Genomic DNA, 57671 nt, shown 5'->3' with positions numbered 1-57671 from the left:
TAAAAGCCTCATCTATCATTTTCTTGATAAATGTAGTCTTTCCAGCTCCAAGGAAACCTGAAATAATGTCAATTTTTGTCATTGTAATTCACTCCTTTTCTTTTCACTAAGTCCTATTTTACTAGCAATAATACAAATATGCAAATTAAATTTTTATTATTAAATTATGTTAACGCATAACAAAAGAACTACCGCACGCGGTAGTTCTCTCTAATACATTAATTGTATTTTCTTTTTCTAGCTGCTTCAGATTTCTTCTTACGCTTTACGCTTGGTTTCTCGTAATGCTCGCGCTTACGGATCTCCTGCTGGATGCCTGCTTTTGCACAGTTTCTCTTGAATCTGCGTAATGCGCTATCTAAAGTCTCGTTTTCTTTAACTATTACACTAGACATAACCTAAAACCTAACCTCCCTCCAGTTGTGTATTGTGCATCAACTGTTAGGTATCTATACTTAATTGCACTAACATATATTTTATCAAAATATCCGGATTTGTCAAGATAAATCCGGATATTTTTTCAGATTTTTTCCGGATAAATAAAATTTGTAATATTTTTACAAAGATGAGCTTAATACTTTATTTTTGTTTATCTATATATGTAGCAATACCTATCGTTCCGGGACCCGAAATACACGCATTGGTTACTGATGATTTTTCTATAACAAAATCATCGCAATTTACATTTTTTTCTATTATAGCCGCTATCAGCTCCTGCTCTTTTACAGGAATACCTGAATGTGATATGTTTATATCCGATATCGGCCTGCCCTTAAGCTTCTTAACCGTCCTTTTTACAAAACGCACTCTTGCCTTTTCAAAGTCTCCAACCATAAAGCTTCTAATGTGAAGAGAGCTTCTTTTGACTACAAGTATCGGATGAAGATTTAAGGCTTCAAATATTATCTTTTTTCTTTTACCCACAAAACCATTTTCATAAAACGGTTCTATACTGTCAAGCAGAAATTCTGCCTTAATTCTTCCCTGAATGCTGTTGATCGTTGTAATAACTTCCTTAGCGGTGGCACCTTCACTTAATTTCTGTGCTGCATACTTTAATACAATTCTCATTCCACAAGACACCTGTCCCGAATTAACAACATTTACACTGCCAAAGCATTTAGCAGCATTCGACGCATTATAGTAGCTTTTGCCAAAATTCATCGCCACTGATATATGAATAAGCTCCTTTGCCTCTGTAAGCCTTGTTGCGAAGAAGTCTTCATAATCCTCTACGCTGACCGCTGAGACTGATATCTTTTTTCTGTCATTCAAAATCATATCAGAGATATTGTCAATTCCTATTTCAACCGTATCCTTAAAACGTCCGCCGGGTGTATTTATATACTGATATACCTGCTTTACAGACATACTCTTTGCCTCTTCGATTGGAATATCACATACACAGTCCGTTGTTATTATCAGCCTTTTCTTCAATACATCTGCCTTCTCCTGCATATCCCCTGCAAGACTCTTTTCAGACACATAGTGTGTATCAATACAGTATTCCAAAAATTCATTAGGAATATGAGACATTATGGATGCTTCAAGCCTGTTTCCCTCAAGCGGCTTTTCTATATAACCGTCAAAGCCCTCCTGCATTATATCATTGATAACATTTCTCTCACCCTCTGCAGTCATTAGTAATACCTGTGAGCCTCTGCACAGGCCGTTTTCCTGCTGTTTAATCTTCTGCAAGGCCTCTACACCGTTTATTTCCGGCATCATATAATCAAGCAATATAATGTTATAATACTTCTGGCTGGTCAGATTCAATGCCTCCAAAGCTGAATTTGCTTCATCAATCTGCACCTTTGTCCCTCTTAACAGCTTCACCGTAACCATACGTGATGCATCATTATCGTCTACCACTAAAACTCTGACATCCGGAGCCTCAAAAAGATGCTTGAATTTGGTATGCTCTCCCTCTTTTTTGGCAAGAAAATCTATATTTCCAATCGGACTGCCATCAATAATATCCTGCTCTAAAACAATGGAAAAAACTGACCCCTTTGTGTATATGCTGTCCACCGTTATCTCTCCACCCATCAAATCCATAAGCTGTTTACAGATTGACAGACCAAGCCCGGTTCCCTCAATTCTGTTAATCTCAGAGCCGTCAGCACGCGAAAAACTGTCAAAAATGCGATCTATTACCTCCTTTTTTATGCCAATTCCGGTATCTGCAACAGAAACCGTTATTTTACACCTCTTATCAGATATACTCTCAGCGTTGGCTGTAAGCGTAACACTTCCCTCCTTCGTATATTTGGCAGCATTTACGAGGATATTCAAAAGCACCTGCTTTATTCTCTTAGGATCGCCACGCATAACAGACGGCAGCGTACGCTCTATATTTACATAAAATGCCAGTCCCTTTGATTCAATCCTGTTCCTTATAACAGATATAAGCTCGCTAAACATTTCCTGTGTATTATAACTAACCTCATATATACGCATTTTTTTATTTTCAATCTGTGAAAAATCCAGGATATCATTTACCAGGGAAAGCAACATTATTCCTGCATTTTGTATTACAGCAGCATTTTCTGCCACCTCATCAGAAATCGTGTCATCCCTCAATATCATTTCATCAAGACCAATTATAGTATTTATAGGCGTACGTATTTCATGGCTCATATTTGCAAAAAACGTACTTCTTGAAGCACTGATTTTTTCAGTTTCATTCTTCTGATATATAGCTACTTCTCTTGCCTTGCTGTAGGATTTCAATTGAAATTTCATAATCATTCCAAGAAATATTCCAATAAACACAATTGCAAATAATGAATCTAAAACAGCAAGAGCATCTGATTTAATGGGGATTATAAGCTTTGGATATTTGTAACCTATCAGATAAACAACAATATCATCCAATATAGCCAGAATAAGAAACAAATACATTTCTATCCCATCAAAAATACAGATAATATAAAACATTCCCAGCACAAACCACACGGGTGCACCACCCGTAATTCCACCATTGGTAAAATACATCAACGGAAATACAACATATATCGCAGCCACACCAATGACAATCTCAGCCAAATCTGTTCTGTTAAGAGTTGAAGATAAAATATGGCCTATTATCAGTGAAACCAATAATAGCACCATCAGCATGATTGATTTAATACATGGCTGTACAACAATCTGCTCTATCATACCCAAAAAACACATTATTACTCCGATATCAATCAGCTTTTTTAAAAATTTTTCTCTTATGTTGTATTCCGTGAGATTTTTAGGCATTATCATCACCTTCCAATAGCAATTCATCAATAATTTTCTTTAACATATCAAGTGCAGACATGTAATCAGAGTTTCTTATTTTCTGCTCAATCTGACCTGTTCTGTCAGCCAGTACCACCTGACCATAGGAGCAGCCGTTTAAATCATTTATTATATGCAGCATATTACTTTCATCAAAAGAATAAACAGCCTCCTCAAAAGCACTGTAAATCGCGCTAAGCTCATCGGACTGTATGCTTGTAAGCTGTATCAAAGATCTTTGTTTTTTCTCGCATTCTTCGTCTTTGAACATCTCTTTAAGGCCATCTAAAACACGTATATACTCATTGACAAAATCATCATTGTTGTCTTTTATGTAAGCTGTATCATCCTCTTTTCCTGCAAGCTCAAGATTTTTTGCCATATCCGAAAGCTTATTGATTCCGACACTTTTCATTGAACTTTTAAGACCATGCACATAAATGACATAGTTTTTCCAATCCGCCTCTTCATATGCCTGTTTTATTTTGTCTAACGTACTTTTGCCATTTTCTATATGCACCTTCAAGATTTTCATAAGATTTTCTCTTGAGCCACAATACAAAATTCCCTGCTTATAATCTATAAAATCAGCCGTTTTGATTTGTGGCGGCTGTTCTTTCGCCTGTACGGTTTTAACGCTGTCAGTTTCTTTTCCGGCAAAAGAATCTCCCACGATTATTTTATCTTCCGGTAAATACATTTTCAGTATTTTCTTAAGCTCGGACATTTCAACTGGCTTCGGCAAAAAATTCTCAAAGCCCTCTTTCAAAAACATTTCTCTTGCACCTAGTACGGTATTGGCTGTAAGTGCAATAACAGGAACCTCCATAAAATAAAATCCGTTCTTTTTTCTAAGACGTCTGAAGGTCTCTATCCCATCCATATCAGGCATCATATGGTCAAGAAATATGATATCATATTTTCCTGAGTCAACCATTTTCAGTGCCTCTTCACCGCTTAATGCGGTATCGGCCTCAATCTTAAATGTCTTAAGCAGCCCTACTGCAACATTCAGATTCAGCTTGTCATCATCCACCACAAGCACTCTGGCCTGTGGTGCCGTAAATTTGTCATAATTGTCTGTCGAGATACTATTTCTGTTTTCATCCATTTTTCCAAGAAGAGCCATAGCTGCAGAAAAAACATATATAGGCTTCATAAGCTTTATTATTCTGTCTGATTCTATTTTTTCCTCCTGCTCTGTGTCTATGACAACTATCAAATTGTTTTCTTTTTCGGCAAGCTGATTGAAATAATCTTTATCCTCGCTATACTCTACATAGCTTATAAAATAATGAGTATATCTGCTCAATTCGACCCTGCGCTTAAATTCAGCCAGATTGTGACACATATGCATAGGTATCTTAAGATTTTTTGACATATTATCTATTGCCGCTTTATACTCATCTCTCATCTGCATAAGATGGAACTGCTCCATATCCAAATATGCAAGTACGTTTTCATTTGTATCGAACTCAGCAGAAATAACAGGCTCCTGGTTTGCCACCCTCTGAGGTATTACAACCTTGAATTCACTTCCCACCGCCGGTTCACTGCTTACCGTTATAGTTCCGTTCATCTGCTCAATGATTGCTCTTGCAATTGGAAGACCAAGACCCACTCCACCTTCCTGTCTGTTTCTCTTTGTATCAGCCTGATTAAAGCTTGAAAATATTTTCTCAATATTACGCTTATCCATGCCTATTCCGGTATCCTTGACAGTAATCACCAGATTGATTCCGTAAAATTCTCTTCTGTAACCGATTTTTACAGCTATACAGCCTATACTCGTGAATTTTGCCGCATTACTTATAATATTGTAAACAACTCTTTTTATCTTTGCCTCATCGCCAAACAGCTCACATGGTATTGTGCTGTCACAATCTGCAATTATCTCAATATCTTTATTTTTTCTGAGCACATATGCAAATTCCACTATATCATTGATTAGTGAATCAACACTGTATTTCGATACATTTATTTCGTATTTTCCTGTTCTTAAATCCGAAAAATCGATGAGATCATCCACAAGAGAATTTAGTCTTTTGCAGGACATCTGTATATTTTCCACTTTAAGCCTGGTTTTTTCGTCAGGATTGTTCTGCAGCATAATCTCGCTCATGCCGTTTATAGAATTAATGGGCGTACGTATTTCATGGCTGACATTTGCCATAAAATCATCCTTGCTTTGTTCAGCCTCTTTAAGTTCTTTTTCAACCTGGCCCAGTCTTTTGTCGCGTCTGCGTCTCCTGATTCCCAGCAAATGTATATAAAAAATCACCAGATATGCGTTGCCTATAGGTACAAGATTATTATATATATCATCTATTGAGGATAAGGTAAAGGATTTGAGTATGACTGCATGATAAAAAACAATCACAGATAACGCAATCGTATTATATAAAAGGATACCGTCTATATCATAAAAGCCAATAAGCACTGTCTGCGCAATTAAAGGCACTATTATTGAACCAATATCGCCTGTATGCATCGAATAAAGCACAAAACAGACTACTATAAGAATGGAATTAAGCTTAGCCCTGCCCTCATAATCAAAATAACTCCCAACATATGAAATCACAGAGACTGCTGCCACTGTTACCATAAATGTCGGTAACCATGTACTCCATTTGAGTTTTAATGCACTAAAAATCATAAAAGAATAATTTATGACCAGCATTATGAGTATAATTTTTTCCGTGTTGTCCCTTCGTCTGTTCTGACTGTACATATAACCCCTCTGCACTTATAACATAAACTAATACTTACCGCTTCCCTCTCCAAGTGAAATTATCTGCTCATTTGGATTACTCTGCATATGTATTTTTTCCGTTCTGTTTTCTGACACGGCAATCTGCCCCTGACCAGAAGACTCTCCAAGATTATAAATAGAAATCATGTCTCTCATATGAATGGCCTGGTCTGAAAGCTCTTCGCTTGCGGCTGCACACTCCTCACTTGTAGCTGAGTTATTCTGTACTACCTGTGATACCTGATTGATTGCCTGATTAATCTGTGCTACAGCAGTTGCCTGATAATTTGATGCCTCGGCAATATTGTTGACAATCTTCTCACTCTGTGTCACACCATCTGTAATTAATTCCAGTGCCTTTGCGGTATCGTCTGCAATCTTAGAGCCCGCTTCAACCTTTATAATTGAGCTTTCGATAAGCTCCGCTGTTTCTGCCGCAGCCTGAGCGCTCTTTGCCGCAAGATTTCTAACCTCCTCAGCAACAACAGCAAAGCCCTTTCCGGCATCGCCTGCCCTTGCTGCCTCAACTGCTGCATTAAGTGCTAAAATATTTGTCTGGAATGCAATGTCATCAATCACTTTAATTATCCTTGATATGCTCTCTGATGATTTATTAATATCATCCATGGCATTCATCATGCCTTCCATCTGCTCATTTCCCCTGCTTACATAATCAATTGCACTGTGCATGAGGTCTGATGCCTCTGTCGCATGTGTCGCATTAACCTTTGTCTTCTCTGCAATATCCGTAATTGAAGATGTAATCTGCTCAATTGCACTCGCCTGCTCTGTTGAGCCCTGCGCCAGTGCCTCGCTTGCGCTAGCCACCTGTGAAGAGCTTGTCATAACCTGATATGCTGACTCGTTGATGTTTGAAAGTGCATGCAGATTCTTCTCTACCATCTTTTGAAGTGCATATCCAAGCATGTCCTTATCACTTCTTGGGACAATGGTAACTGTCAAATCTCCGTTTGCAACAGCCTCAGCAAGTTTTAGTTCTTCCTTCTGTGCGTCTATAAGCTTTTGATAATCTTTTTTAAGTCTGCCAAACTCATCATTTTTTATCTCACCCATATCCACATCGAGATTTCCTGCTATAAGCTCATGCGTTACCTCACTTATTTTATTAAAGCCATTTCTGAAACCTCTTAAAAAGTATATTGTGGTAAACCCCATAAATATAATAGAGCCAAAAAATACAATTCCCAGAAAAAACTGATAACTATGTGTATATTTTACCGGATCATCTGCTTTAAGCTGATTATTTGAAAATAAATAAGTCTGAATTATTGTTAACAATATAATTAAATCTGCTCCCAAAAATGTAATTATTAATTTGTTTCTAAAAGATGTTCCTTTCATCTTTACTCCTCCTTCTCATCTGTTATCTGTTCTAAAAGTGCTGTATCTTCGTCGTTTAATAATTTTTCAGGATCCAGCAATAGCTTTACTTTATCGCCAACCCTTCCTATACCGTATACATATTTGTTTTGTGATTTATCTGCCTTTCCAATCTTTGGATTAGGAACAATGTTGCCCTCTGTAATCTCCACAACCTCTGCAATCTTTTCCACAATAAGACCGACTACAAGATTTTTTACATTCAACACAATAATACAGGTTCTGTCATTATACTCAAACGGCTCCTGCCTGAACCTGATTCTCGCATCAACCACAGGTATAATTTTACCTCTGAGATTGATAAGACCCTTAATGTAATCCTCCGTCTCCGGTATTTCGGTAATTTCCTGATAAACAATTATCTCGTTTACATATTCGATTTTAATTCCGAAATATTCACTGCCGGATTTAAATGTAACATACTTATCCTTTTGTGCATCATTATCTGCCATAAGCTTTTCCTTTCTTTTTCGTTTTTATCAAAAAATCTATTCCACAATACCTCCCGAATCAAGAATCAATGCTATGCTTCCGTCTCCAAGCTGCGTACACCCCGATAAACCTTTGACCTTTTTGATGTACGACGGAATCGGTTTTACAACTATCTCCTGTTTTCCAATCAGTGTATCAACAAACAGACATATATGTTTTCCTTCCACCTCAAGAATCACCATCATTCCATCCTCTACGTTTTCTTTGCAGCCGCTTATATGATACCAGTCTCCGATTCTTCTAACCGGATAAACCTCGCCCCTTATCATCACACTCTCTGTGCCATCCGGGTCGCGAATCATCATATCCTGCTTAACGCTTACAAATTCTTTTACTACACCCGCCTCTATAACAAAGCTGGAGGTACCTACCTTCATCACAATTCCATCTATAATCGCAAGTGTAAGAGGTATCTTTAAATTCATTGTACTGCCACATCCGGGAGTACTTTCTATCTCGAGCGTTCCGCCTATTTTCTGGATATCTGATATAACCACATCCATTCCGACACCACGTCCTGAGTATTCTGTAACCTTTTCATTGGTGGAAAAACCCGGCAGTGTGATAAAATGATAAACCTCTTTGTCCGAATACGCATCATCCGGCTTTGACGGATCTAAAAGCCCCTGTTTTCTTGCCTTTGCAATAATTTTTTGACGGTCAAGTCCTGTACCGTCATCACTCACACTGATCCATACCTTTCCTGATTCAGTTTTGGCTGACAGGGTAACGGTTCCCTTTGGATCTTTACCTGCTGCAATTCTTTCCTCCTTTGACTCAATACCATGATCTACGGAATTTCTTACCAGATGCATGAGTGGATCAGAAATATGCTCAATTATATTTTTGTCAACCTCAGTTGTATCTCCCACCATCTCAAAATTAATATCCTTTCCAAGCTTTCTTGAAACATCGAATACAATTCTGTTCATTTTCTGGAAGGTATTGGTGAGCGGAACCATTCGCATTGACATGATTACATTCTGTAAATCTGTCGAAATCTTAGACATCTGTGCAGCCGCTTTGTTAAAGTTGTCAAGCATAAGCCCCGGCACTTTAAGATCCGGGTTCTGCAGCACTACGGATTCCGAAATAACAAGCTCTCCTATCAGATCCATAAGCATATCCATCTTGTGTATATCCACACTGATAAATGAAGTTTTTTCGCTCTTTGGCTTTTTATCCTTTGCAAGCTTTCTGCCTTTTCCGGGTTCTTTTGAAGCTACGACATAATCTCCCGGCGCAGGCTGCTTTTTCTTTCCGGCCTGTTCATCACCTTCTGTCGCCCTTGCCTCTATTTCTTCAACGGATGAATCTAAATCTATTTTAAGTGAATCGGCTGCTGTTTCACCAAAGCCATTATCATATTCTTCCTTCGTGCATTCACTGATATCAACCCTTTTGATATCATAGCCTGCTTTTACAAGAGCTTCTATATCCTTCCTGTCTTTTGATGTTTTAAGAAGAATCTTAAAGCCGTCTTTTAATATTGCTTCAGCGGTATTCTCATCAGATACAATATTTTCAGGCTCATAAAGCATCTCTGCTGCAATTGCCTTAAGAGAATATACTGCCTTATACGCATGTACATTTGCAAGCTCCAGATTTTCAAAATACTCTATCACTATTCTGAAATAATGATAAGTGCTTCCCGAAACTGCCGGTGGAATATAAAACTGCTTTGCTGAGGTATCCTTTTTTTCAACCGTCGGTGATGCTTCGTTATTTTGTTTTTTCAGCCTTGTAAGAAATTCATCAAGCTTTGCTGTTATAGGTTTGGAATCTCCATCTGCATCCTCACCGTTTTGGATTTTATCCATTTCCTCTGTTATAAAATCTGCCACTTCCAGGACATGCTCTACAAGCTCCACATGAGGGACATTTTGCGGATGCGATTCTCTTAAATAAAAGAATACATCCTCAAGCTTATGAGCTATTGCCGTAATATCGTCATACATCATTATGGCTGAAGAGCCCTTTATCGTATGCATTGTACGGAATATCTCATTCATACTGTCCTCATCAAAGCATTCCTCGTCCTTTTGTTCAAGAACTATTTCCTGTAAATTTTCAAGAAGCTGTGTGTTCTCAAACAGATATGTATCGAGCATATCCTGGGTATTAAACTCAACACCCATTGCACATTCGCCTTTCTTTATTTTTCATCAATAAGTCCTATTTTCTTTAATGCCTGCTCAAACTTTGCCTGGTCAATCGGCTTGCCCGAATATATGGTACATCCCAGATCAAATGCCATTTTAACATTTTTTTCCTCGTTTAAGGCTGTTGCCATTATCACCTTTACTCTCTTGTCCTCAGGTATATTTTTCTCTTTCTCGAGATTTCGTATACCCATAAGCGCCTGATAGCCATCCATAACCGGCATCATAATATCAAGACAGACAAGATCATACGGTTCTTCCTCCTCAAGGGCGAGCATAAACGCATCTACAGCCTCCATTCCATCTACGGTCACATCACAGCTTCCATATTTTGACAGGAAATTTGCCATATATTTTCTTGTGGCAAAATCATCCTCTGCAAGTAAAATTTTCATTTTCTTCTCCTTATCCTTGATTAATTAGTTTATATGTTTTTGGAGCAATACTCTGAAGCTTTTCCTGGTACATGACAGCGCCAATATCATATGCAGCCTTTGGCATTCCATAGACAACACAGGTTGATTCATCCTGTCCTATTGTACGCGCTCCTGCATTTTTCATTTTAAGAAGCCCTTTTGCTCCATCTCTTCCCATACCGGTAAGAATAATACCTATCGCATGTGAACCCGCAGCCTCTGCTACAGAGTTAAAAAGAACGTCAACCGACGGACAATGTCCGTTGACCCTTTCACCCTTTTTCAAAACTACCTGATAATTGTCGGCTATTTTTACTACGGACATTTGTTCATCACCTCCGGGAGCGATAAGCACTTCCCCTTTTGCGACTATATCTCCATTTTTGGCTTCCCTGACCTTGACCCTGCACTGCGAATCCAGCCGGTTGGCATACATTTCAGTAAATTTGGGTGGCATATGCTGAACCACAACCGTTCCCGGTATATCAGTCGAAAAATTTTTCAGCACCTCTGCTATCGCCTCCGTCCCGCCTGTTGAAGCTCCGATTGCTATCAGATTTGTTTCTGATTTAGAGGATGTGCTGTAATTATTATCAAACATAACCGGCTTTTTATATCTGCTCACTCTTGCAGTTGATGCCACTTTTATTTTAACGGGAAGTTCATTACACAAAAAGCTGTCAAGCTGTTTTCTGTCAGCAACAGCGGGCTTTGCAACAAAATCAACAGCGCCGGCCTTCATTGCATCAAACACCTTTTCACTAAGCGCACTTATTACGACAACCGGCATTGGATATTGTGGCATTAGTTTTCTTAAAAATTCAAGTCCATCCATTCTCGGAAGCTCTATATCCAGTGTCATCACATCAGGTCTGTATTTAATTATTTTATCTCTTGCTTCAAATGGATCTGATGCAGTGGCTACAACCTCAAGTGCATTGTCCTTTTCAAGACTTTGAACAAGAAGGTTTCTAAACACAATAGAATCCTCAACCACCAGAACCTTTATTTTTTTCATTATGAATTCCTCTTATTTTCTAAAAACTGCCGGTGATACAAGCTTAAACGGTACCACCTGTCTGTTTATTGTCTCTGTCTTTCCGAGAAACAGATATCCTCCCGGCTCAAGACAGTCATATATCTTCTTTAGTATACTTAATTTTGTATTATCATCAAAGTAGATAAGCACATTTCTTAGAAAAATTGCATGCATTTTTTTCTTAATCGGAAAAGCAGACATCAAATTAAACTTCCTGTAAAGCACTTCTCTCTTTAATTCATCTGTTATTATAAAGCAGTCCTCATCAGGTATCTTCCTGAAAAATCTTCTTTTCCAAGCCTGTGGAAGCGGATTAATCTGCTCCTGTGTATATATTCCTTTTATTGCCTGTTCAAGCACTGCTGTAGATACATCAGTTGCAAGTATCTGTGTATCCCACGCTTCCTTCTCTAACCCAAAATAATCCAATATGATCATTGCTATTGTGTATGCTTCCTCTCCTGTAGACGAGGCTGCACACCATATTCGAAGCTCCTTATCTGCTGCTTCTTTTTTCTTAATCCATGGAAGAACAACACCTTTAAAAAAATCAAAATGCTCAGGCTCTCTCATAAAATAGGTATGATTTGTCGTCAGTATGTCAACAAGCCTTTTTTCAAGCTCTCTTGTTATGTCTGATTCAAGGGCATCCATATAACTGTCATAGCTGTTATAGCCCACACCTTTGACATAGTTTTCGAGTCTTCCCTCCATTATTGTTTTCTTATGGCTCATATCAATACCATATTTACTTTTCAAAAAATCCCTTATTCTCAAAAATTCTCTTTCTGTCATGATCAAATCTCATTTTTTCAAATAAACTGTGTTGATATTTTCCTGCATATATCAAATAACTCTGGGTTAAACTTTATATCTTTTTCAGCCCCAAGTATCTCGAATGCCTGATTATCGTTAAATGCTCTTCTGTAAAGACGTTCCTCTGTAAGTGAGCAATATGCTCCCACCAGCGAAACTATCTGGGCTGACAGCGGAATGCCATCCTTCTTAAGTCCTTCCGGATATCCCGAACCATCCCAGTTCTCATGATGATAATTTGCAATTTCAATTGACATATCTACAAAATCATTATAATCTCCCTGTTCCTGCACATCCCGCAGTATCTTGGCTCCTATTGTTGTATGTGTCTCCATTACCTTCTGCTCAAGCAATGTAAGACTTCCCTTCTTTTGCAGGATTGCCGATGGAATTGCCACATTTCCGATATCGCAAAGTGGTGCGGCAAGCTCTATTGTCTCAACAAACAAATCAGATATAACACTCTCAAACCCCGGTGACAGCTGCATCGCCTGCGACAGTATCCTGCTGTTATACTGAAGTCTCTCCATATGCTTTACATCATATGAGGAGTTTTCCCTTGCCACGCGTCCAAGTGCATATAAAACATTTTTCTTTTCCTGTTCCATCTGCTTAAGCTGCTGTTGTACAGATAAAGCAAGCTTTCTGTTTGCGTTTTGCAAATCATTGTTCATATCAGCTATTTTCAAATGCACAGCAATGCGTGCCTGCACCACCTCATGAATGAAGGGTTTTGTGATATAATCCTCTCCTCCCACAGAAAAGCCTTTTGTTATATCATCCGGCGAATCAAAGGCTGAAATAAATATAACCGGTATTTCACGCGTCAGCGGGTCATTTTTCAAAATACCACACAGCTCAAAGCCGTCCATCTGCGGCATTGCCACATCCAGCAAAATAAGATTCGGCTTTATATGCTCCATAATCTTAAGTGTCTGTATTCCATTTTCTGCAAGTACAGGTAAATATCCCATATCAGAAATAATATTTCTAAGGACAAATCTGTTTGCCTCAACATCATCAACAATTAGAATTTTCTTTTGATCACTCATGACGTCTCCTAAACCTACAAATCACATATTTTTTTAAGCTCATTATATTTCTCAACCGACTGATCATAGTCTGCCTTTTGAACTGCCATTTTAAGCTTAAGCGCGAGAACCTTTATATCCTTTGGTGCCTGTGATGTAAGCCGCTTTATTGAATCCGCAAACATCTCTGCCTTCTCCCAGTTATCCATTTCAAGACAGAGAATGAGCTTCGACATATGAGTTTTCATTTCTGATATATTGTCCTTGCTGCCATACTCATAGGTCTTTGAAAGCTCTTCATCAGTTTCAAAGACCTCCCTTATATTTTTAGCATACTTGTTTTCTGTGAGCTTTATATCGTTTTCTTCATCAACAGACTCAACCCAGATTGAAAATGAAAACATGGTACCCTTGTTCGGTTCACTGTCCACAGTAATATGTCCTCCCATAAGGTCCACGAGCTGCTTTGCAATGTTCAATCCCAGTCCTGTTCCTCCATATCTTCTTGACACAGAAGCATCCACCTGCGAAAAGCTTTTAAACAGCTTATCCATATCCGATTTTGCTATGCCAATGCCTGTATCCAGTACTATAAAAAAAAGCTCAATTCTGTTTTTTTCCTTCGCAGTCATCAGAATCTCAAGTGAAACTTTTCCCACATGAGTAAATTTACAGGCATTTGAAAGCAGGTTATTAAGTATCTGCGTTATGCGAAGCTCATCTCCGATAACAGCCTCAGGAATCTCAGGTGATATTGTAACAAAAAATTCAAGTCCCTTTTCAGTAATCCTTGGCATATGAGTCGATTTCACAAAATCAACCATTTTTCTAAAATTAAACTTGCGCTTTTCCAATGTAAACTTGCCAGCATTGAGCTTAGAAAAATCCAAAATCCCATTTATCAGCTCATTCATCGCGTTGCAGCTTCTTTTTATTGTATTGAGCGCATCTATTTTACCGGAGTCAGTTTCATTCTCAAGCAAAATATTTATATTTCCCAAAATCCCATTGACCGGTGTGCGCAGCTCATGTGTTACATTAGCAACAAACTCTGTCTTTACCTGTTCATTGGCAGCCACCTCCATTTTAGCTGTCTCGGCTGCTTTTTCAAGCGCATACTGGTCAGATATATTTCTTATCATCAAAACATATGGTGATACATCACTGTCTGTCTTTATCGCCTTAACCAAGGCTCTGAAACATGTCTGATTCTTGCGGTATATCATCATTTCTCTTGCCACACCATCAAAAATGAGCTCTGATATATCTCCGTTTTGGAAAATAAACACAATAGATGTACCTATTGCATTGTCATCAAGCTGCAGCTCTTTTTTGGCCATCTCATTAATCTTGCATATACAATTATCATTATCAAATGCCAGAAAAATCTCTATGGCATTATCTATTATCAGTTCAAATACATCTTTATTTTCCATTTAATGAACCACCATGTTAAATAGTACAATTATACTACATCATATTTCTATTCTAATACTTATGTCATGTATTGTAAATCTTTTTTGAGTAAATTTAAGGAAAATTTAGTAGGTTTTGGAAAATATAAAAGAACCCGGCTTTATTTTAATAAATCCGGATTCTTTAGTCATATTATAATATACTAATCAAGCTTTACAAATATTGATGTTTCTTTCTTTAATGAATCGGCAATCTCATAGTTTTCATCCATCTTATGAGAAATATTATCCATATCCTCAACAATAAGCTGTGTACTGTCTGCTGCCGAAACAACTCCATTAACGCCCTCACTGATAGCATGTGAAATAGTATTGATAGATGCCGAAATTTCAGTCATGGACTTCTTGAGAGAATCTGTTTTATCCTTGAAATCTGTCATGGTTTCCTCTATATATGAAGCCTTATCCTTATACTCTCCTCCTGACTCTACGAAACGTTCAAATTCCGGGAGAATTGAGTCATTCATATATTCAACAAGGCCATTGGCATTTTCAGCAAGGTTATTAACCGCATTTGTAACAACACCATTGATACGCTGGATATTATTGGCAGCCTCCTGGCTGGCAGCCGCAAGCTGACTGATTTCCGTTGCAACCACAGCAAAGCCTTTTCCTGCTTCGCCTGCTCTTGCTGCCTCAATCGAAGCATTTAATGCAAGCAGATTTGTCTGACTCGCAATGTTTAGAATGTCATTTGTAAGTGTATTAACCTGCTTTACGCTGTTACTTTCTTCTATAGCCTGCTGTAAAACATCAAGAATCTCCCTTACCTTCTTGTCTGTAGACTCCATATTGGTACGGGCAACTGATTCCATTGACTGTGCATGAGTCTTCATTTCTTTCGTATAATCACTCAGTTCATCTGTTTTTTGTGCGATGGTCTCAACCTCTTTGGCTACACTTTCAGTGTTCTCATTGATAACAGAGGCATTTTCTGAAATATCCTGCATTGTAGCTGAAAGTTCCTCTGTAAGGGCTGAAAGGTCTGAAACACTGCTGTTGCTGGTCTGTACACTCTGTCGTACATCATCAACAACCCTTTCCATCCTGGCAGAGTTTGTAACCACAGCCTTAAAGATGGTCTGCAGCTTTGTCATAAATACATTTATTCCCTTTGCTACAGCGTCAACCTCGGCATTAGACATATATCCCACTCTCTGCGTAAGATCACCCTTTTTATTGTCAATATTTACAATAATTCCGTCAATCTCCTTCTGTGTCTTAGTAAGAGGCTTGATAACCATTGAAATGACAGAGATTACTACGGCTAAAAGTGCTGCAACACTGACAATTATTGTAATCACACATGTGACAACAGAAGTCCTATATGTGCTCTCAAGGCCTTGTCTTTCATTCTTAGTTTTCTCGGTCACGTTATCTCTCATCTGTGAAATAGCCTTTTCTATATTGTTTGTATATTTGGCTATCGAACCGTTTGCAACACTGTAGGCTTCTTCGCTTTTACCGGCGGCACTGAATGCCATTACGTTTCCGCATTCTTTGACAAGGCTTGTATAATTTTCACATATAATATTATAGTTTCTCTTTGTTTCAAGATTCACGTAAGGAGCATATTCATCCAACAGCTTTTTCATACTATCCTCATGCGTACGTACATCAGAGACAATATCTATCATAGATGATAAATCTGTGGATACGATATGTGACAAAGCCAGTGTATGCAAATCTAATGTCTCAAGCTCAATATCGTTTAATATCTGTGTTCCAACCATTGAACTGTCAACTATCTGCGAGGCCGCACTGTTGACCTTTGATAGATTTCTCAAGGACCATATACTTGATATCACACTGACAAAGCCAACTACAAATACAGGTATAAGTATCATTTTGGTACTGAGCTTTTTCCTACCCTTTTGCCCAACTGCCTTTTTGTTGGTTGTTTTTTTATTTACAGCTTTTTTCGCTATAACCTTTTTTGAATTTTTGTTACTCTTTGCCACAATTTTTTTACTTGCATTATTGTTAACATTTTTTTGTTCCATTATATTCACCCCTTTAATTTGCTGCTGATTTGGTGATTTCAGTAACAAGATTATCCATCATCTCCTGCAAATCCATATTGCTTGGATTACCCGCTGCCATATTCTCACCAAATTTCGTTGTGGCATCCCAGAAAGAATTACCTACTCTTTGAAGCTTACCGTACTGTGCCTGATCCATTACAGCAGCAATTGAAGGCACCTTTGCTACAGCATCATCTGCCGCTGCATTCTTATTTGCAGGGCCTGCATTTTTCTGTTCAAAGCGAAGCTTCTGATTATCCTCATTCGTAAACCACTCTGCAAGCTTGGTTGCCCATTCAGGATATTCCGTATAAGCATTTACTGCCATATATTTGTATCCCTTAAATGATGCCATCTGTACCTGCTGTCCTGCACAAGTGTATGTAGGAAGCTTCACTGCACCATAGCCATCGCCCCAGGCTTCCTGAATTGCTGTGGCATTCCAGCAGCCGCTGACTCCGGCAATCACGCTTCCGTCCTGTACTCCGGCAAGAAAATCTTTATCTGTGCAATTCTTAAATCCCGGCTTTGATGAAATATCAAGCATTGCCTGCGCAACATCCACACCTTTAATGCTTGTGATTATTGCATTCCAGTTACAATGATTTGTAACACCGTCATCGTTTACACCAAACTCAAGTCCGGTATTTCCGAAAAATGAATATAGATACCAGCCTGATGTCCAGTCCATTGTAAAATATTTGCCGTTTGTACCGGCAACATTGAGTATGCTGTCAAGTGTAGCAACGTCGTTGTCTGATAAATAATTTTTATTGTAATACAAAAAGTAGCCATTATCGGCTGTCATCGGATAAGCATACAGATTGCCTTCAATTGTTGCTGCCTCAACTGCGCCCTCATCACTCGCTGCTGTTATCTCATCAGCATTCGGTACCTGATAAAGTGCTCCACCTGCAACCATTGAATTGAGCTGGTCATCAGCGACCGGAAAAACATCTGCAGCTCCATGTACATTTCCCAGCAGATTATCTCTGGCATCGGCATCCTCAGCCTCCTCAACTGTGATATTAAACTTTGTACCGCTGTTTGCCGCCTTAAAGCTGTCTATCATCTGATTTACTAAATCCATATCAGAAGAAGACGACCATACCCTAAGCTTCACCTCTTTATTCTTATCAGTGTCTGTTTTATCAGTCTTTGATGCCTGTATCTCAGTTGTATCATCTTTAGATACCCCGCATCCGCCAAGCATTGTAAGTCCCATAGCAGCCACAAGTGCTGTAGCCATTAACCTCTTCATACAAAATACATCCTTTCAATTTTACTTATTTCAATATATTAGTATAATATCTTAGTATAATATTACCATAGTTTTACAAAAAAAAATAGACCCAATTTGCATTTTTCACAAATTAAGGTCCATTTTTTAATTAATTGCATATTTATTTACTAAATAAGCAAATACTACTTAATCATATCTGAAAGTGCAGCCTTCACAGCAGCAATAGCATCAGGAATACCTGCCGGGTTCTTTCCTCCGGCCTGAGCCATGTTAGGGCGTCCACCGCCGCCACCGCCTACCTTTGAAGCGATTGCCTTAATGAGGTTTCCGGCATGTGCACCGCTCTTTATAGCAGCATCTGTTGCCATAGCAACAAGATTTACCTTGCCTTCATTTGAAGAAGCGAGCACAATAACTCCCTCGCCAAGCTTTTCCTTGAGGGAATCTCCAAGATCACGCAGTCCGTTCATATCAACGCCGTCAACACTTGTTGCAAGAAGCTTGATGCCGTTTACATCAACTACCTGATCCATAACATCGCCGAGCGCATCCTTTGCGGCCTTGCTCTTAAGAGACTCATTCTCACTCTGAAGTGACTTCATCTCAGCCATCAGGTGCTCAAGTCTCTCTTTGAGGTTGGCAGGAGTTGATTTAACAACCTTGGCAGCCTCCTCAAGCTCTTTCTCCATATTGCTGTAGTAAGCGAACACATTGTCGCCTGTGATAGCCTCGATACGTCTTACGCCTGCAGCTACACCGCTCTCTGAAAGAATCTTGAATACCTTGATATCAGATGTATTCTTTACATGTGTACCACCGCAGAACTCCTTAGAAAAATCGCCCATTGATACGACACGTACCTTTTCACCGTATTTCTCGCCGAAAAGAGCCATGGCACCTGTCTTTTTAGCCTCATCGACAGTCATGATATCTGTGCGAACTTCAATAGCTTCGTTGATTTTCTCGTTTACGATATCCTCAACCCTTTTAAGCTCCTCAGCAGTCATAGCTGAAAAATGAGAGAAATCAAAACGTGTTCTCTCAGCGTCCTGATAAGAACCCGCCTGCTCTACATGTGTGCCGAGTACCTCACGCAGTGCCTTCTGAAGCAGATGAGTGGCAGAGTGATTTCTGCATGTGTTTGTTCTTGTTTTTGTATCAACAGAAAGTGTAGCCTTCTCGCCTGTGCGGATCATGCCCTCTGACACATAACCTACATGTGCATATCTGTTGCCGACTACCTTTACAGTATCCTCAACAACAAATGTACCGCTCTCTGTCTTTATGATACCCTTGTCACCCTGCTGACCACCCATTGTGGCATAGAAAGGCGTGTTAGGTACAATTACAGAGCCCTTATCACCATCTGAAAGAGCCTCAACAATATCATCCGATGTGGTAAGGAAAGCAATCTCAGCTGTGTCAGTAAGCTTATCATAGCCTGTGAACTCTGTAGTAATTTCAGAATCTATATCATTGTAAACATTGGCATCAGCACCCATATAGTTTGTTTCCTTGCGGGCTCCTCTTGCCTTCTGCCTCTGAGCCTCCATACAGCTCTCAAAGCCAGCCTCATCATATGTGAAGCCCTTCTCCTCGAGAATCTCTGCCGTGAGGTCTACAGGGAAGCCGTATGTATCGGAAAGCTTGAATGCATCCTCTCCTGAGAGAACCTTGACGCCGTCAGCCTTCATGCGTTCTTCCATATCTGCAAGGATACCAAGTCCCTGGTCGATGGTCTTTGCGAACTTCTCCTCCTCCTGAGTGAGTACCTTAAGGATGAAATCCTTTCTCTCCTCAAGCTCCGGATAACCGTCCTTACTCTCATCGATGACAACCTGTGCGATTTTGCCAAGGAATGCTCCCTGTATGCCAAGTGTACGTCCGTGCATAGCGGCACGTCTGATGATACGGCGAAGCACATATCCTCTGCCCTCGTTAGATGGCATAACTCCGTCAGAGATAAGGAATGTAGACGAACGGATATGGTCTGTGATAAGACGGATAGAAACATCGTCCATCTCATCGACATGGTATTTCTTGCCTGAAAGCCCGCAGACCTTGTCGCGGATAGCCTTCATGGTATCAATGTCGAATACCGAATCAACATCCTGCATTACAACAGCAAGACGCTCAAGTCCCATACCTGTATCAATGTTCTTGTGCTCAAGTTCAGTGTATCCACCGTGTCCGTCACCGTTAAACTGTGTGAATACGTTGTTCCACACCTCCATGAAACGGTCACAGTCACAGCCTACCTTACAATCAGGCTTGCCACAGCCGTACTTCTCACCGCGGTCGTAGTAAATCTCAGAGCAAGGACCGCAAGGACCTGCGCCATGCTCCCAGAAGTTGTCACACTCACCGGTCTTTGGATCTCTGTAGAAACGTGTAATACGATCTCCAGGCACCCCTACTTCCTTGGTCCAGATATCAAATGCCTCATCATCCTCACCGTAGATGGAAGGATAAAGCCTGTCCTTCTCAAGACCGAGCACCTCTGTCAAAAACTCCCATGACCATGCGATTGCCTCATGCTTGAAATAATCGCCAAATGAGAAGTTTCCGAGCATCTCAAAAAATGTAAGATGACGCGCTGTCTTACCTACATTCTCAATATCACCTGTTCTGACGCACTTCTGACATGTAGTCACACGACGTCTCGGTGGAACCTCCTGTCCTGTGAAATATGGTTTAAGCGGTGCCATACCTGCATTAATAAGAAGCAGACTGTTGTCATTGTGAGGCACCAGTGAAAAACTCTTCATTGCGAGATGTCCCTTGCTCTCAAAGAACTCAAGGTACATACGACGTAATTCGTTAACGCCATAACTCTTCTTCATTACTTGAATCTCCTATTCTTTTGTCTTTGCGTCCTTCATTTTACGAAGCTTTACCCCTATTAGTGCTCCGCAAAGGCCTATGGCCGCCAAAACAATCATAATAATAACATATTGTGCTACACACATGAAAAAGTCCCCCATAATTACCCTCCTAAAATTTATTGAACTAATTTATTATAAATGAATTTGTGAAATAATTCAATAGTTCTCTCCAAAAGCGAACGTCTGATTTTCACGTTCAATCTCAATAACCCTGTCAGCCTTGTCCTTATTGCTGAGTCTCTTCTTGTATTCAATGATACCGCTGTAGTCCTGCCACATGTGCATAGGGAAAACAAACTCTGCCGAGGTATTTTGTAAAAAGAAATCAAAACCCTTGAACTGATACTCCATAAGCTTTGGATCCATCGGGAAAAATGCCACGTTTATTGGTTTTTCCGAAAGCTTTTTTATCTCATGTCTGAAGGCTCTGCGCACTCTGCCGTTTATCAGATCGCCTGCGCCATCCCACTCCCAGTCGTTTAAATCACCGGCATGAAACAGGCTCACTCCGTTAGAAGTGACGTAAAACGCCACACCGGCATCGGTAGATCTAAGTGTCATTATGTCCATATCATCCACATGATATGTATTGTCAGGTGAAACAAATGTCACTCTGTCCCTCACAGTCGGATCAATGCCATGCTTTGACAGAAAATGCGGACTGATACGGATATCCTTTGAAAAAATATAATGTATATTTGAATATTTACCAGCCAGACGCAAAATATCCATATCATAATGATCCTTATGGCTGTGGCTTGCAAACATATAGATTTTTGTATCCGGCTCATACGACGGCAGCTTTCCTGTAAAATGCATACCCTCTACCTTGTTTCCATCAAAATAATCGAATATAAGTACCTTATCATCCAGCTCCACAAGAAAACAGCTGTGATGTATAAAAATTATCTGCATAAATTTCCCACCTTCTTTATTAATCCAAAAGATACCTGTCAATTGTTTCATGAAGCTCTTTTGGTTTCGTATCCTTTAAAATATATCCCTCCGGTTTCAGACTTACTATATTCTGAACAGTATGCAAATCTTTTTTTCCTGTCAGAAATACAATCGGAATATCTTTGAAATCATTGTCTTCTCTTATCATCTGCATAACCTGAGCACCATTAACAATCGGCATCTCATAATCCAGCAGTATCAGATCCGGCCGTCTTAATGTCAGGAATTTTATAGCCATTGCAGCGGAATTTACCAAAACGACCTCATATTTATCTTCAAGTAATGCTTTCATTTTTCTTAAAAGGACCCCTGAATCATCTATGCACAGGATTGTTTTTCTTTTATTGCTGTAAAATATATCAAGCTGAACAACAATATTTTTGGCAATATCCAATACCTTGATAGGACGTACAAATGAGGTAATCACCATATTCTTTGGCACAATTTTCCAAAGCATATCAAGCTCTTCCGCATTTCCAATGGCAAATAACGGTATATGAGCTTTTATAGCCATATCCACAAACACCTTTAAATTAACACTGTTTCTCAAAAGCTGTTTCCCGGTAAAAATAATATATGCATACATTTTTTCTTCTGTTATGTGTATACTGGCATCCGAAACATCAACCACCTCTGCTTGAACACCACTGTCACGAAATGCATTCTCAAAGGATCTTGCCAGATAACTCAAATCTTCCATTATTATTTGTATTTTTTTATTATCCGAACTCATAATTCATTCTCCGCATATCCTATTTTAAACAATCAATCATTTCTTTGGTCATTCTCATAATATCCTCCATGGCAACATCATCCACATACAATCGGAGTTTTTCTTGCATCCCGCATATATTATCGGGCATGTAAAAATTATCAAGCTCTTTCATACACTCATCCATTCCATCAATATCGAACGCATCCACACAATCGTGAAGTCTTTTAAGCACTCCGATTATTTCATCCGCAGAGACTTTAGCCTTTGTCTTATCACTTTCGTCTATATATTCTGCAAGTATAGGCTTTAGGGCTTTATATTTATCAATTAAATCCGGCGTTTTGTTTTCCAGTGCTTCAACATCACCAGTTCTTCCAAGCCTTTCAAGCTCCTTTGCCATCTCCGAAAGGTCAATTGCCCCGACAAGCAGGGCCGAACTCTTTAACGCGTGAACCTCTATCACATAATCATTGATAAGGTCTTCCTTTAACAATTGGCAAAGTTTAACCGACTTGCTGTCAATTGACCTGTAAAATGTAGGTACAAGCTTTTTAAAATTCTCCCTGGAGCCACAGTTCTTTACAGCAATCTCATAAGAGAAAGTCTTATTTTGTGATTTATTATCTTGTTTATCATGATGCTCATCATATATTTTTTTCTGATCTGATGTACTTTCAACGCCTGCAAGTATATTTTTAGCATCCTGCTTTGACAATCTGTGTATCTTCTCTGCCGGCAGCCATTTGAGAAACTGCTCACATATAACACAAAAATCAATAGGCTTTGCCACAAAGCCATTCATTCCGGCCTGTTCAAAATCATTCCTTGCATCGACCATCGCATTAGCTGTCAGTGCTATGATCGGAAGCTTTTTATATTTATCTCCGCCGAGCTTACGAATCGCAATTGTTGCCTCTATACCGTCCATCACAGGCATCATATGATCCATTAAAACCATATCATAATCGTTCATTTGAACCATTTCAAGTGCCTGCCTGCCATCATCCGCAGTATCTATGTGAAACTGCAGTGGTTTGAGAAGTTCCTGGGCTACAAACTGATTTGGCTTATTATCATCAACAAGTAAAACTCTCGCCTCAGGTGCAGTAAACATATTATCAATTTCTTTTGCGATTGTGCTGTTTTCATCCATATCATGCACTGTCTGTGAAATAGGTGTCGCATCTACGACATCCTGTAAAACAGTAAAACTGAACTCACTGCCCTTTCCATATTCACTCTCAACCGCAATGCTTCCCCCCATCAGCTTCACAAGATTCTTGCAGATAACAAGTCCAAGACCTGAGCCTTCTATCTTTCTGTTTCTCTTCAAATCGACGCGTTGAAAAGAATTAAAAAGCTTCTTTTGATCCTCTTCTTTTATTCCTATACCTGTGTCCTTGACTGAAAATAAAAGATTTACTCTCTCTGCATTGCATTCCTGTATTTTTACAGAAAATTTAATAGAACCTTTTTCAGTATATTTGATTGCATTGTTAATAAGATTCATGACAATCTGACGTATACGCCCCGGATCTCCACAAAGTGTACATGGTATATCATCCGAAATATCATAAATAAGCTCAACCGGTTTTTTTTCTACAAGATTCTGCATGGTCACCTTAAGATCGTGAAACAAAGAGAACACACTGTAATTTTCGTTAACAAGCTGCAGCTTTCCCGATTCTATCTTAGAATAATCAAGCACATCATTAATAATATTTAACAATGACTGACCTGAACGGTAAATATTATTCAGATACTCTTTTTCCTTTTTTTCATGGCTTGAACGAAGCATCACCTCGGTCATTCCTATAATTGAATTCATAGGTGTTCTGATTTCATGAGATATATTTGACACAAATGCCGACTTTGCCTGATTTGCAACCTCGGCCTGTTCGACCAGTCTTTTCATCTTGTTATTCTGCTCTATAAGACTTGTAATATCAAAAATCGTCAGCATATATCCCTGTATAATCCCATCATTTTTAAGCGCTATCTCCTCTACCTGATAATGATGCTCAAGCCAGTCAAAATGCCCATCCTTAGTATTAATTCTATTATATAAGTCTTTTTTACTGAGGTTTTCCGTTTTTTTCATACTAAGAAGAATTAGCTGCGCCATCGGATTGCAATAGAGTATATTTCTCACATCATCTGTAACAATAATTCCCTCTTTGAGCTGCTCAATAACATGTCTTTTAGCTGTTCTGACAGGGTCAAATAATCCATATCGTACAACAGAAATACTTGTAAAAACACAGGCTAACAGCATACCTATCGGTGTTGGATCATCGCCCTTAAACAGTCCAAACACTCTTGTCAAAAGCAAAAACAATGGTGCTATCATTGCAGCGATAAGCAGCACATGCAGCATCAGTCTATGTGGCATGCTTCGTTTAGACAGGTACGAAGATACTATAATGGCAACAGACACTACTGTTTCTGTCAAAATAAATAACATATAAACATAATACAACGGTGCCGGCTCTATTTCCAGACTATATCCACCCACTATTAGATTTGACGGCTTCAAATAATATGACTTATAATAAAGTGTATGGTAATTCAACGTTACAATAATAATATAAAATGCAATATTAATAAAGAGCACTATATGCATCAACCATCTAGGTGGTTTTATATTTCTCCACCTCATAAGGAAGGTCAGTATACAGTAATTTGCAAAACATTTTCCCAGATACTCTATTTTGCCTATCGCAACAAGTGTTTCCTCTGAACCACCCAGTATATATATACATCTTGACATAAGTGCAACGAGACAGCATGCCACAGAAATAAGCAATGCACTCTTATAATCTGTCTCATCCTTTTCAGCTACCAACAGTAACAGATATATCGTTACGCACACGCCGAAAATATGTATTCCCAACCATATATATGCAGCCATAAGTATTCCTCACAAAAATATATATTTCAAATGCACGCAGCTAATGTACCCAACAGCCGCACTACGCACTAGTACTTCAATACCATTATGCAATCTTTATCTATTTAAGTCAACCAAAAATTTTCGTAAAACTTCGCGACACTTATGTCACTGCTTCTACTTAAGCGCGACACCACGCTTTCAAGCTATGCGCCACAGGGAAAATTACAGCCATATTACAGCTTGTCCGAATCTAATACAATTGTGAACGGCCCGTCATTCTCCAGCTCTATCTTCATGTCAGCTCCAAATACTCCTCTTTGAACTCCGGCAACTTTCTTCTCGCACTCGCTGATACAATATTCATACAGCTCGTTTGCCATATCAGGACTGCCAGCCTCCACAAAAGATGGACGATTGCCCTTCTTACAGTTTGCATAAAGCGTAAACTGCGATATAAGAAGCAGCTTTCCGTTTACATCATTTATCGAAAGATTTGTCTTATCATTCTCATCGGCAAAAATTCTCATATTTACCAGCTTTTTAATCATCTTATCAGCAATCTCTTTAGTATCTGTCTCTGCTACACCTATTAAAACGCACAGCCCTTTTTCTATGCTACCGGTTATATTTCCATCTATAGTGCATTTTGCATGATTTACACGCTGTATTACAAATCTCATTATTATGTAGTCTCCTTAAATCCGTTATTTACCTGTTATAAATCGGACATAATTATATTATTACAATTAATATTGGCATATGGTTTTACTACCATTTTTATCCAACAATAACCATATTATTCTAAACCATATTTATAAAATAAACAAGTCTGGCCGTGACATTTTCGCCAGACCATTTTTACCGGATTTTTTAGTTGTATTATAACAGCCCTAAACTTAATTTCGGTCTTTTATGAATTATATTGTCAAGAAAGATACTATTATGTTAAAATCATGAATATAAAATCTCTATAAACCATTATCGTATTAAACCATAAGGAGGATACTTATGAACTACAATATCGAGGGAGAGCCATTACCGGTTGTAATCTGCAACCTTGAAGCAAACGAGACTATGATTACCGAAAAAGGTGCCATGTCGTGGATGACGCCAAACATGAAGATGGAGACCACATCAAATGGAGGCATCGGCAAAATGTTTGGCCGCGCTTTTTCCGGTGAGAGCATGTTTCAAAACCGCTACACATCTATGGGTGGTCCGGGAATGATAGCATTTGCATCATGCTTTCCAGGATGTATCAGACCATTTCAGATTGCACCGGGACAGGAAATAATTGCTCAGAAATCAGCATTTCTTGCTTCAACCTCCGGAGTTGAGCTGTCCGTATTTTTCCAAAAAAGAATAGGAGCCGGTTTCTTTGGCGGTGAGGGCTTTATCATGCAGCGTCTGTCCGGAAATGGATTGGTATTTTTAGAGTTTGACGGCTATATAAAGGAATATGAGCTTGCACCCGGTCAGCAGCTGGTGATTGATACCGGCTATTTAGCAGCCATGACAGGAAACTGCCAGCTTGAGATTCAGACTGTCCCTGGTATCAAAAATGCCGTATTCGGCGGCGAGGGCTTGTTCAACACAGTTGTCACCGGTCCAGGTCATGTATGGCTCCAGAGTATGCCGGTTTCCCAGCTTGCAGGTGCTATCAGACCTTTTATTCCAACAGGCAACTAAACATATGGCATGTGGTGTGTAAATAACAGGATAATTCCTAACCATTTACAACCAAATCACAATCAAAGGCATAAGAGAAATAATAATCTATCAAATAAAACAGGACTGTCACTATTCAGGCAGTCCTGTTTTACACTTTGTACTGACTTGTCTAAGCCATACCATTTGCAGTCTTGTACTTCCAGAGCATCTCAGCGTGATTCTGCTCTTCTATCTGTATATCTGCCAATAGCTTTCTGATATCCGAATTTCCGAATACAAATACATCGGAATTGTACTCGCCGGATACTAACTTTTCTGTTCCTATACAGTCTGTAGCCAGATAACAGTCAGCTTTCTTGTCCTCAGAATTGCCAAGCGAATCGTATGTTGCAGCAGGGTTATAATTCTTCCCCTTAGAATCATTGCAGTCAACTGACGGAACCTTTCCCTTAATCACCTGATCCAAAGAGTCAAAATGCTTTTGCTCATCCTTTGCTATTTCTTCAAAAAGTTCCTTAAGCACCGGATCCTTTGCCTGATTGCTGTATTTGGTATACTTCTCTATGCATGCCTGTTCCTGTGTTTTTAAGTCCTCAATAGCGTTTGTTTCTTTTTCTGTTAGAATCATTTAATAGACACCTCCTGTCAGCATTATTATGTACAAAGATGTAAATTATATTTATGATTACAGTATTTATTTATAATGAGTCTGCCTGAAATTAGACTTAAGATACATAAAATAACTTTACATAGCACATCATAACTTCATACTCAGAATAAAAAACAAAAATAACATTAGCTATTAAGAATAATTTCAAAGGGTAATTACAAATAACAAATGAATTTAAAAATCAATTAAAACAAACATCAAATAAAACAAAGAGCAAATAAACCAAGCATCAATTAGGAGGACTATTCATGAATAATACAAGGATATATAATGCCAATACACATAATACTGACCAGAATATCTACAGCCGGCAAAACTTTAAGCAGCATCATACCAATCAACCCAACACCTGTAGCATATCAGATGATAAAACCGACTGCAGCCGCCAAAGTGCCTTCTGCGATGGCACAAACTATGCCGATTTACCTCTTGGATGTGTATGCGAAGGAACCGAAGTCAGAAACAGTGCTGATGAAAATATCAAAATATACAATATAAAACACTCTCATCAGCCTATTTAGACAGCTCCCAGAATGCCACTGCACTTGCAGCAGCCACATTTAACGAATCCACGCCATGTGACATAGGTATTTTTACGGTGTAGTCGCAGGAGGCAATTGTCTGCTCATGAAGACCATCTCCCTCAGTGCCGAGCACTATTGCAAGTCTTTCCTCTGAGTGAAGTATAGGATCATCTATCCCCACAGAATCATCAGTCAGAGCCATAGCACAAGTCTTAAATCCAAGCTTATGAAGCAGCTCAATATTGTATTTATAAACACTGCTATTTCGGTCACTGCAATTTTGGTCACGGCTATCACACTTATCATGCAGTGAAGCATCTGAAAAAGTATTGTCACTGCCGAAATTGTACCTGGGAAAATATGCCCACGGCACCTGAAACACAGTTCCCATGCTCACCCTTATCGCACGCCTGTACAAGGGATTACTGCAGGCACAAGTGAGCAGCACAGCATCCATATGCAGTGCTGCCGCTGACCTGAATATAGCTCCTACATTGGTTGGATTTACCACATCCTCAAGCACAGCAACTCTTCTTGCATCCCTGCACACCTCTTCTACGGTTCTTGGCTTAGGTCTGTACATAGCACAGAGTGTGCCTCTGGTCAAAGCAAAGCCTGTCAGCTTTGTAAGCAAATCAAACTCCGCAGTATATACAGGTATATTCTGACATCTTTCAATAATGCCTCTTGCCTCGCCATTTACATGCTTTGTCTCCATAAGAAGAGAAACCGGTTCACATCCCGCATCAAGCGCCCTCTCTATCACCTTGGGACTTTCAGCTATAAACATCCCCTCTTTTGGATTGGCTCTGTTTAAAAGCTGATTCTCCGTTAATCTGGCATACACATCCAGATTAGGATCCATAAAATCTGTAATTGTGATTATATTGTCAGCCATATAATCAATCCTCCCTTAGATGTACTACCCTGGCTGCCGCACGACGCCTGCTGTCCTCCTGGGCAGCATAATGCTTACGTGTGGTATTTACATCCTTGTGCCCAAGAACATCTGCCACAAGATAGATATCGCCTGTTTCCTGATAAAGTGTGGTGCCATACGTACTTCGAAGCTTATGAGGGGTAATATTCTTAACGGTTGTTACGAGCCTAGAATACTTTTTTACCAGATTCTCAACAGAGCGTACAGATATACGCTTCCTCTGTAAAGAGAGAAAAAGCGCATTAGCATGTCCCTCAGCAGGTGTAATGATGCTTCTCTCCTCCCAGTACGAAAGAAGTGCATCACGTACCTCATCACCAAAATAAACAATCACATCGGCACCACCCTTTCGGTGCACCTTGATTCCGTTGTTCTTGAAATCCACATCATCCATATCCAGCCCCACACACTCAGATACACGGATGCCGGTTCCAAGAAGCAATGTCATAAGCGCCAGGTCACGTACCTTTGTTTTCTCATGGAAACGCTGCTGATTCTTGGACAGACTGTCTCCTGACTCAACCTCATCAAGAAGCTGTGCGACCTCATCCGTATCAAGACGAATGATATTCTTCTCATGTATTTTGGGAAGGGTTACCTTGCTCGCAGGATTGGTATCTATAAACTCTTTCCTGAAATAAAAATTATAAAAGGTGCGCAGTGATGCAAGCTTTCTCTTGATTCCTCTCTCATCATTGGTATGTACGACACCATCTTTCTCATAATACTTGAGATAAAACAGGTATTCCTCAATATCGGAAGGGCTGATCTGATCCAGCAATGATATAGGATAGTCCCTTATATCATATTTCTTAAGTGATGGATTGGCACTCTTCATGTACTCGAAAAAGGTCTGTAGATCATATGCATACGCTATCTTGGTTCTTGACGATTTATCCGCATCTATTCCGATAAAAAAATCCATGCAGAACTTTGGAAGCTTCTGTATCATATCTCTTAGCTTTAATTCATTTTTTATATTTACATCTTCGTAATAAGCTTTTTCTTTCATAATAATATTATAAAATAATCAAAGCTGACTCTAACCAAGTATTTCTTTGATTTTCTCCTCTATACGCTCCTTGACCAGTGCAGCTATATCCTTCGTCTTCATGTCCTTGTACTCATCATACTCAATAGGCTTTAAATAGTGAACCTGCGTTGTAACAGGGCCGAAATGAAAGCTATTGAACACCTTATATGAATCTATGAGAGCTATAGGAATAATAGGAACATGTGATTTCAATGCAATCTTAAAGCTTCCCGCTTTAAAATCCTGCACTTTATTCTTATTATTGAACTTATAGCCGCCCTCCGGAAACAGAACGTATCTCTTGCCGTTTTTCACATCCTTAGCTACCTCATTGATTATAGTAAGACCCTGCCTTGGATTATCTTTCTCTAAACGCTTTGCCTGAACCAGATCCACAAATTCCCTGACAAGCATTGTATGAGACTTCTGCTTATCCATAACAAACGACAGTACTCTGTCATGTGTAGTAATAATCCCCAATAAATCATACTTTCCCTGATGGTTGGGATACATGATATATCCACCTGTTTCAGGAAGTTTCTCAAGACCATATGCCTCTGTTGTAATCTTTCCTGATTTGTTCATCAAATCAATGCAGTGCCGCATCATATCATATCTCTCAGTTTCCGAATATTTCTGCGGATGATCAGCCATGTATCTCATTTTAGGAACAATATACGGCGCTCTGTGAAAATTTGCAAATATAACATAAAATAGTTTTAACATAAATATTCAATCTCCTGTTCAACGAAAGCGAATACAATAACGATATAGTCTACTTCGCTGCATCTGACCTATATTATATAAGAAACAGGAAATTTTAGCAAGATTGCATCACTTTATGTCCTGTGAATAATATGAAACAACTATATAATCGCCACTACGAACATTGCCATCTGTAAGGCTATTGAGCCTGCAGATCTCATCTACATAATCTCTTTTGCTCACCTGACTGTCGGCAATATATCTATCGGCAATGCTCCAGACAGTGTCACCCTCCTCAACCCTGACGCTGGTATAATACTTGTTATAAGGCCTGCTGTCACCGGAACTGGCAAAAATATGAATAGTGCCACACAATATAATGACAGCTGCTATAAATGCAACAGCAGTCCATCCAAACATTTTTCTTCTACCTGATAAAGTATTTCCTCTCATAAAACCACCTCTTGTATTTCCGAACATGTGTTTGTTGTTATTGTGGTTACATAATACATCTCGAACAATCGTTTGTCAATAGAAAAACGAACAAAATTTCGGAATATATGTTTGCGTTTGCTTGGGTTTTATGATATACTTTTTCTGAGATATAATTTTTATTTTTACAATCATTCATGGGGTGCAAAATTCCTTTTTCCCCATATCATTATATTATTTTAATATTCAGACGGAGGATTTGACTATGGCATTAGAAAAGATTTCAGACAAGCAGAAAGAGATACTGGAGTTTATCAAGAGTGAGATTTTAAACAGGGGCTATCCGCCATCAGTGCGTGATATCTGCGAAGGTGTACATTTAAAGTCCACATCCAGCGTCCATGCTCATCTCGAGACACTGGAGCGAAAGGGCTACATAAGAAGAGATCCTGCCAAAAACAGGGCTATAGAAATTATAGATGACAGCTTTGGTTTACAGCGCCGCGAGATGGTTAATGTCCCTCTGGTCGGTCGTGTAGCTGCAGGTGAGCCGATACTCGCAGTGGAAAATATCGAAACCTATTTTCCCGTTCCTGCTGAATATATGCCAAATAAGCAGTCATTTATGCTTAAAGTCAAGGGCGAGAGCATGATTAATGCCGGTATCTTCGACGGTGATAATATCCTCGTCGAGCAGCAGAGTTATGCTTCAAACGGAGACATGGTTGTAGCACTTATAGATGATTCCGCTACCGTAAAGACCTACTATAAAGAGAATGGTCACATTCGCCTCCAGCCGGAGAATGACACAATGGATCCAATCATAGTTCCTGAATGCGAAATACTTGGCAAAGTGTTTGGAGTATTCCGGTTCTTCTAATATAGCAAAAATATCGCACCCATATGCCATGCTAAACAGCACAGCATATGGGTGCGATATTTTAAATTACCTGTTTCGATTTATAATTCCTTAATCATAGAATGAATACTACAGTGAATGTACATCCACCACTTTTCCATCTCTCCATATTCTGTCGAGATCATAGAACTGTCTGTCTTCTTTAGAGAACAGATGCACAATAATATCCTGATAGTCCATGAGAATCCATGTAGAGTTGCCTGTTCCCTCTACCTGCTTCTGATGCACTCCGTTTGTATACATAGCCTCATCCACAGCATCCTCCATGGCTGTAAGCTGATTTGCATTGTTTCCGTTTGCAATGATAAAATAGTCTGCTATAGAAGAAACCTCTCCTATGTCGAGAACTGTGATATCCTCTGCCTTTTTGTCTTCAAGTGCTTCCACTATCTTTTTAACTAAATCGATTGTCTGCATAGCAGTTATTCCTCCCTGTTGTCTCTGTATTTTGCATAATAATTGTAAGTAATCTGGGTAGTCGGATCTATTGCCCCACTCTTTGTATTAAGAAAATTGATTGTATCATACAATATCTCTGCAACAGTCCTGTTGAGATCACAAAAGGCAAGCTTTCTTATCTCTTCAAGCCTAGGTGCTTCACATCTGTTTGGCTCAATATAATCTGCCACAAAGAGTATTTTGTCAAGGAGCCCCATATCTGCTTCTCCTGTAGTATGCACTCTTATGGCATGCAGTATCTGCGCATCCTTAATGCCATACTCTTCCTCAGCCAGCACCATGCCTGCCTTTGCATGTAACAGCCCCGGGTTTGATATCTCTACCTCTGTTATGTCTATATTTTTCTTTACACAGAGTCCGATTTTCTTTTCAGTCGAAAGACACTTGGCACAGTCATGAAGCAGGCCTGCAAGCATTGCCTTTTCTATCGAATAGCCGTTTGCCATGGCAAGACAGCCGGCAGTATACATCACTCCGAGCGTATGCTGATACCTTTGTTTATCAAGGCTCTTCTTTAGCTTTTTCTTTATTTCTTTTACTTCCATACTCTATCACCTGTATAAATTATTAGCCTGTATATATGACATAACTGCAGCATCCAGAAACATTTCCGCTCCTTTAGGACTCCTATACCCGTCTGCCTGCGACTTGGCACGTAACAAGCTCCTGACCTGCGTAGACGACACATCTATCCTGTCACAGCTCAAAAGTCTTATATCAGCAGGAAACAGATTTTTGATATGAGCAATCTTTTCCTCCATCTGCTGCTTTGGAAAATTTTCCCTCACCATAACAAGAATAATTGCTGTCCGGGCTATGACATCAGGTCTCATCCATGTTTCAAAATAGTCAAGCGAATCTCCACCCATGATGAAATACAGTTCATCCTCCGGATAAAGCGCCTTTAGCTTTTGGAGTGTCACATATGTATAGCTGGTGGACTCATCCTTTATCTCAATATCAGACACCTCAATGCCGGGCACTGCTTCTGATGCCAGCTTACACATATTGTACCGGTGACTAAATGCTGTCATTGCATTCTCAGTCTTGTTCGGCGAGTGACCTGACGGAACAAGCAGAATCCTGTCAAGAGAATACTCTTCCATCGCCTTTTGTGCCATGTATATATGACCTTTGTGTATCGGGTCAAATGCCCCACCAAAAATCCCTGTTTTCATGGCTTATTCCGGAAGCTTAATCTTTGGATTTTTCTTCGCAGGACGGTAAAAAATCATTTTTTTGCCTATTACCTTAACCACTGCAGAGTGTGTTCTCTCACCGATTACACTTGCAATCTCTCTTGGATCATCTATGCAGTTTTTAAGAACTGCAACCTTGATCAGCTCCCTCTTTTCAAGTGCTGCATCAAGAGCCTCGATGATTTCCGGAGTAAGCGATGCCTTTCCAATATTGAAAATAGGGTTAATTGTGCTTGCAAGGCTGCTTAAATATGCACGCTGTTTACTTGATAAATTCATATATACTCTTCTCCTTACTTGTAATAATCAAACTCGAAATCATACATGCGGACAGTATCTCCATCCTCGATGCCCATATTTTCAAGCTCCTTGATGATACCCTGCTCACGCAAGAATCTCTGGAAGAAGGCAAAGCCCTTCTCTGAGTCCATATTTGTGTATCCGAGCATTTTCTCAATCTTTGGACCTGATATCTCATATGCACCATCGGCTGCCACCTCAACCGCGTAGGGCTCATCCTTAAAGAATGAAAGTGCAGGATCAATCTCCGGCTCATATACAGTAACCTCTTTAGGACAATTTGCAAGCAGGTTCTTTACCTCGTACAAAAGCTCCTTGAGGCCCTTACCGCTTACTGCGGATATCGGGAATACCTTTATGCCCTGTGGCTCAAATTCGGCTCTTAAGGCTGAAATCACCTCATTCTCGTCTCCTGCTATGGCATCTATTTTGTTGGCTGCAATGACCTGTGGCTTTTTGAGAAGCTGTGGATTGTATGCTTCAAGCTCCTTGTTTATCGCCTTGATGTCAGCAACCGGATCACGGCCTTCAGTACCGGCAGCATCAACCATGTGTATCATCACCTTGGTACGCTCTATATGACGCAAAAACTCATGACCGAGTCCTATGCCCTCTGATGCTCCCTCGATAAGTCCCGGGATATCAGCGATTACGAAACCAAAGCCCTCATCCATATCAACCACACCAAGATTTGGCTGTAATGTGGTGAAATGATAGTTGGCAATCTTTGGCTGTGCATTGGTAACTCGTGACAGAAGTGTTGATTTTCCTACGTTTGGAAAGCCTACAAGCCCTACATCCGCTATCACCTTTAGCTCAAGCTGTACCTCAATTTCTATTGCATCCTGTCCCGGCTGTGCATATTTAGGAGCCTGCATGGTGGATGTGGCATAGTGTTGGTTGCCCTGACCGCCTTTTCCTCCGCGCAGAATCACCTGCCTTGTATTGTCACCGGACATATCAGCTATGACCTTTCCGCTTGCTGCATCCTTTATAAGTGTCCCCTCCGGCACCTTAAGTATAAGATCCTCACCATTCTTTCCGTGGCAGTTCTTTTTGCCGCCCTCCTGTCCGGGCTCTGCTGCAAACTTTCTTCTGTGACGATAATCTGTCAGGGTGTTGATTCCCTTATCCACGAGGAATATAACGTCTCCGCCCTTTCCACCGTCACCGCCGTCCGGACCACCGTTCGGCACGTATTTTTCACGGCGGAATGATACATGACCATCTCCGCCTTTTCCTGATTTTATGATAATTTTTGCACGATCTGCAAACATAATTTTCCACCTCATGCTGAATGTCTGCATAAAACACTCAGTATACTTTATGACAAATCATTACTATGCTACATCTGTTATACTATATCTATATAAGAAATAGTAATAATAAAATGATATGGGGGTCAAAAGGTATTTTGCCCCTCATTTATGATTAATCAGATTACTACATGCTGCTAATTTACAACATAAAAACCCCGGCTAATAAAAGTCGGGGTTTAAATCTTATTCGTTCACTACTGGATATACGGAAGCCTGTTTCTTATCTCTTCCAACTCTCTCAAATCTTAATACGCCATCAACCTTAGCATATAATGTATCATCTCCACCGATACCAACGTTTGTACCAGGGTGAATCTTTGTACCACGCTGTCTGTAAAGAATATTACCAGCTTTTACGAATTGTCCGTCTGCTCTCTTAGCGCCTAATCTCTTAGACTCAGAGTCACGTCCGTTCTTTGTAGAACCAACTCCCTTTTTATGAGCAAAAAACTGAAGGTTCATATTCAACATGTCTTACACCTCCTTGAAGTCTAGAATGATGTACTCATTCCCATAGTCTCTTTGTATTCCTTTTAGTCCCAGAATCATGGAATCCATAAGCAGTGCAACATCACCTGTTGCCGGCTTGTCAAGTCTGTAGTCAATCATACCTGTCTCTTCGTCTGTATCAAGGCTGTACTCAGCATGACACAGCTCTTCAGCGGAATTGATGAAGTTAATCACCAGCGCTGAAACCCCGGCACAGATTATATCATAACCGGAATCCGCAAAACCTGCATGTCCCTTTGACTTAAAGCCCATCTTATGTCCTTTTGAATTCTGATAAACGGTTATAGCTATCATTATCCGTTAATTTTTTCAATCTTAACCTGTGTGAAAGCCTGTCTGTGTCCGTTCTTTTTGTGATATCCGGTTTTTCTCTTGTACTTGTAAACGATAACCTTTTTAGCTCTGCCCTCTTTAACTACAGAAGCCTCAACTGTTGCACCTGCAACTGTTGGATCTCCAACCTTGAGATCATCTCCGCCTACAACTAAAACCTGATCAAAAGTAACCTTCTCACCAGCTTCAACGCCAAGCTTCTCAATGGTAATGATATCGCCTTCAGATACTTTGTACTGCTTACCACCTGTTGCTATAATTGCGTACATATGGCACCTCCTATTTATCATTACTCGCCAGTTACGGTGTTGCGAAAGTCGCAAACTTATACCTCACTGTGCGGCATACTTCAGTATATTAGCATAGAGCCATCTATTAGTCAAGTGTTTTTTCTAAAATTTGTTTAAGAGATTTGTGGACCTTTTTTCTTGTCAGCTCCACCAGTCCAAGCTTCGTGATATCCACAAAGGTACAGACTGTATTATCGTCCTTTATATACCGTTTGAGCGCTTCAATAAGCGTATCCTTTGATGCCTCAGACTTCATATTAATGAAATCAATTATTATCATGCCGGAGATATTTCTGAGCCGAAGCTGCCTGGCTATCTCCTTTGCGGCCTCCATATTGGTCTTTAATATGCTATTGCTCCCCGACGATATATTCTTTGCACTGTTAACATCTATAAAGGTAAGTGTCTCAAGCTGTTCTATTATGATGTTGCCACCACAGTCCAGCCATACCCTGCGCGAGGTCAGATTATCAATCAGCCCTCTTATGCCATAGAGTGTTGACAGGCTGATAGCCGAATCGTCATATCTCATTATCTTTTCAGGAGCATGGTCATATATGCCGTACTCTGTAAGAATACTGTCATATATGTCATCGCAGTCAGTCTTTATCCACTCCACCGTGGCAAAATCAATTGTCTTCATTAAAAGCAGATAGTCGCTCATCCCATGATATACGCATGAATAGAGCGCCTGATGCGGAGCCTTTTTTATTATCTGATTGTATTTCTGTGCTACCGAATATGCATCTTGCGAAACCGCTTTATCCTCCACATTTTTGGCATTGGTTCTGACTATGATGCCATAGCCCTCTTTTTCGTGGTCTGCACACTTTGAAAGCACAGCCTTACGTAAAAGAGCCGCCCTTTCCTTATCCAGCTTCGATGAAACACCTATCTGTGTATCAAAATTGGTGAGAATCACATTGCTTCCGAATATAGAAAGCTTTGTTGTGACCACCGGATCCTTTGTCTTTAGCGCATCCTTTATGACCTGCACAAGTATCTCATCGCCCTCACACAATCCTTCTTTTTTTGATTTTTTGTTTGTGTATACAGGATTTTTTGCATCATTTAGCGACAGATAACAGCTTTTATTCTGCGCAATGGTCACAAACGCCGCATTTATGCCCGGCAGTATCTTATTTACCCTTGCCACGTATATATTGTTTATTATCGTATCCTTCTCGGGAAGGAGCTGGAAATCCTTATAATTTCCGTTTTCGTCCATCAGTGCATACACTGTGTAGGTCTTATTATTTTTTACTGTTTTAGTCAGAATAATTCTGTTCATTATGAGATTTCTTCTCCCATGTCAAGCAGACAAATAAGTGTTCCATCGTCTTTTCTTGCATACACTTCCTGCCTGTGGATTTGTATGGCAAGCGGATTATAATCAAGTCCACACTTTTCGTATATGGCGTGAAGCACAAACTCAGGCTTTATATTGTCAATGCTTCCTGTTGATACCTGCATGAAAAACTCAGGCTTTTTGTTATTTTCCATGACTGTAAGCTTGTATACAAGAGGCTTTATATCTACCTCTCTCTCACTCTTTTTAGTATTTTTCATCACAACAAAGGATGGCTCGTCAAAAAAGTGCTTATCTATCGCTTCCTTCCACTCCTCTATGGTGTATGGGCTCTCATAGCCATCCTTGAAGCTAAGCACATAGTCTGCAGCCGAAACAAGCGACATAGCCTTCTTTGCATCATCCGGTAAAAGCACATAGCCTGTCACCTCTACTCCGTCCACCATCTGGGCATTTAAAGCCGCTATGCTTTTTTCTGTAGATTCTGTTGTATTTACATCTATGTCAAAGTACTCACCATCACTTGTAATGCCCACTCCAAGCGGAGCCGCAAACGACATAATCTGGTGAGCAGAATACCCCTCTGAGTAGCGGATATCAATATCTGCCCTTCTGACCGCCTTCTGGAAGTATCTCATCATATCGAGATGTCCTATAAACTTCATGCAGCCCCATTTTTTAAACTTCACCCTAATTTTCATAGCAGACACCTCCTCCATAGCTCTTTGCACCGCAGGCAGAGCACCTCATGCGGCAGTTAGGAGTGACTGTCTCCTTATGGGCTGTCTCCCACTCTCTTATCATAAACTGCTTTGTCACACCTATATCGATAAAATCCCATGGGAATATTTCATCTAAAGGCCTTTCTCTCATCGTGTAGAAATCAGGATCCAGCCCGCATTCCTTTATCGAATCAATCCATCTGTCATAGTCAAAATACTCTGTCCAGGCATCATAATATCCGCCCTTTTCGTATACCTTTACTATCGCATCACAAAGCCTTCTGTCGCCTCTTGCCAGTATACCCTCAATCACAGTGACGTATGCCTCATGCCAGTTGTATCTGATGCTCTTTCTGTTGAGCTGCTCCTTGACATGGTCATTTACTATTTTGGCTCTGCCCAGGTACTCAGAAGGCTCATACATTCTCGCCCACTGGAATGGTGTAAACGGCTTTGGCACGAAAAATGATGTACTTATCGTAATCTGGCATTTTCCGGCTCTCTTTTCCTTTGGAACGGTATCATAGTATAATGCCGCAACATCGTTTGCAAGCTCAGGAATGCCCCTCATATCTTCCTCTGTCTCTGTAGGCAGACCGAGCATGAAATAAAACTTCACCTTGTTCCAGCCGCCCTCAAATGCCTGTCTTGAGCCGTTCATGATATCATCCACGGTAAGTCCCTTGTTAATGACATTTCTAAGGCGCTGTGTACCGGCCTCAGGTGCAAAGGTCAGACTGCTTTTTTTCACATCCTGCACCTTCTGCATGATATCGAGCGAAAACGCATCAATTCTGAGTGAAGGCAGGGAGATATTTATCTTCTTTTCCTTGCAGATATCAAGCAAAAATGTGATGAGCTCGTCAAGCTCCTTGTAGTCGGATGAGCTTAAGGAGCTTAAAGAAATCTCCTCGTGTCCTGTATTTTTGATAAGAGCCGCTGCAACGTCCTTTAGGTGGTCAACCTTTTTCTCACGGTTTGGGCGGTAAATCATACCGGCCTGACAGAAACGACAGCCTCTTATACATCCACGCTGTATTTCAAGCACCATTCTATCCTGCGTAGCCTTGATAAAAGGCACAACCGGTGCCTCCGGGTAAGTTGAGTTCGTTAAATCTACCTGCACCTGTTTTTTTATCTTTACAGGAATATCATCATACTTAGGCTTCATACAGCAAATTGTTCCATCCTCATTGTACTCCACCTCATACAAAGCAGGTACATAAAGCCCCTCAATCTTTGCAGCCTCATGTAAAAACTCTTCCCTTGAAAGACCATCAGCCTTTGCCTTCTTATAAAGCTCAAAGAGATTGCCATACTGTGTCTCTCCCTCTCCGATATAAAATATATCAAAGAAGTCTGCAATCGGCTCCGGATTGTAGGTACAAGGACCGCCTGCAATCACAATAGGGCATCCTTCCGCTCTGTCCCTTGAACGAAGCGGTATCTGTGCGAGGTCAAGTATCTGCAAAATATTCGTGTAGCACATCTCGTACTGCAGAGTCATGGCTACAAAGTCAAAGTCCTTTATAGGCTCCTGAGACTCAAGTCCGAAAAGCGGTATATTCTCCTGCTTCATGATTTCATGCAGATCAGGCCACGGAGAATAAACTCTCTCGCACCACACGTCATCCATGCGGTTGAACATATCATATAATATCTGGATTCCCAGATGTGACATACCAATCTCATAAACATCAGGAAAACACATCGCAAAACGTATATTTACCTGCGATGTGTCTTTCATTACTGAGTTGAACTCATTCCCGATATATCTAGCCGGTTTGTCTACCTTCATAAGTATCTCATCACTTAAAGCTAGTTTTCTCATATAATTTCCTCTAAATAATTATTGTGTTTTAAGGCTATCGCTGTGCCAGCTCCCCTGCGATTTCTGCCCATGTGATATTTTTCTGAGCCATAAGAATCATGCAGTGGTACATAAAGTCCGATATCTCAAACTTCAAATCATCACTGTCCGGATTTTTGGCTGCCAGAATAATCTCAGTGCACTCGTGTCCGAGCTTTTTTAATATCTCATCTATGCCCTTTTCCATGACAGCATTGGTGTACGAGTCCTCCTTTGGATTCTTCATACGGTCAACTATCACCGCATAGACTGATTCAAGCACTGTAAGTGGATTCTTCTCCACATACTCCTTTTTCACGATATTATTGAAAAAGCAGGTCCTGTTACCTGTGTGACATGCAGCTCCCACCTGCGAAACCTTCGCAAGGATAGTATCATAATCACAGTCCGCTGTCAAAGACTTTACGTACTGTAAATGTCCTGATGTAAGTCCTTTGGTCCAAAGCTCATTGCGGCTTCTGCTCCAGTAGGTCATGCGTCCGCTGTTTATCGTGACATTGAAGGCCTCCTCATTCATATAGGCAAGCATGAGCACCTGCTCATTGCGGTAATCCTGCACTATGACAGGCACCATGCCGTCAGAATTAAGCTTTAAATCAGACCATTTTAAGTCGGGAGTAAAATTATCAACAAGTATTCCTTCGTCAGAAAGCTTTGTCTTTAACGCCATGATATCATTTTCAGGATCATTGATAAACTCTCCGGCAATGCCTCTTAGTGTTTCACGCTTCATGACATCAATTATTTTATCCATGTCAAACTGTGGCATATAGACCACATACGGTGTGGATGTGAGATTCTCAAGCGCATCTATTATATCTATATTCAAGACCAAAAGCTCATGAAAGGTATCCTCTATCTCCTCCTGATGCTTGAAAATATAGTCTACATTGCTGATTGACAAAAGAATTTTATCCTTGCCAAACTTCTCGCTTGCTGCATTTGCAAGCTCAAGGCTTGAATCCTTTGTGGCATTGAAGATGACCTGTAAACAGCCTGCATACAGCAGCTTTTTCACGTCCTCTATGCGGTTGATATTGCCTCCTGCGCACACCTTTATGTCGATATTTCTGTTGATATTTTCTATCGTATGTATGTTTTTCTCATGCTCGTCATCATCAGTTGAAAGATCAAAAATAATAATCTTGTCTATGCCACTGTCATTGTAGAGCTGACACAGATTGTAGACGTCGCCCATTACTGTCATATCTGACGCTGATTTCACGGCCTGGCCGTTCTTTAAATACAGTGTAGCAACGATGTTCTTAAAACCAATCAAATTACAAACTTCCTTTCGTGGACATCACGTCCTTTATTCTGCTATCATAGGTGCAGGCATCGTCAAGCGCCTTGGCAAATGCCTTAAACATAGCTTCTATCATATGATGATTATTTCCCGGTGTCAAAACCTTTATATGCAGGTTCATCGCAGCAGAGTAAGAAACAGCGTAGAAAAACTCTCTCACCATCTCTGTATCCATATCTCCGACTCTCTCGCAGGTAAACTCGCCGTCAAACTGCAGGTACGGTCTGCCTGACAAATCAATGGCACATAGTACAAGCACCTCATCCATCGGTAAAATAAAGCTTCCAAATCTCTTTATGCCCTTTTTGTCTCCGACAGCCTGTGCTATGGCATTGCCAAGCACTATGCCGCAGTCCTCTATAGTATGATGACAGTCCACATTTAAGTCACCGTCGCATGTCATATCGAGGTCAAAAAAACCATGCTTTGAAAAGCCCTCCAGCATATGGTTAAAGAAGCCTATGCCTGTGTCTATATTTGATTTTCCGGTTCCGTCTATATTTAAACCGACCGAAATATCAGTCTCTTTTGTTTTTCTGCTAAGCTTAGCGCATCTATCTGCCATTTCTTACTCCTTTGACTAATTCTCAAATCTAACCTTGATTGAATTTGCATGTGCCGTAAGCTTCTCACACTCTGCAAACTGCTCAATATCTGTATGTATTCTCTCAAGTGCTTCTCTTGAATATGAGATGATGCTTGACTTTTTGATAAAGTCATCTACAGATAAGGCTGAGAAGAATTTTGCTGTTCCGTTTGTAGGCAGAACATGGTTTGGTCCTGCAAAATAGTCTCCCAAAGGCTCTGATGAGTACTCTCCAATAAAGATTGCTCCTGCATTTTTGATTTTTGTCATGACTGAGAAAGGATCTCTTGTGACAATCTCCATATGCTCTGAAGCGATATCGTTTACTGCATCAATTGCCTCATCCATATCCTCTGCAACAAGTATATATCCGTAGTTTTCAAGAGATTTCTCAATGATTTCTTTTCTTGAGAGGACCTCAACAAACTTATCAACTTCCTCTGATACTTTCTTTGCAAGCTCCTCACTTGTTGTGATCAAGATAGCTGATGCCATCTCATCATGCTCGGCCTGTGAAAGTAAATCTGCTGCCACATAGCGTGGATTTGCAGTCTCATCTGCAAGCACCAAAATCTCGCTAGGTCCTGCGATTGAATCAATGCTGACATATCCAAACACAGCCTTTTTGGCAAGAGCAACAAAGATATTTCCAGGTCCAACAATCTTGTCTACCTTTGGCACACTCTCTGTACCAAATGCCATTGCAGCGATAGCCTGTGCACCGCCTACCTTGTAGATTTCATCTACTCCGGCCTCGTTTGCGGCTACAAGTGTGGAAGGATATACCTTGCCGTCAGCTCCACATGGTGTACACATAACTATCTTTTCAACGCCTGCTACCTTTGCAGGAAGCACGTTCATCAGTACAGATGAAGGATAGACAGCCTTGCCGCCCGGTACATATACTCCTGCCTTTGCTATAGGTGTGACCTTCTGTCCTAAAATGATGCCGTCCTCTGTTGTAAACCATGAGTTCGGCAGCTGCTTCTCATGATATTTTCTGATATTTACAAGAGCCTTTTTTATAACGGCAAGAAGCTTCTCATCAACCAGCTCATATGCTTCCTTTATTTCTTCCTCTGTGACACGGATATTTGATGCATCCACATCCGCTTTATCAAATTTCTTTGTGTATTCAAAAACAGCCTTGTCACGGTTTTCCTTTACATTGTTTATAATCTCATTTACTGTGCTCTCATACTCTGTATAGTTGTTAGGGCTTCTCTTAAGCAGGCTCTCCAATATGTTCTTCTGTGAATCCTTTGTAAGTTTTAAAGTTCTCATTACAGCCTCCGTCTAAAATCATGTATTCATATAAATTATACGCTATTTGATAACAGTCTTCAAATCACTTATGAGCTTTGTGATACGCTCATTGTCCATCTTCATGCTGACCTGGTTTACCACAACCCTCGCAGACAGCGGACAGACCTCCTCAAGCACGGTAAGTCCGTTCTCCTTAAGTGTAGTTCCGGTCTCTACTATATCACAAATCACCTCTGACAGTCCAACAATCGGAGCAAGCTCTATTGAGCCGTTTAACTTTATAATCTCTACCGTCTGATGCTTTTTATTGTAGAAATAATCCTTTGCGATATGAGGATACTTGGTGGCAACTCTTATCTGCTCATGATGCTGCAAAAGCTCCCTTGCGCTCTCCGGTCCGCATATGCACATGCGGCATTTTCCAAAGCCTAAATCCAGCACCTCGTATATATTTCTGCCCTCCTCGAGGATGGTATCCTTTCCTACCACACCAATATCGGCAGCGCCATACTCCACGTATGTAGGCACATCAGGTCCCTTTGCCAGGAAAAATCTAAGCTTAAGCTCCTCATTTACGAAAATCAGCTTTCTTGTATCCGGATCCTTCATCTCCTCACAGGTGATGCCTATCTGCTCAAAAAGCTGCAGGGTCTTCTTTGCAAGTCTGCCCTTTCCCAGGGCAAAGGTTAAATATCTGTCATCACTCATCTTTTATTCCTCTATAAACTCTACTCTGTTTATACGGTTGTCTACCGCATATGAAGCATAGTCCTCTTTCGTTTTATTTTTGTCCTTAAGCACCATCTGTATATTTACTCCATCTCTTCGAAGCTCCATAGAGCGCTTGATTGCCGCATGGTATGCAGCCTCCTCAAATACTATAAGTGAGGAATTCTCAATAACAGGCACATCAATATCCTGACGGCTTAATGCTGCCATGAGCTGATCCACAACAATTGCAAAGCCGATTGCCGCAGCGTCCTTTCCAAAGTGTGAAAGCAGCTTGTCATAACGGCCTCCCTTTACAATAGGTTCTCCTGTACCATATGTGTAGCCCTGGAAAATGATACCTGTGTAATATGTGTAGTCACTGATAAGTCCAAGCTCATACGAAATATATTTCTCGATGCCATATGCCTTTAAGTATTCTCGAAGCTTAAGCAGACTATCAATAGATGATAATATCTCATCATATCCCTTCGCAAGCTTTAAAGCCTCCATAAGCTGCTCATCCTGTAAATCGAAATTGTCTAATAGTCCAAACAGCTTCCTTAGCTTGTCGTTCATTGAAAGACTGTCAACAAACTCCTCCACACCGAAGAAATTCTTATTTGCTATGAGCTCTCTTAGGTTTTCCTCCTGCTCCCCTGACAGCCCTGCTGCCTTTGTGAGACCGTAAAAGAACTGCGAATGTCCGACTGAAATCTGGAAATTCTTAAGTCCGCTCTCAAGCATCGACTCAACTGTCATCGAAAGTATCTCGGCATCTGCAGAGATAGAGCCATCACCTATCAGCTCTGCACCGCACTGTGTGCTTTCCTTGAGCCTGCCCTGATAATCCGATGAATTGATAAAAGTATTGCCAAGATAACACAGCTTGACAGGCATATCGTCCTCTATATAGTACTTAGCCGCACTTCTTGCAATAGAAGGTGTGAAATCAGGACGAAGAACAAGCGTATTGCCCTCCTTGTCAAAAAACTTGTATAAATCCTTTGAAGGGGTTGTTCCGACATCGCTTCCAAAAATATTAAAAAACTCAAACGTAGGTGTCATGATATCATGATATCCGTATTTTAAAAGTGTACGATGCAGCTTATCCTGCAAATACAGCTTTTTTTTGCATTCTCCGTTATATATGTCTCTTACTCCGTCCGGAGTGTGTAATAATTGATTTTCCATAATATGTAGAATCTCGCTTTCATGTAGTAAAGTGTTATCGTGGTAATATGCTACCATACGATAGTAATACTGTCAAGCCCTGCAATTTAAGTCAAGCTGAAGTGTGTTCAGATACGGCACAAGTATTCCGGGCACCTCCGGAAGGAAAAATGCCGGCTCAAGCTCCTCATAGCGGAAGCTCTTTCTGCCGCCCTCTGCAGCTCTATCCCAGAATTCTGTCAGCTTTTTAAACGTGAGATAATAGTATTCGTTCCTGTTTGTGTACGATATAAGGATAAATGCAACACCATCCTGTTTTTCAAAGCATCTCATAAACTCTACCTGATGCTCATGTATATTGGCAAGGGGAAACGTGTCGGTATTACATTCCTTTGCATCAAAGCATACCGGGATTCCCTGTACAGCACCAATATAGTCGACCGTACTCTTCTGCTCGAAATAAGCCAGTGTAATGTGTCTGGTTTCCGGCTCCATCTTTATAGGTGTAATCGGAGTGGGAATCTTTTGTATGAGCGCCAGGCCGTTCTCCCTGTATTTTTCATTTGTCTTGTTTATCATATCCTCTAAGGTCGAGCCTCTTAAGCCTCTTGAATTCCAGGTTGCCATATCGTTTCTATCTTCCTTAATACTGTAAGCTATGCGACGTAAAGTAAATAATGACGGGATTAAAGCCCCACCCTGCTCCATATGTCGGGCAAAGCCGCCTCTATATATCTGCCATCAGGCAAAATCACATGGTGCGCATGCAAAAGCTGGCTGGTCACATGATAATTTTCTTTGTAAAAAGCATTAATCCTTTTATCCCCATACTTCATATCACCTATGATTGGGTGTCCGATAGATGAAAGATGTGCCCTGATCTGATGGCTTCTTCCGGTAATGAGATGCACCTCAAGAAGAGTTGCTTTATGGCACGAAGCACTCATCTCAATTGTCTTAAGAGGCCTGTAAGCAGTCTTTACTGGCAGTGATTCATCACTTATTGGTTCCTTGGTTATCTGTACCTTGTTTTCGCTCTCATCCTTTGTCAGAAAGCCCTCTATGGTCATAGGCTCATCAACCTCTCCTGCAACAAGCGCCATATAATACTTTTCTGCGGTTCTGTCCTTAAGCACCTGTGACAGGTACTGCAGTCCATGAAGCGATTTACCCATCAGAATCAGCCCCGATGTGTTTCTGTCCAGGCGGTTGCACACCGATGGCTTAAAGCTCTTATATGTGTCAAAACCAAGCTTTCCCTCTTTTATCAGATATCCGATAAGCCTTTCGTTTGCAGAAATATCAGTCTCCTTTGATTTCTGCGACAACATATTGACTGGCTTGTTTGCGGCCAGTATGTCATCATCCTCATATACCACACCAAGTCCGTCCGGCTTTAGTGCACCAAGTGCCTTAAAATCCTTCATCAGTCTGTCCTCATTGACGGAAAACTTAGCAAATGTATCATCTGACAGAAAAATCTTGATTTTGTCGTCAACTGACACAATTTCTGTGCCTGACGCTTTCTTATCATTCAGTTTTATGTTCTTCTTCCTAAGCATCTTGTATATAAAGCCCATGGATGCGTTTGGAAGTATCTTTTTAAGGTATTTGTCAAGCCTCTGGCCTGCCTCGTTTTTACCTGCTTTAAATTCTTTCATAACCTTTATCTTGTATATCTATCTTTTCTTCTTGTGGACGTTTCTGATTGTTTTCTTTTTGTGCGCTGTGCCTGCGGTGTTACTTCCGCTTCCGTTTTTCCCTCGCTCTGTTGCATTTTTCAGGTTTTTCCTTACGCCTGCATTCTTGCCACTGCCATAGCTGCTGTTTGAATTTTTATCAGACTTGGAACGTTTTCTGTCCCAGCCGCCATCAGTATGCATTTTCCTGGGCTTTATCAGGCACTTTTTGTCAAATCCGATTAAGTCCTCCCTGCCGGCCTTCACAAGTGCCTCGTGCACGAGATCATAGTTCTTTGGATTGCGGTACTGGATGAGCGCCCTCTGCATAGCCTTCTCATGTGGGTTAGTTGTGACATACACTGGCTTAAGTGTTGCCGGGTCAAGTCCTGTATAGTACATGCATGTAGAGATGGTAGACGGTGTCGGATAGAAATCCTGCACCTGCTCCGGCATATATCCCAGATCTCGCAGATACTCTGCAAGCTCTATTGCCTCTTTAAGTGTTGAGCCCGGGTGTGATGACATGAGATACGGCACAAGATACTGCTCCTTACCTATCTTTTTGTTCATATCCTTGTATGCCTTCACAAAGCTGTTGTACACCTCTACACTCGGCTTTCCAAGCCTGCTCAAAACAGCATTGGAGATGTGTTCCGGAGCCACCTTAAGCTGTCCACTGACATGATACTCGCACAGCTCACGAAGAAACGTCTTGTCTTTGTCATACATCAGATAGTCAAACCTGATGCCTGAGCGGATAAACACCTTTTTTACCTTTGGCAGTGCACGAAGCTCTCTAAGCAGCTGTATATAGTCGCTGTGGTCAACAATCAGGTTATTGCACGGCTTAGGAAACAGACACTGCTTTGTAGGGCACGCTCCCCTTGTGAGCTGCTTTTTACATGCCGGCTGCCTGAAATTGGCTGTAGGGCCTCCAACATCATGGATATAGCCCTTAAAGTCCTTATCCTGCGTGATAAGCTTTGCCTCTTCTATGATTGACTCATGACTTCTTGTCTGGATTATCCTGCCCTGATGGAAGGTCAATGCACAGAAATTACAGCCTCCAAAGCAGCCTCTGTTGCTGATAAGAGAAAACTTCACCTCGCTTATCGCAGGCACTCCGCCTGCCTCCTCGTAGCTTGGGTGATAAGTCCTCATATAAGGAAGTGCATATACCTCATCCATCTCCTCCTGCGACAACGGCTTCTGCGGTGGATTCTGCACCACAAGCGTAGAGTTGTCATATGGCTCTACGAGCCTCTTTGCGCAGAAAGGATCAGTATTGCAGTACTGTATGTAAAAGCTTCTTGCAAACTCCCTCTTGTCCTCTTTTATAACGTCATAGTCAGGAAGCTCAATCGCATCATATATGATATCCCTGTCCTTCGTCTTGAAAACTGTGCCATCTATAAACGTAATATCCTTTACATCCATACCACTGGCAAGCGCATCCGCTATCTCGATGATGCTTCTTTCTCCCATGCCATATGAGATGATATCCGCACCGGAATCCAGAAGAATCGAGCGCTTGACCTTATTTGACCAATAATCATAATGTGCCATGCGCCTAAGGCTCGCCTCGATGCCGCCTATTATGATAGGGATTTTTTTATAAGTATGGCGTATCAGGTTACAGTACACAACGGTCGCATAATCAGGTCTCTTTCCCATCACTCCACCCGGTGTAAATGAATCCTTTGCTCTTCTTTTCTTTGAAACCGAATAATGGTTTACCATGGAGTCCATATTGCCTGCTGATACCAAAAAACCAAGACGCGGCACTCCGAGTATTGATATAGACTCATCATCCTTCCAATCGGGCTGTGAAATAATGCCGACCGTATAGCCATGTGCCTGCAGCAGTCTTGCGATTATTGCATGTCCAAAGGACGGATGATCCACATATGCATCACCGCAGACATACACAAAATCAAGCTGCTCAATGCCCTGATCTATCATATCCTGTTTTGAAATCGGTAAAAAACCATTACTCATATCATACCTCATACTTAAAAATTTATTTGCCGGAATTTATCTGCATAAGCGCATCCGTTTCAGCCTGTGTCAAAGCTCTGTAAGTCCCTGTTTTAAGGTCATCAGGCAGCTTAAGCGGTCCCATGGATATTCTCTTTAAATAGATTACCCTTTTTCCAAGCGCCTCAAACATCCGCTTGACCTGATGGAATTTTCCCTCTGTTATCGTAAGCTCAATCTCGGATACACTGCCGCTTTTTTTAATGACAAGCTCTGCAGGCTTCGTAAGCCTTTCCTCGCCTATATCAATGCCCTCTTTAAAGCTTATGATATCATCCTGTGTCACTTCACCATCAATACGTGCAAAGTAAGTCTTTGCTACATGCTTTGAAGGGCTTAAGAGCTCGTGCGAAAGCGCGCCATCATTTGTGATAAGTAAAAGCCCCTCCGTGTCTATATCAAGCCTTCCGACAGGAAACAGATCATCATGCACCGCATCCGTGATATAGTCCATGACCGTCTTGTGCACATTATCCTTTGTCGCAGAAACACAGCCTGATGGCTTATTGAACAGATAATACTCATACTTTTGATACTTAACTATTCTGCCGTTAACCGACGCCTCGTCGGCATCAGTATCTATCTTTGTCTCAGGCTTTACTGCTACCGTGCCATTTACAGCTATCTGCCCTGTCTTTATAAGCTTTTTCACCTCAGAGCGTGTGCCAAGCCCCATCTCTGATAAAAATTTATCTAATCGAATCATATTGTTTTTATTTTATATCCATTTCTGCCATTTTCTTTTACATCATACAAAATTTTGTCGGCTTCATTTATGAGAATTTCTAATTCATCCTCTTTTCGTACCTGTCTGCATACCATTCCCTGTGAAAGAGTAACAATATCTGCCACAGGAGACTTTTCAGACTGCATATTTTTTTCAATGACCGCTTTTTTTACATTGGATGAATACTCTTCCATATCATTTGGTCTGACATCCTGTATAATAACAACAAATTCATCTCCACCATATCTCGAAAGAATCATTTTTTGGGTCTGTTCATCAGGCTTTAAAGGACAACACTTTCTTAAAATTTCGGCAACCGACTTAAGACATTCATCTCCATATGAATGGCCGTAATAATCATTAACCTGTTTAAAATAATCAATATCAATAATAGCAACACCTATCATCTGACCTTTTTCGGATGCCTCATCAATCATTCTCTTTGCACTTTTTTTAAGACCATACCTGTTATATAATTTTGTAAGACCATCTTTCATAGCCATATTCTCATAAACCTGTTCTGAATCCTTGAGTACCTCAATATACATCCGCAGTTGGATTGAATTGACAATTGACTGATGATAATTATAGGTAATTAATTCGTATGTTTTTATATACTCTTTTGTCCATTTTTTATATTCATCAAAATCTGCCTTCTCACCAATACACGTAAGCCTATATTTAATCAGCTTTATTCTGATACGAGGAAAAGACGAATCTGTCATCTGATTTTCAATGAGATCAAGCTCTTCCAGGAGAATATCGTATTTTTTTAATTTATACAAGAAATCACATAACAGAACATAACTGTCGAGGAACTCCATGACAAGCTGCTGTTCCTTTGATTCTTCAACAGCCTTTTCAAGTGTCTCGTCCAATTTATCAGTATTTCCCGCTATATACATCATCTCAGCCTTGAAAAGCTCAACCGAAAACTGTGTCTCAAGGTATTTCCTGTTTACCACAATATACTCAAAACACTCTTTCATGTTTTCTAGATCTCTCATGTTAAAATAATCAATAAAAAGATTGAGATTTACAGTGACTATATTCATATAAGTGTCTTCTGATTCATCGTCCTTTTTAAAACATTCTAATGCCGATTTAAAATACCCACTCGATTTCTCATATAATTCAAGCATTTGAAATATAACACCTATGTTGCAGGCACACAATCCCTTAACATGATTTAAATTATGTTCCTCACATATCTGAAAGCATTTAAGATAAAAATCAAGAGAATTTGAAAGGTCGTCTCTGTTATCTGTTATAATTCCAAGTATATTGTAAGCTCTGGCTATCAGTTCATAGTCTGTATCCTCCAATAGCCGGATACATGAATTGATATATTTCTCCGCCTTATCCGGTTCAGTCATGACTAAAGCCTCTCCCTTATAAAACAAAGCCTCTCCCATAACCTTTTTGTTACCATTACCACTTGCTAAATCATATAATCTGTCGCATAATTCCAATTGCAAATCTATATCTTTAAATCTGTTATCTTTTATTTTTACTAATAAATCATCTCTGGCATCTTTCATTTTGACATCGCTCCTTGTTCATATTTTCATAACTTTGCGAATATATTGTTATATGAATAAAAATAGGTCAAAAAAATATATCTTTACAGGTTTTATCCTGTTGTTTTGCTTTTATTACATATCATTTCCCGCACAGGTGAGTGCGTGCGCCAAAGCCGGTGTCCTGCTATGGTTCAACCAGATATTTCCGCTTCTTTTTATATTTACGATTTTGTCTAATCTGATTATATCTACAAATGTGCTGCAGTCTGTTCCTAATAAATATATCCTGCTACTTACATACCTAATAGGGCTGATCTTCGGCTTTCCAATCGGTGCAAAGCTAACATCTGATTTTTCTGCCCATGGATACATCAACACCAAATACATTGAAATCCTAAGTGCATTCTCAAATCACTTCAGCCTGCCCTTTATCATAACATATGCCCTTTCAGAGCAGTTAGGTATACATAACCACTATAGCATATATCTTGTATCTCTTTATCTGCCCTCAGCGGCGGGCATAATAATTTTGTTTTTTAACTCCTTAAGAGATGAAGATTGCTTAACACAAAAAATTCCGGCTCAAGGATTTAAGCTTAACATGCAAATCGTTGATGCCGGAATAATGAGAGGATTTGAAACCCTCATAAAACTCTGTGGATATATTGTATTATTCTCTATAATCGCACGCATGCCACAGATCATAGCAGATAAAGCTATTATTCAAAAGCCTGTATTTATCGACATAATGAGCTCTATTTTAGAGGCAACAAACGGTATAGATATAATCTGTGAACTGCCATTACCGCATACTCTGTCAATATTGCTATGTATCTTTCTGTTGTCATTTGGCGGTATGTCATGCATTGTTCAGACAAAATCAATTTTTCAGAGCCAACACTATAACCTGAAAAAATATATATTGCTCAAATCCATAATGAGCCTGTTTTCATGCCTGATATTTATTATACTATTTCGTATCCTCATCTGAATCAGAGCCTGAAATATTTGTAATCTCAATATCAGAGTCAGTATTCTCCTCGGCTTCCTTGGTCTCATATGTTTCCTGTGTCAAAGGTTCATTGTCCTCTGTCTCAGGCTCCGCTGCCTTATCCTCTTCCGGTGGGAATAGCTCTGCCCTGTTTGATGCGACAACATCCTCAAAATGCTGTAATGAATTAATCAGGCTCTCATAATTTGTCTTTGATGCCTCTATGGATCCCGTAAGTATATCCTCAATGCTCTTAAGCTGGCTGTCTGTATATGCCATAGCACTCATCCTGAGGTTATTGGCCTCGTTTGTGGCATTGTCAAGAATCTCCTGTGCCTGCTTTGTGGCAATCGATACTACTTCATTGGCCTGTTCATATGCCTGCTGCATAATCTGATGCTCACTGACAAGCTCATTTGTCTGGATCTGTGCCTGCGCGATTATCTGATCAGCCTTCGCCTGTGCATCAGCAAGGATAGCCTCCTTATTGCTGATAATCTTCTGATATCTCTTGACCTCCTCAGGCGTCTTTGTCCGAAGCTCAGAAAGCAGCTCCTCTAACTGCTCACGATTGACAAGGATCTTGTTTCTTGAAATAGGTGACGGCTTGCAGCCATCAATATAATCTTCGATTTCTTCAATAATCTGTTCCATTTTACTGCTCATGAAATACTGTCTCCTTACCTGGTAATATTGTATTTAGCATAAATTCTATCAATGAACTGTTCAGGTACGAACTTTGATATATCCCCTCCGTATGATGCAAATTCCTTGACAATTGTAGAACTCAAATATGAATAATTGAGGCTCGAGGTGAGAAAAACCGTCTCTATTTCCGAATTCTGCACTCCGTTAGCCTGTGCAATCTGCAGCTCATACTCAAAATCTGTCACTGCACGCAATCCTCTTATTATGATTGTTGCATTGATTTCCTTCATGTAGTCAACTAAAAGTCCTTCGAAGCACCCTACCCTGACGTTTGGTATATGTGCTGTCATTTCCTTTATCATACTAACACGTTCTTCCAAAGAAAACAACGAGTTTTTTGCACTATTATTGAGTACTCCGACAACCAGCTCGTCCACTATCTTGGCTGAACGCTCTATTATATCCAGGTGTCCAAATGTCACCGGATCAAAGCTTCCCGGATAAATTCCTACCTTCATATTGTATCTCCTATGCACGCTTTATGAAAACATGCTTGTTTGTCTTATAGATTTTTTCTTTGACTATCTCATAGCCAAGTTCTGTGAGATAATCAAAATCAGTATCGTTTGAAGCCTCAACCACAATAAGCGTATCATCTTTAAGAATGTCACTGTCAGAAAGTGCAATAAGCACTTCCTTTTCAAGCTCCTTATTGTATGGCGGATCCATAAACACGATATCAAATTTGTATTTGCCCTCAAGAGTACGTACTGCCGTGACAGCATCTGTCATCATAAGCTTTGAGACCTTATCAAACTTTGTAAAATAGATATTGTCCTCGATGCATGAAGCAGCTTTTCTTGAATTCTCCACAAATACAGCATAAGCTGCACCGCGGCTTAACGCTTCAAGTCCTATCTGTCCGCTTCCGGCAAACAGATCTAAAAAATATGCTCCGGGAACATCAAACTGCATGACATTAAAAAGTGTCTCCTTCGTCTTGTCAGTAGTCGGTCTTGTATCTTTTCCCTCAATAGTCTTTAGAGGGAGGCTTCTCGCCGTTCCTGCTATTATTCTCATACTTTTCTCCCTGTTATAGTCTATTTCTGGTCCTTTAAAACATCCTTGTTCTTTGCGATATAGTCAATAAGTGAAACAACTGTGAGCACAAGTGCCACATATATGAGGAGTGTTCCAAGGATATTTAACCAGCCAAGCTGTAGATTGATATTAAAAATAATAACAATAACCATAAGCATCTGGAAGGTTGTCTTAAACTTTCCCCAGTAGCTTGCTGCAATGACAATTCCATTGTCTGATGCAACGAGTCTGAAACCGCTTATGATAAACTCTCTTGCAATGATAATAAGCACAACCCATACAGGGATGAGCTTTAAATCAACAAGGCATATCATTGCAGAGCATACAAGCAGCTTGTCTGCAAGCGGATCCATAAATTTACCGAAATTGGTAACAAGATTGTATTTTCTTGCAATTTTTCCGTCAGCCATATCGGTCAGACTTGCAATGATAAATATCGCAAGTGCTATATAATTTCCGTATCCGTCAAAAAACGGTGAAATAAGGAAAAATACAAAAAACGGAATAAGTATCACTCTTAAGATTGTAAGTTTGTTTGGTAAATTCATTTTACAAGTTCTCCTATCAAATCATATTCATACGCACCGGTCACCATAACCTTGCATATATCGCCGGTCATAAGTGTCTCATCAGTGTTGATGAATATATATCCGTCAACATTCGGTGCATCTCTGTATGTACGTCCGATATAAGCATTTTCATCAGCCACCTTGCCCTCTATGAAAACATATAATTCTTTACCCTTTAGTGTCTCATTTTTATCAAAAATGACCTCTTCCTCAAGCTCCATGACATCAGCCTGCCATTCAGCCTTTATATCCTCATCTATCTGGTCAGGCATTGCAGCTGCCTTTGTGCCCTCCTCCGGAGAATACGTAAAGGCTCCCAGACGGTCAAACTCCATATCATTTACAAACTTCATAAGTTCCTCGTGATTATCCTGTGTCTCACCCGGGAAGCCACATATGAGTGTGGTTCTTAATGTGATATCAGGTATTCTCTCACGCAGCATTCTGATACGCTCCATAAGCTCAGCCTTTGTTGTTTTTCTGCCCATGCGCCTTAAAATATCGTCATTGCAGTGCTGGATTGGCATATCCAGATAATGGCATACCTTCTCATCCTTTATCATGGACTCTATAAGCTCATCGTATATCTCCTCGGGATAGCAGTACATAATCCTTATCCAGAACAGCCCGCTTATCTTGTTGAGCTCATCTAAAAGCTTATGAAGTGACTTCTCACCATACAAATCCACTCCGTAAAGTGTGGTCTCCTGGGCAACAAGTATAAGCTCTTTTGCTCCCTGCTCCACAAGGCTCTTCGCCTGCTCAATCAAATCCTCCATCGGCACACTTCTGTAACGGCCTCTGACAGATGGAATGACACAGTAGGTACAGTTTTTATTGCACCCCTCAGCTATCTTAAGGTAAGCAAAATGCCCTCCTGTGGTGACAATACGCTTTGTCTTTATGCTGGGAAGTCCCTCTAAGGTGTGCAGATTGCTGTATCTGTGTTTTTCAAGTGTCTCATGGACAGCTTCAACTATAGTATCATATGAATTGGTGCCAAGTATGGCATCAACCTCTGGGATTTCCTTAAAAATCTCATCCTTGTATCTTTGTGCCAGACAGCCTGTCACAATAAGTGATTTGCATTTGCCTGTCTCCTTATACTGAGCCATCTCGAGAATTGTATTGATACTCTCCTCCTTTGCATCACCTATGAAGCAGCAGCTGTTTACGATAATGATATCAGCCTGCGTCTCATCATCGGTCATCTCAATGCCGTCATTTGCAAGCATGCCTATCATATACTCTGAATCCACAAGGTTTTTATCGCATCCAAGCGAAATAAATAATAATTTCATAGTACCTCTCAAATGTAAGTATTTACAATTAAAAGGGAAAGACAAAACAGCCTTTCCCCTCCTAGATTAAGCCTCTTCGCCTTCGTCTAAATCCTCATCATCTGAGACGATTCTGACAGCTCCCGTGTACAGCTCCTCTACAGCAATAGATAATGACTTATTGCACTTAGGGCGTGCGATAAGTGGTTCTGCACCATCAATAATCTGGCGTGCACGCTTTGCTGCAGCAATAACGATAGAATAACGGCTGTTTACTACCGGCTCTTCACCTATCTCTACATTGTTATTTACTACCTTCATTAACTCTACATACGATGGATGTATCATATTATTTATCTCCTTTCGAAAAGCTTAAAAGCTCTTTTCTCATTTTATTTATAAAATCTATATTTGATGATACCAGATAATCCTGATTCTTTTTTGTGTCGTCAGAGCTGTGGATGATGTCATTCACAAGCTCTACACAATCGTCAAGCCTATCATTTACCACTAAATAATCATATTTCTCTATGCCTAAAGACTCCTCATATGCTCTTGAAAGTCTCTGTGCACAGACCTCTTTTGTCTCTGTGCCTCTTCCTACAAGCCGGTCCTTAAGTTCATCTGCACTCGGCGCTGACACAAACATAAGCACCGTATCAGGAAACTGCTTCTTTATCTTTAAAGCTCCCTGGATTTCTATCTCAAGAATCACATTCTTTCCGGCGCTAAGCTGCTCATTGACATATGACTTTGGTGTGCCGTAGTAATGATCTACATACCTGGCATACTCAAGCAGTCCATCTGCCTTTATCATCTGTTCAAATTCTTCCTCTGAGATAAAAAAATACTCTCTGCCATGCTCCTCACCCGGCCTTGGACCTCTGGTCGTGGCTGATACGCTCAGTGCATAATCATCACCATGCTTTGCCATAAGCTCCTTCATGATAGTACCCTTTCCGGAGCCCGAAAAGCCTGAAAAAACAACTAATTTTCCTGTGTTACTCATCACAATCTCCTAAAATTACTCAATATTTTGAATCTGTTCCCTGACCTTTTCTATATCAGTTTTAAGACTGATGCCTGTGTCAGAAATCTTAAGATCATTGGACTTTGAAAGGATGGTATTCGCCTCACGGTTCATCTCCTGTGCGAGGAAATCAAGCTTTCTTCCCACACTGCCACCGGCATTTAGCGAATCCTTCATGGAAATGATATGGCTTTTGAGCCTGACTGTCTCCTCATCCACACAGATCTTGTCCGCAAAAATAGTGACCTCCTGGGCTATTCTTGAATCA

57 protein-coding genes (2 of these 57 running past the window's edge) are annotated in these 57671 nt (G+C 40.3%); 3 read left to right on the top strand and 54 right to left on the bottom strand.

Annotated elements, in window-relative coordinates:
• From ACTQ1L_RS00840 to dtd, 20 genes are all read right to left on the bottom strand, one after another.
• A protein-coding gene (locus ACTQ1L_RS00840; RefSeq protein ID WP_441365097.1) for a CobW family GTP-binding protein crosses the window boundary here: on the bottom strand, positions 1 to 82 show its 5' portion. It extends 998 nt beyond the left edge of the window; 82 of the gene's 1080 nt are visible here — the first part of the coding sequence; it begins with the start codon at positions 80 to 82; the stop codon falls past the left edge of the window.
• Positions 83 to 218: 136 nt separating this feature from the next.
• Complete coding sequence (rpsU, locus tag ACTQ1L_RS00835; RefSeq protein ID WP_006856185.1) at positions 219 to 395, bottom strand: 30S ribosomal protein S21; 177 nt, start codon at positions 393 to 395, stop codon at positions 219 to 221.
• A gap of 184 nt (positions 396 to 579) precedes the next feature.
• The gene (locus tag ACTQ1L_RS00830; protein ID WP_441365096.1) at positions 580 to 3249 is read right to left on the bottom strand and encodes a DegV family protein; all 2670 of its coding nucleotides are present in this window, start codon (positions 3247 to 3249) and stop codon (positions 580 to 582) included.
• A complete protein-coding gene (locus tag ACTQ1L_RS00825; protein ID WP_441365095.1) occupies positions 3242 to 6001 on the bottom strand; it encodes an ATP-binding response regulator in 2760 nt (919 codons plus the stop codon). Before ACTQ1L_RS00825 ends, ACTQ1L_RS00830 begins: the two co-directional genes overlap by 8 nt.
• 27 nt (positions 6002 to 6028) lie before the next feature.
• A complete protein-coding gene (locus tag ACTQ1L_RS00820; RefSeq protein WP_441365094.1) occupies positions 6029 to 7384 on the bottom strand; it encodes a methyl-accepting chemotaxis protein in 1356 nt (451 codons plus the stop codon).
• Between the two features lie 2 nt (positions 7385 to 7386).
• The gene (locus ACTQ1L_RS00815) at positions 7387 to 7875 is read right to left on the bottom strand and encodes a chemotaxis protein CheW (protein WP_321111732.1); all 489 of its coding nucleotides are present in this window, start codon (positions 7873 to 7875) and stop codon (positions 7387 to 7389) included.
• Between the two features lie 36 nt (positions 7876 to 7911).
• Positions 7912 to 10053, bottom strand: a complete 2142-nt coding sequence (locus tag ACTQ1L_RS00810; protein ID WP_441365093.1) for a chemotaxis protein CheW — start codon at positions 10051 to 10053, stop codon at positions 7912 to 7914.
• Between the two features lie 17 nt (positions 10054 to 10070).
• A complete protein-coding gene (locus ACTQ1L_RS00805) occupies positions 10071 to 10472 on the bottom strand; it encodes a response regulator (RefSeq protein ID WP_441365092.1) in 402 nt (133 codons plus the stop codon).
• A gap of 10 nt (positions 10473 to 10482) precedes the next feature.
• Positions 10483 to 11511 carry a protein-glutamate methylesterase/protein-glutamine glutaminase gene (locus ACTQ1L_RS00800; RefSeq protein ID WP_441365091.1) on the bottom strand — a complete coding sequence of 343 codons (1029 nt, stop codon included), beginning with the start codon at positions 11509 to 11511 and terminating at the stop codon, positions 10483 to 10485.
• Between the two features lie 12 nt (positions 11512 to 11523).
• Positions 11524 to 12327, bottom strand: a complete 804-nt coding sequence (locus ACTQ1L_RS00795; RefSeq protein WP_441365090.1) for a CheR family methyltransferase — start codon at positions 12325 to 12327, stop codon at positions 11524 to 11526.
• A gap of 17 nt (positions 12328 to 12344) precedes the next feature.
• Positions 12345 to 13400 (bottom strand): response regulator, encoded by a 1056-nt coding sequence (locus tag ACTQ1L_RS00790; RefSeq protein WP_321111727.1) that lies wholly within the window; start codon positions 13398 to 13400, stop codon positions 12345 to 12347.
• Between the two features lie 14 nt (positions 13401 to 13414).
• Positions 13415 to 14815: an ATP-binding protein gene (locus tag ACTQ1L_RS00785; protein WP_441365089.1), complete on the bottom strand. Its 1401-nt coding sequence runs from the start codon at positions 14813 to 14815 to the stop codon at positions 13415 to 13417.
• Positions 14816 to 14997: 182 nt separating this feature from the next.
• Positions 14998 to 16857, bottom strand: a complete 1860-nt coding sequence (locus ACTQ1L_RS00780) for a methyl-accepting chemotaxis protein (RefSeq protein ID WP_441365088.1) — start codon at positions 16855 to 16857, stop codon at positions 14998 to 15000.
• Between the two features lie 13 nt (positions 16858 to 16870).
• Positions 16871 to 18139: an extracellular solute-binding protein gene (locus ACTQ1L_RS00775; RefSeq protein ID WP_441365087.1), complete on the bottom strand. Its 1269-nt coding sequence runs from the start codon at positions 18137 to 18139 to the stop codon at positions 16871 to 16873.
• A 164-nt stretch (positions 18140 to 18303) separates the two neighbouring features.
• Positions 18304 to 20964, bottom strand: coding sequence for an alanine--tRNA ligase (gene alaS, locus ACTQ1L_RS00770; protein WP_441365086.1), 2661 nt, complete (start codon positions 20962 to 20964; stop codon positions 18304 to 18306).
• Positions 20965 to 20976: 12 nt separating this feature from the next.
• Complete coding sequence (locus ACTQ1L_RS00765; RefSeq protein WP_441365085.1) at positions 20977 to 21105, bottom strand: hypothetical protein; 129 nt, start codon at positions 21103 to 21105, stop codon at positions 20977 to 20979.
• 57 nt (positions 21106 to 21162) lie between these two features.
• The gene (locus ACTQ1L_RS00760) at positions 21163 to 21921 is read right to left on the bottom strand and encodes an MBL fold metallo-hydrolase (RefSeq protein WP_441365084.1); all 759 of its coding nucleotides are present in this window, start codon (positions 21919 to 21921) and stop codon (positions 21163 to 21165) included.
• Positions 21922 to 21940: 19 nt separating this feature from the next.
• On the bottom strand, positions 21941 to 22696 hold the full coding sequence (locus ACTQ1L_RS00755) for a response regulator (protein ID WP_321111721.1): 756 nt from the start codon (positions 22694 to 22696) through the stop codon (positions 21941 to 21943).
• 19 nt (positions 22697 to 22715) lie between these two features.
• A complete protein-coding gene (locus tag ACTQ1L_RS00750) occupies positions 22716 to 25589 on the bottom strand; it encodes an ATP-binding protein (protein ID WP_441365083.1) in 2874 nt (957 codons plus the stop codon).
• A gap of 215 nt (positions 25590 to 25804) precedes the next feature.
• The gene (gene dtd, locus ACTQ1L_RS00745; protein WP_321111718.1) at positions 25805 to 26251 is read right to left on the bottom strand and encodes a D-aminoacyl-tRNA deacylase; all 447 of its coding nucleotides are present in this window, start codon (positions 26249 to 26251) and stop codon (positions 25805 to 25807) included.
• 328 nt (positions 26252 to 26579) lie between these two features.
• Between dtd and ACTQ1L_RS00740 the strand changes: the two genes are divergently transcribed.
• Positions 26580 to 27260 carry a TIGR00266 family protein gene (locus ACTQ1L_RS00740; protein ID WP_321111717.1) on the top strand — a complete coding sequence of 227 codons (681 nt, stop codon included), beginning with the start codon at positions 26580 to 26582 and terminating at the stop codon, positions 27258 to 27260.
• 151 nt (positions 27261 to 27411) lie between these two features.
• Here the strand turns inward: ACTQ1L_RS00740 and ACTQ1L_RS00735 are convergent, their stop codons facing one another.
• The gene (locus ACTQ1L_RS00735; protein WP_321111716.1) at positions 27412 to 27870 is read right to left on the bottom strand and encodes a ferritin-like domain-containing protein; all 459 of its coding nucleotides are present in this window, start codon (positions 27868 to 27870) and stop codon (positions 27412 to 27414) included.
• 290 nt (positions 27871 to 28160) lie between these two features.
• Between ACTQ1L_RS00735 and ACTQ1L_RS00730 the strand changes: the two genes are divergently transcribed.
• Positions 28161 to 28433, top strand: coding sequence for a hypothetical protein (locus ACTQ1L_RS00730; protein ID WP_441365082.1), 273 nt, complete (start codon positions 28161 to 28163; stop codon positions 28431 to 28433).
• On the opposite strand, the gene ACTQ1L_RS00725 is transcribed toward ACTQ1L_RS00730, so the two are convergent.
• From ACTQ1L_RS00725 to ACTQ1L_RS00710, 4 genes are all read right to left on the bottom strand, one after another.
• Complete coding sequence (locus ACTQ1L_RS00725; protein WP_441365081.1) at positions 28426 to 29334, bottom strand: TrmH family RNA methyltransferase; 909 nt, start codon at positions 29332 to 29334, stop codon at positions 28426 to 28428. The genes ACTQ1L_RS00730 and ACTQ1L_RS00725 overlap by 8 nt on opposite strands.
• A gap of 4 nt (positions 29335 to 29338) precedes the next feature.
• On the bottom strand, positions 29339 to 30388 hold the full coding sequence (locus ACTQ1L_RS00720) for a tyrosine-type recombinase/integrase (protein WP_441365080.1): 1050 nt from the start codon (positions 30386 to 30388) through the stop codon (positions 29339 to 29341).
• 30 nt (positions 30389 to 30418) lie between these two features.
• On the bottom strand, positions 30419 to 31135 hold the full coding sequence (locus ACTQ1L_RS00715; RefSeq protein WP_321111712.1) for a lysophospholipid acyltransferase family protein: 717 nt from the start codon (positions 31133 to 31135) through the stop codon (positions 30419 to 30421).
• Positions 31136 to 31243: 108 nt separating this feature from the next.
• The gene (locus tag ACTQ1L_RS00710; RefSeq protein ID WP_041254041.1) at positions 31244 to 31567 is read right to left on the bottom strand and encodes a LysM peptidoglycan-binding domain-containing protein; all 324 of its coding nucleotides are present in this window, start codon (positions 31565 to 31567) and stop codon (positions 31244 to 31246) included.
• A 244-nt stretch (positions 31568 to 31811) separates the two neighbouring features.
• On the opposite strand from ACTQ1L_RS00710, the gene lexA reads away from it, so the two are divergent.
• Entirely contained in the window at positions 31812 to 32426 is a 615-nt protein-coding gene (gene lexA / locus ACTQ1L_RS00705; RefSeq protein ID WP_321111710.1) for a transcriptional repressor LexA, read from the top strand.
• 108 nt (positions 32427 to 32534) lie between these two features.
• Here the strand turns inward: lexA and rsfS are convergent, their stop codons facing one another.
• From rsfS to ACTQ1L_RS00560, 29 genes are all read right to left on the bottom strand, one after another.
• A complete protein-coding gene (rsfS, locus tag ACTQ1L_RS00700) occupies positions 32535 to 32882 on the bottom strand; it encodes a ribosome silencing factor (RefSeq protein ID WP_012742542.1) in 348 nt (115 codons plus the stop codon).
• 5 nt (positions 32883 to 32887) lie between these two features.
• Positions 32888 to 33469 carry a bis(5'-nucleosyl)-tetraphosphatase (symmetrical) YqeK gene (yqeK, locus tag ACTQ1L_RS00695; protein WP_173848506.1) on the bottom strand — a complete coding sequence of 194 codons (582 nt, stop codon included), beginning with the start codon at positions 33467 to 33469 and terminating at the stop codon, positions 32888 to 32890.
• 6 nt (positions 33470 to 33475) lie between these two features.
• Positions 33476 to 34102 (bottom strand): nicotinate-nucleotide adenylyltransferase, encoded by a 627-nt coding sequence (gene nadD / locus ACTQ1L_RS00690; RefSeq protein WP_321111709.1) that lies wholly within the window; start codon positions 34100 to 34102, stop codon positions 33476 to 33478.
• Between the two features lie 3 nt (positions 34103 to 34105).
• Positions 34106 to 34402, bottom strand: coding sequence for a ribosome assembly RNA-binding protein YhbY (yhbY, locus tag ACTQ1L_RS00685; RefSeq protein WP_012742539.1), 297 nt, complete (start codon positions 34400 to 34402; stop codon positions 34106 to 34108).
• A gap of 14 nt (positions 34403 to 34416) precedes the next feature.
• A complete protein-coding gene (gene obgE / locus ACTQ1L_RS00680; RefSeq protein WP_015569230.1) occupies positions 34417 to 35700 on the bottom strand; it encodes a GTPase ObgE in 1284 nt (427 codons plus the stop codon).
• Positions 35701 to 35925: 225 nt separating this feature from the next.
• Positions 35926 to 36213 (bottom strand): 50S ribosomal protein L27, encoded by a 288-nt coding sequence (gene rpmA / locus ACTQ1L_RS00675; RefSeq protein WP_012742537.1) that lies wholly within the window; start codon positions 36211 to 36213, stop codon positions 35926 to 35928.
• Between the two features lie 3 nt (positions 36214 to 36216).
• On the bottom strand, positions 36217 to 36546 hold the full coding sequence (locus tag ACTQ1L_RS00670; RefSeq protein ID WP_015569232.1) for a ribosomal-processing cysteine protease Prp: 330 nt from the start codon (positions 36544 to 36546) through the stop codon (positions 36217 to 36219).
• A complete protein-coding gene (gene rplU, locus ACTQ1L_RS00665) occupies positions 36546 to 36854 on the bottom strand; it encodes a 50S ribosomal protein L21 (RefSeq protein WP_012742535.1) in 309 nt (102 codons plus the stop codon). The genes ACTQ1L_RS00670 and rplU overlap by 1 nt, the downstream gene beginning before the upstream one ends.
• Positions 36855 to 36960: 106 nt before the next feature.
• On the bottom strand, positions 36961 to 38166 hold the full coding sequence (locus ACTQ1L_RS00660) for a ribonuclease E/G (protein WP_441365079.1): 1206 nt from the start codon (positions 38164 to 38166) through the stop codon (positions 36961 to 36963).
• Positions 38166 to 38885 (bottom strand): TIGR03936 family radical SAM-associated protein, encoded by a 720-nt coding sequence (locus tag ACTQ1L_RS00655; protein WP_441365078.1) that lies wholly within the window; start codon positions 38883 to 38885, stop codon positions 38166 to 38168. The genes ACTQ1L_RS00660 and ACTQ1L_RS00655 overlap by 1 nt, the downstream gene beginning before the upstream one ends.
• Positions 38875 to 40737: a TIGR03960 family B12-binding radical SAM protein gene (locus ACTQ1L_RS00650; protein ID WP_441365077.1), complete on the bottom strand. Its 1863-nt coding sequence runs from the start codon at positions 40735 to 40737 to the stop codon at positions 38875 to 38877. Before ACTQ1L_RS00650 ends, ACTQ1L_RS00655 begins: the two co-directional genes overlap by 11 nt.
• Before the next feature lie 34 nt (positions 40738 to 40771).
• Positions 40772 to 42055, bottom strand: coding sequence for a bifunctional phosphoribosyl-AMP cyclohydrolase/phosphoribosyl-ATP diphosphatase HisIE (hisIE, locus tag ACTQ1L_RS00645; RefSeq protein ID WP_331675689.1), 1284 nt, complete (start codon positions 42053 to 42055; stop codon positions 40772 to 40774).
• A gap of 1 nt (position 42056) precedes the next feature.
• A complete protein-coding gene (hisB, locus tag ACTQ1L_RS00640) occupies positions 42057 to 42647 on the bottom strand; it encodes an imidazoleglycerol-phosphate dehydratase HisB (RefSeq protein ID WP_012742530.1) in 591 nt (196 codons plus the stop codon).
• Between the two features lie 15 nt (positions 42648 to 42662).
• On the bottom strand, positions 42663 to 43952 hold the full coding sequence (hisD, locus tag ACTQ1L_RS00635) for a histidinol dehydrogenase (RefSeq protein ID WP_441365076.1): 1290 nt from the start codon (positions 43950 to 43952) through the stop codon (positions 42663 to 42665).
• Positions 43953 to 43994: 42 nt separating this feature from the next.
• Positions 43995 to 44642, bottom strand: a complete 648-nt coding sequence (hisG, locus tag ACTQ1L_RS00630) for an ATP phosphoribosyltransferase (RefSeq protein WP_012742528.1) — start codon at positions 44640 to 44642, stop codon at positions 43995 to 43997.
• A 3-nt stretch (positions 44643 to 44645) separates the two neighbouring features.
• Positions 44646 to 45836 carry an ATP phosphoribosyltransferase regulatory subunit gene (gene hisZ / locus ACTQ1L_RS00625; protein WP_321111705.1) on the bottom strand — a complete coding sequence of 397 codons (1191 nt, stop codon included), beginning with the start codon at positions 45834 to 45836 and terminating at the stop codon, positions 44646 to 44648.
• A 72-nt stretch (positions 45837 to 45908) separates the two neighbouring features.
• Positions 45909 to 46442 carry a Holliday junction resolvase RecU gene (locus ACTQ1L_RS00620; protein WP_441365075.1) on the bottom strand — a complete coding sequence of 178 codons (534 nt, stop codon included), beginning with the start codon at positions 46440 to 46442 and terminating at the stop codon, positions 45909 to 45911.
• A gap of 59 nt (positions 46443 to 46501) precedes the next feature.
• Positions 46502 to 47476, bottom strand: a complete 975-nt coding sequence (locus ACTQ1L_RS00615; RefSeq protein ID WP_321111704.1) for an RluA family pseudouridine synthase — start codon at positions 47474 to 47476, stop codon at positions 46502 to 46504.
• A gap of 18 nt (positions 47477 to 47494) precedes the next feature.
• Entirely contained in the window at positions 47495 to 49495 is a 2001-nt protein-coding gene (locus ACTQ1L_RS00610; RefSeq protein WP_321111703.1) for a YgiQ family radical SAM protein, read from the bottom strand.
• A 22-nt stretch (positions 49496 to 49517) separates the two neighbouring features.
• Positions 49518 to 50240 (bottom strand): pseudouridine synthase, encoded by a 723-nt coding sequence (locus ACTQ1L_RS00605; RefSeq protein WP_441365074.1) that lies wholly within the window; start codon positions 50238 to 50240, stop codon positions 49518 to 49520.
• Positions 50237 to 51802: a tetratricopeptide repeat-containing diguanylate cyclase gene (locus ACTQ1L_RS00600; RefSeq protein ID WP_441365073.1), complete on the bottom strand. Its 1566-nt coding sequence runs from the start codon at positions 51800 to 51802 to the stop codon at positions 50237 to 50239. Before ACTQ1L_RS00600 ends, ACTQ1L_RS00605 begins: the two co-directional genes overlap by 4 nt.
• A gap of 952 nt (positions 51803 to 52754) precedes the next feature.
• Entirely contained in the window at positions 52755 to 53441 is a 687-nt protein-coding gene (locus ACTQ1L_RS00595; RefSeq protein ID WP_441365072.1) for an ATPase, read from the bottom strand.
• A gap of 14 nt (positions 53442 to 53455) precedes the next feature.
• Complete coding sequence (gene coaD / locus ACTQ1L_RS00590; protein ID WP_321111699.1) at positions 53456 to 53941, bottom strand: pantetheine-phosphate adenylyltransferase; 486 nt, start codon at positions 53939 to 53941, stop codon at positions 53456 to 53458.
• A gap of 10 nt (positions 53942 to 53951) precedes the next feature.
• Positions 53952 to 54503, bottom strand: coding sequence for a 16S rRNA (guanine(966)-N(2))-methyltransferase RsmD (gene rsmD, locus ACTQ1L_RS00585; RefSeq protein ID WP_441365071.1), 552 nt, complete (start codon positions 54501 to 54503; stop codon positions 53952 to 53954).
• A gap of 20 nt (positions 54504 to 54523) precedes the next feature.
• Positions 54524 to 55072 (bottom strand): CDP-diacylglycerol--glycerol-3-phosphate 3-phosphatidyltransferase, encoded by a 549-nt coding sequence (gene pgsA / locus ACTQ1L_RS00580; protein ID WP_118191034.1) that lies wholly within the window; start codon positions 55070 to 55072, stop codon positions 54524 to 54526.
• Entirely contained in the window at positions 55069 to 56394 is a 1326-nt protein-coding gene (gene rimO / locus ACTQ1L_RS00575) for a 30S ribosomal protein S12 methylthiotransferase RimO (protein ID WP_321111697.1), read from the bottom strand. The genes pgsA and rimO overlap by 4 nt, the downstream gene beginning before the upstream one ends.
• A gap of 66 nt (positions 56395 to 56460) precedes the next feature.
• Positions 56461 to 56721: a DNA-directed RNA polymerase subunit omega gene (gene rpoZ, locus ACTQ1L_RS00570; RefSeq protein ID WP_321111696.1), complete on the bottom strand. Its 261-nt coding sequence runs from the start codon at positions 56719 to 56721 to the stop codon at positions 56461 to 56463.
• A gap of 1 nt (position 56722) precedes the next feature.
• The gene (gene gmk / locus ACTQ1L_RS00565) at positions 56723 to 57382 is read right to left on the bottom strand and encodes a guanylate kinase (protein ID WP_441365070.1); all 660 of its coding nucleotides are present in this window, start codon (positions 57380 to 57382) and stop codon (positions 56723 to 56725) included.
• A gap of 15 nt (positions 57383 to 57397) precedes the next feature.
• A protein-coding gene (locus tag ACTQ1L_RS00560) for a YicC/YloC family endoribonuclease (protein WP_441365069.1) crosses the window boundary here: on the bottom strand, positions 57398 to 57671 show its final stretch. The gene runs 605 nt beyond the window's last position; the window shows 274 of its 879 coding nt (coding positions 606–879); its start codon lies off the right edge, out of view; the stop codon is at positions 57398 to 57400.

The organism is Agathobacter sp. LCP21S3_B2 (assembly GCF_052118705.1).
Lineage (GTDB): Bacteria > Bacillota > Clostridia > Lachnospirales > Lachnospiraceae > Roseburia.
The sequence above is the reverse complement of the archived record's forward strand: the minus strand, read 5'-3'. Positions and strand labels throughout refer to the sequence as shown.

Excerpts from the sequence above, each read along its gene's own strand:
- rpsU (WP_006856185.1), bottom strand. The coding sequence starts at position 395 with ATGTCTAGTGTAATAGTTAAAGAAAACGAGACTTTAGATAGCGCATTA.
- ACTQ1L_RS00830 (WP_441365096.1), bottom strand. The coding sequence starts at position 3,249 with ATGCCTAAAAATCTCACGGAATACAACATAAGAGAAAAATTTTTAAAA.
- ACTQ1L_RS00825 (WP_441365095.1), bottom strand. The coding sequence starts at position 6,001 with ATGTACAGTCAGAACAGACGAAGGGACAACACGGAAAAAATTATACTC.
- ACTQ1L_RS00820 (WP_441365094.1), bottom strand. The coding sequence starts at position 7,384 with ATGAAAGGAACATCTTTTAGAAACAAATTAATAATTACATTTTTGGGA.
- ACTQ1L_RS00815 (WP_321111732.1), bottom strand. The coding sequence starts at position 7,875 with ATGGCAGATAATGATGCACAAAAGGATAAGTATGTTACATTTAAATCC.
- ACTQ1L_RS00810 (WP_441365093.1), bottom strand. The coding sequence starts at position 10,053 with ATGGGTGTTGAGTTTAATACCCAGGATATGCTCGATACATATCTGTTT.
- ACTQ1L_RS00805 (WP_441365092.1), bottom strand. The coding sequence starts at position 10,472 with ATGAAAATTTTACTTGCAGAGGATGATTTTGCCACAAGAAAATATATG.
- ACTQ1L_RS00800 (WP_441365091.1), bottom strand. The coding sequence starts at position 11,511 with ATGAAAAAAATAAAGGTTCTGGTGGTTGAGGATTCTATTGTGTTTAGA.
- ACTQ1L_RS00795 (WP_441365090.1), bottom strand. The coding sequence starts at position 12,327 with ATGACAGAAAGAGAATTTTTGAGAATAAGGGATTTTTTGAAAAGTAAA.
- ACTQ1L_RS00790 (WP_321111727.1), bottom strand. The coding sequence starts at position 13,400 with ATGAGTGATCAAAAGAAAATTCTAATTGTTGATGATGTTGAGGCAAAC.
- ACTQ1L_RS00785 (WP_441365089.1), bottom strand. The coding sequence starts at position 14,815 with ATGGAAAATAAAGATGTATTTGAACTGATAATAGATAATGCCATAGAG.
- ACTQ1L_RS00780 (WP_441365088.1), bottom strand. The coding sequence starts at position 16,857 with ATGGAACAAAAAAATGTTAACAATAATGCAAGTAAAAAAATTGTGGCA.
- ACTQ1L_RS00775 (WP_441365087.1), bottom strand. The coding sequence starts at position 18,139 with ATGAAGAGGTTAATGGCTACAGCACTTGTGGCTGCTATGGGACTTACA.
- alaS (WP_441365086.1), bottom strand. The coding sequence starts at position 20,964 with ATGAAGAAGAGTTATGGCGTTAACGAATTACGTCGTATGTACCTTGAG.
- ACTQ1L_RS00765 (WP_441365085.1), bottom strand. The coding sequence starts at position 21,105 with ATGGGGGACTTTTTCATGTGTGTAGCACAATATGTTATTATTATGATT.
- ACTQ1L_RS00760 (WP_441365084.1), bottom strand. The coding sequence starts at position 21,921 with ATGCAGATAATTTTTATACATCACAGCTGTTTTCTTGTGGAGCTGGAT.
- ACTQ1L_RS00755 (WP_321111721.1), bottom strand. The coding sequence starts at position 22,696 with ATGAGTTCGGATAATAAAAAAATACAAATAATAATGGAAGATTTGAGT.
- ACTQ1L_RS00750 (WP_441365083.1), bottom strand. The coding sequence starts at position 25,589 with ATGGCTGCATATATATGGTTGGGAATACATATTTTCGGCGTGTGCGTA.
- dtd (WP_321111718.1), bottom strand. The coding sequence starts at position 26,251 with ATGAGATTTGTAATACAGCGTGTAAATCATGCAAAATGCACTATAGAT.
- ACTQ1L_RS00740 (WP_321111717.1), top strand. The coding sequence starts at position 26,580 with ATGAACTACAATATCGAGGGAGAGCCATTACCGGTTGTAATCTGCAAC.
- ACTQ1L_RS00735 (WP_321111716.1), bottom strand. The coding sequence starts at position 27,870 with ATGATTCTAACAGAAAAAGAAACAAACGCTATTGAGGACTTAAAAACA.
- ACTQ1L_RS00730 (WP_441365082.1), top strand. The coding sequence starts at position 28,161 with ATGAATAATACAAGGATATATAATGCCAATACACATAATACTGACCAG.
- ACTQ1L_RS00725 (WP_441365081.1), bottom strand. The coding sequence starts at position 29,334 with ATGGCTGACAATATAATCACAATTACAGATTTTATGGATCCTAATCTG.
- ACTQ1L_RS00720 (WP_441365080.1), bottom strand. The coding sequence starts at position 30,388 with ATGAAAGAAAAAGCTTATTACGAAGATGTAAATATAAAAAATGAATTA.
- ACTQ1L_RS00715 (WP_321111712.1), bottom strand. The coding sequence starts at position 31,135 with ATGTTAAAACTATTTTATGTTATATTTGCAAATTTTCACAGAGCGCCG.
- ACTQ1L_RS00710 (WP_041254041.1), bottom strand. The coding sequence starts at position 31,567 with ATGAGAGGAAATACTTTATCAGGTAGAAGAAAAATGTTTGGATGGACT.
- lexA (WP_321111710.1), top strand. The coding sequence starts at position 31,812 with ATGGCATTAGAAAAGATTTCAGACAAGCAGAAAGAGATACTGGAGTTT.
- rsfS (WP_012742542.1), bottom strand. The coding sequence starts at position 32,882 with ATGCAGACAATCGATTTAGTTAAAAAGATAGTGGAAGCACTTGAAGAC.
- yqeK (WP_173848506.1), bottom strand. The coding sequence starts at position 33,469 with ATGGAAGTAAAAGAAATAAAGAAAAAGCTAAAGAAGAGCCTTGATAAA.
- nadD (WP_321111709.1), bottom strand. The coding sequence starts at position 34,102 with ATGAAAACAGGGATTTTTGGTGGGGCATTTGACCCGATACACAAAGGT.
- yhbY (WP_012742539.1), bottom strand. The coding sequence starts at position 34,402 with ATGAATTTATCAAGTAAACAGCGTGCATATTTAAGCAGCCTTGCAAGC.
- obgE (WP_015569230.1), bottom strand. The coding sequence starts at position 35,700 with ATGTTTGCAGATCGTGCAAAAATTATCATAAAATCAGGAAAAGGCGGA.
- rpmA (WP_012742537.1), bottom strand. The coding sequence starts at position 36,213 with ATGTTGAATATGAACCTTCAGTTTTTTGCTCATAAAAAGGGAGTTGGT.
- ACTQ1L_RS00670 (WP_015569232.1), bottom strand. The coding sequence starts at position 36,546 with ATGATAGCTATAACCGTTTATCAGAATTCAAAAGGACATAAGATGGGC.
- rplU (WP_012742535.1), bottom strand. The coding sequence starts at position 36,854 with ATGTACGCAATTATAGCAACAGGTGGTAAGCAGTACAAAGTATCTGAA.
- ACTQ1L_RS00660 (WP_441365079.1), bottom strand. The coding sequence starts at position 38,166 with ATGAACAGAATTATTCTGACTAAAACAGTAAAAAATAATAAGACCTAC.
- ACTQ1L_RS00655 (WP_441365078.1), bottom strand. The coding sequence starts at position 38,885 with ATGAAAATTAGGGTGAAGTTTAAAAAATGGGGCTGCATGAAGTTTATA.
- ACTQ1L_RS00650 (WP_441365077.1), bottom strand. The coding sequence starts at position 40,737 with ATGAGAAAACTAGCTTTAAGTGATGAGATACTTATGAAGGTAGACAAA.
- hisB (WP_012742530.1), bottom strand. The coding sequence starts at position 42,647 with ATGGCAGATAGATGCGCTAAGCTTAGCAGAAAAACAAAAGAGACTGAT.
- hisD (WP_441365076.1), bottom strand. The coding sequence starts at position 43,952 with ATGAGAACTTTAAAACTTACAAAGGATTCACAGAAGAACATATTGGAG.
- hisG (WP_012742528.1), bottom strand. The coding sequence starts at position 44,642 with ATGAGTGATGACAGATATTTAACCTTTGCCCTGGGAAAGGGCAGACTT.
- hisZ (WP_321111705.1), bottom strand. The coding sequence starts at position 45,836 with ATGGAAAATCAATTATTACACACTCCGGACGGAGTAAGAGACATATAT.
- ACTQ1L_RS00620 (WP_441365075.1), bottom strand. The coding sequence starts at position 46,442 with ATGGCAACCTGGAATTCAAGAGGCTTAAGAGGCTCGACCTTAGAGGAT.
- ACTQ1L_RS00615 (WP_321111704.1), bottom strand. The coding sequence starts at position 47,476 with ATGAAAGAATTTAAAGCAGGTAAAAACGAGGCAGGCCAGAGGCTTGAC.
- ACTQ1L_RS00610 (WP_321111703.1), bottom strand. The coding sequence starts at position 49,495 with ATGAGTAATGGTTTTTTACCGATTTCAAAACAGGATATGATAGATCAG.
- ACTQ1L_RS00605 (WP_441365074.1), bottom strand. The coding sequence starts at position 50,240 with ATGATTCGATTAGATAAATTTTTATCAGAGATGGGGCTTGGCACACGC.
- ACTQ1L_RS00600 (WP_441365073.1), bottom strand. The coding sequence starts at position 51,802 with ATGAAAGATGCCAGAGATGATTTATTAGTAAAAATAAAAGATAACAGA.
- ACTQ1L_RS00595 (WP_441365072.1), bottom strand. The coding sequence starts at position 53,441 with ATGAGCAGTAAAATGGAACAGATTATTGAAGAAATCGAAGATTATATT.
- coaD (WP_321111699.1), bottom strand. The coding sequence starts at position 53,941 with ATGAAGGTAGGAATTTATCCGGGAAGCTTTGATCCGGTGACATTTGGA.
- rsmD (WP_441365071.1), bottom strand. The coding sequence starts at position 54,503 with ATGAGAATAATAGCAGGAACGGCGAGAAGCCTCCCTCTAAAGACTATT.
- pgsA (WP_118191034.1), bottom strand. The coding sequence starts at position 55,072 with ATGAATTTACCAAACAAACTTACAATCTTAAGAGTGATACTTATTCCG.
- rimO (WP_321111697.1), bottom strand. The coding sequence starts at position 56,394 with ATGAAATTATTATTTATTTCGCTTGGATGCGATAAAAACCTTGTGGAT.
- rpoZ (WP_321111696.1), bottom strand. The coding sequence starts at position 56,721 with ATGATACATCCATCGTATGTAGAGTTAATGAAGGTAGTAAATAACAAT.
- gmk (WP_441365070.1), bottom strand. The coding sequence starts at position 57,382 with ATGAGTAACACAGGAAAATTAGTTGTTTTTTCAGGCTTTTCGGGCTCC.